The sequence below is a fragment of the Streptomyces flavusporus genome (assembly GCF_046267975.1).
Taxonomy (GTDB): domain Bacteria; phylum Actinomycetota; class Actinomycetes; order Streptomycetales; family Streptomycetaceae; genus Streptomyces; species Streptomyces flavusporus.
Genome location: NZ_CP176503.1, coordinates 8,190,001 through 8,246,929, shown reverse-complemented (window position 1 = coordinate 8,246,929; position 56,929 = coordinate 8,190,001). Strand labels below are relative to the sequence as shown.

Annotated in this window: 50 protein-coding genes, 2 rRNA genes, 2 pseudogenes and 1 riboswitch (2 of these 55 running past the window's edge); of the genes and pseudogenes, 21 read left to right on the top strand and 33 right to left on the bottom strand. The window is 69.2% G+C overall.

The window, feature by feature from the left end; translation table 11 throughout:
• Both ACKTSN_RS38850 and ACKTSN_RS38845 read right to left on the bottom strand, forming a co-directional pair.
• A protein-coding gene (locus tag ACKTSN_RS38850; protein ID WP_409473352.1) for an IS630 family transposase crosses the window boundary here: on the bottom strand, positions 1-312 show its start. 759 nt of this gene lie to the left of the window's left edge; only the first 312 of its 1,071 coding nucleotides appear in the window; its start codon is at positions 310-312; its stop codon lies beyond the left edge, outside the window.
• 740 nt (positions 313-1,052) lie between these two features.
• The gene (locus tag ACKTSN_RS38845) at positions 1,053-2,408 is read right to left on the bottom strand and encodes an IS701 family transposase (RefSeq protein WP_409473351.1); all 1,356 of its coding nucleotides are present in this window, start codon (positions 2,406-2,408) and stop codon (positions 1,053-1,055) included.
• 202 nt (positions 2,409-2,610) lie between these two features.
• Between ACKTSN_RS38845 and ACKTSN_RS38840 the strand changes: the two genes are divergently transcribed.
• The gene (locus ACKTSN_RS38840) at positions 2,611-3,837 is read left to right on the top strand and encodes a cytochrome P450 (RefSeq protein WP_409473350.1); all 1,227 of its coding nucleotides are present in this window, start codon (positions 2,611-2,613) and stop codon (positions 3,835-3,837) included.
• Between the two features lie 616 nt (positions 3,838-4,453).
• Here the strand turns inward: ACKTSN_RS38840 and ACKTSN_RS47570 are convergent.
• Positions 4,454-4,564 (bottom strand): annotated as a pseudogene (locus ACKTSN_RS47570) (HipA family kinase); the annotation flags it as partial.
• 152 nt (positions 4,565-4,716) lie between these two features.
• Between ACKTSN_RS47570 and ACKTSN_RS38835 the strand changes: the two are divergent.
• Entirely contained in the window at positions 4,717-5,124 is a 408-nt protein-coding gene (locus tag ACKTSN_RS38835; RefSeq protein WP_409473349.1) for a Rieske (2Fe-2S) protein, read from the top strand.
• A gap of 3 nt (positions 5,125-5,127) precedes the next feature.
• On the opposite strand, the gene ACKTSN_RS38830 is transcribed toward ACKTSN_RS38835, so the two are convergent.
• Complete coding sequence (locus ACKTSN_RS38830; protein WP_409473348.1) at positions 5,128-5,769, bottom strand: cysteine hydrolase; 642 nt, start codon at positions 5,767-5,769, stop codon at positions 5,128-5,130.
• A gap of 112 nt (positions 5,770-5,881) precedes the next feature.
• On the opposite strand from ACKTSN_RS38830, the gene ACKTSN_RS38825 reads away from it, so the two are divergent.
• Complete coding sequence (locus tag ACKTSN_RS38825; RefSeq protein WP_409473347.1) at positions 5,882-6,349, top strand: pyridoxamine 5'-phosphate oxidase family protein; 468 nt, start codon at positions 5,882-5,884, stop codon at positions 6,347-6,349.
• A 9-nt stretch (positions 6,350-6,358) separates the two neighbouring features.
• On the opposite strand, the gene ACKTSN_RS38820 is transcribed toward ACKTSN_RS38825, so the two are convergent.
• The gene (locus ACKTSN_RS38820) at positions 6,359-7,267 is read right to left on the bottom strand and encodes a LysR family transcriptional regulator (RefSeq protein WP_409473346.1); all 909 of its coding nucleotides are present in this window, start codon (positions 7,265-7,267) and stop codon (positions 6,359-6,361) included.
• A gap of 74 nt (positions 7,268-7,341) precedes the next feature.
• On the opposite strand from ACKTSN_RS38820, the gene ACKTSN_RS38815 reads away from it, so the two are divergent.
• Entirely contained in the window at positions 7,342-8,268 is a 927-nt protein-coding gene (locus ACKTSN_RS38815; RefSeq protein ID WP_409473345.1) for a DMT family transporter, read from the top strand.
• Positions 8,269-8,283: 15 nt separating this feature from the next.
• Here ACKTSN_RS38815 and ACKTSN_RS38810 read toward each other — a convergent pair whose 3' ends face one another.
• Together ACKTSN_RS38810 and ACKTSN_RS38805 are read right to left on the bottom strand one after the other, a co-directional pair.
• The gene (locus ACKTSN_RS38810) at positions 8,284-8,616 is read right to left on the bottom strand and encodes a glyoxalase superfamily protein (RefSeq protein WP_409473344.1); all 333 of its coding nucleotides are present in this window, start codon (positions 8,614-8,616) and stop codon (positions 8,284-8,286) included.
• 77 nt (positions 8,617-8,693) lie between these two features.
• Positions 8,694-10,025 (bottom strand): aminotransferase class I/II-fold pyridoxal phosphate-dependent enzyme, encoded by a 1,332-nt coding sequence (locus ACKTSN_RS38805; RefSeq protein ID WP_409473343.1) that lies wholly within the window; start codon positions 10,023-10,025, stop codon positions 8,694-8,696.
• 35 nt (positions 10,026-10,060) lie between these two features.
• Between ACKTSN_RS38805 and ACKTSN_RS38800 the strand changes: the two genes are divergently transcribed.
• Positions 10,061-10,759 carry a pyridoxamine 5'-phosphate oxidase family protein gene (locus tag ACKTSN_RS38800; protein ID WP_409473342.1) on the top strand — a complete coding sequence of 233 codons (699 nt, stop codon included), beginning with the start codon at positions 10,061-10,063 and terminating at the stop codon, positions 10,757-10,759.
• 43 nt (positions 10,760-10,802) lie between these two features.
• Here ACKTSN_RS38800 and ACKTSN_RS38795 read toward each other — a convergent pair whose 3' ends face one another.
• The 3 genes from ACKTSN_RS38795 to ACKTSN_RS38785 all read right to left on the bottom strand — a co-directional run bounded on the left by ACKTSN_RS38795 (position 10,803) and on the right by ACKTSN_RS38785 (position 13,382).
• Positions 10,803-11,537, bottom strand: coding sequence for a DMT family transporter (locus tag ACKTSN_RS38795; protein WP_409475024.1), 735 nt, complete (start codon positions 11,535-11,537; stop codon positions 10,803-10,805).
• A 216-nt stretch (positions 11,538-11,753) separates the two neighbouring features.
• Complete coding sequence (locus ACKTSN_RS38790; RefSeq protein WP_409473341.1) at positions 11,754-12,758, bottom strand: EamA family transporter; 1,005 nt, start codon at positions 12,756-12,758, stop codon at positions 11,754-11,756.
• Positions 12,759-12,830: 72 nt separating this feature from the next.
• Positions 12,831-13,382: a Clp protease N-terminal domain-containing protein gene (locus ACKTSN_RS38785; protein ID WP_409473340.1), complete on the bottom strand. Its 552-nt coding sequence runs from the start codon at positions 13,380-13,382 to the stop codon at positions 12,831-12,833.
• A gap of 277 nt (positions 13,383-13,659) precedes the next feature.
• Between ACKTSN_RS38785 and ACKTSN_RS38780 the strand changes: the two genes are divergently transcribed.
• Positions 13,660-14,088: a type II toxin-antitoxin system Rv0910 family toxin gene (locus ACKTSN_RS38780; protein ID WP_409473339.1), complete on the top strand. Its 429-nt coding sequence runs from the start codon at positions 13,660-13,662 to the stop codon at positions 14,086-14,088.
• Between the two features lie 116 nt (positions 14,089-14,204).
• On the opposite strand, the gene ACKTSN_RS38775 is transcribed toward ACKTSN_RS38780, so the two are convergent.
• Positions 14,205-14,822 (bottom strand): PadR family transcriptional regulator, encoded by a 618-nt coding sequence (locus tag ACKTSN_RS38775; RefSeq protein ID WP_409473338.1) that lies wholly within the window; start codon positions 14,820-14,822, stop codon positions 14,205-14,207.
• Positions 14,823-15,016: 194 nt separating this feature from the next.
• On the opposite strand from ACKTSN_RS38775, the gene ACKTSN_RS38770 reads away from it, so the two are divergent.
• The 6 genes from ACKTSN_RS38770 (at position 15,017) to ACKTSN_RS38745 (ending at position 22,166) form a co-directional block, all read left to right on the top strand.
• Positions 15,017-15,769: a TnsA-like heteromeric transposase endonuclease subunit gene (locus tag ACKTSN_RS38770; RefSeq protein WP_409473337.1), complete on the top strand. Its 753-nt coding sequence runs from the start codon at positions 15,017-15,019 to the stop codon at positions 15,767-15,769.
• Between the two features lie 353 nt (positions 15,770-16,122).
• Complete coding sequence (locus ACKTSN_RS38765; RefSeq protein ID WP_409475023.1) at positions 16,123-17,646, top strand: Mu transposase C-terminal domain-containing protein; 1,524 nt, start codon at positions 16,123-16,125, stop codon at positions 17,644-17,646.
• A complete protein-coding gene (locus ACKTSN_RS38760) occupies positions 17,643-18,692 on the top strand; it encodes a TniB family NTP-binding protein (protein ID WP_409473336.1) in 1,050 nt (349 codons plus the stop codon). The genes ACKTSN_RS38765 and ACKTSN_RS38760 overlap by 4 nt, the downstream gene beginning before the upstream one ends.
• Before the next feature lie 634 nt (positions 18,693-19,326).
• The gene (locus tag ACKTSN_RS38755) at positions 19,327-20,325 is read left to right on the top strand and encodes a TniQ family protein (RefSeq protein WP_409473335.1); all 999 of its coding nucleotides are present in this window, start codon (positions 19,327-19,329) and stop codon (positions 20,323-20,325) included.
• A gap of 158 nt (positions 20,326-20,483) precedes the next feature.
• Entirely contained in the window at positions 20,484-21,137 is a 654-nt protein-coding gene (locus ACKTSN_RS38750; protein WP_409473334.1) for a class I SAM-dependent methyltransferase, read from the top strand.
• A gap of 219 nt (positions 21,138-21,356) precedes the next feature.
• Positions 21,357-22,166: a PhzF family phenazine biosynthesis protein gene (locus ACKTSN_RS38745; RefSeq protein ID WP_409473333.1), complete on the top strand. Its 810-nt coding sequence runs from the start codon at positions 21,357-21,359 to the stop codon at positions 22,164-22,166.
• On the opposite strand, the gene ACKTSN_RS38740 is transcribed toward ACKTSN_RS38745, so the two are convergent.
• Both ACKTSN_RS38740 and ACKTSN_RS38735 read right to left on the bottom strand, forming a co-directional pair.
• Positions 22,167-22,967: a CPBP family intramembrane glutamic endopeptidase gene (locus tag ACKTSN_RS38740; protein ID WP_409473332.1), complete on the bottom strand. Its 801-nt coding sequence runs from the start codon at positions 22,965-22,967 to the stop codon at positions 22,167-22,169.
• A gap of 147 nt (positions 22,968-23,114) precedes the next feature.
• Positions 23,115-24,632 carry a glutamate--cysteine ligase gene (locus ACKTSN_RS38735; protein WP_409473331.1) on the bottom strand — a complete coding sequence of 506 codons (1,518 nt, stop codon included), beginning with the start codon at positions 24,630-24,632 and terminating at the stop codon, positions 23,115-23,117.
• Between the two features lie 561 nt (positions 24,633-25,193).
• Between ACKTSN_RS38735 and ACKTSN_RS38730 the strand changes: the two genes are divergently transcribed.
• Positions 25,194-25,778 carry a hypothetical protein gene (locus ACKTSN_RS38730; protein WP_409473330.1) on the top strand — a complete coding sequence of 195 codons (585 nt, stop codon included), beginning with the start codon at positions 25,194-25,196 and terminating at the stop codon, positions 25,776-25,778.
• A 427-nt stretch (positions 25,779-26,205) separates the two neighbouring features.
• Positions 26,206-26,412: a DUF5999 family protein gene (locus ACKTSN_RS38725; protein WP_308040975.1), complete on the top strand. Its 207-nt coding sequence runs from the start codon at positions 26,206-26,208 to the stop codon at positions 26,410-26,412.
• Between the two features lie 158 nt (positions 26,413-26,570).
• Here ACKTSN_RS38725 and ACKTSN_RS38720 read toward each other — a convergent pair whose 3' ends face one another.
• The 6 genes and pseudogenes from ACKTSN_RS38720 to kdpF all read right to left on the bottom strand — a co-directional run bounded on the left by ACKTSN_RS38720 (position 26,571) and on the right by kdpF (position 34,320).
• Complete coding sequence (locus ACKTSN_RS38720) at positions 26,571-29,174, bottom strand: ATP-binding protein (protein WP_409473329.1); 2,604 nt, start codon at positions 29,172-29,174, stop codon at positions 26,571-26,573.
• Between the two features lie 2 nt (positions 29,175-29,176).
• Positions 29,177-29,696 (bottom strand): annotated as a pseudogene (locus ACKTSN_RS38715) (winged helix-turn-helix domain-containing protein); the annotation flags it as partial.
• A 58-nt stretch (positions 29,697-29,754) separates the two neighbouring features.
• Complete coding sequence (locus ACKTSN_RS38710; RefSeq protein ID WP_409473328.1) at positions 29,755-30,423, bottom strand: potassium-transporting ATPase subunit C; 669 nt, start codon at positions 30,421-30,423, stop codon at positions 29,755-29,757.
• 5 nt (positions 30,424-30,428) lie between these two features.
• A complete protein-coding gene (gene kdpB / locus ACKTSN_RS38705; protein WP_409473327.1) occupies positions 30,429-32,528 on the bottom strand; it encodes a potassium-transporting ATPase subunit KdpB in 2,100 nt (699 codons plus the stop codon).
• Between the two features lie 32 nt (positions 32,529-32,560).
• On the bottom strand, positions 32,561-34,222 hold the full coding sequence (gene kdpA, locus ACKTSN_RS38700; RefSeq protein ID WP_409473326.1) for a potassium-transporting ATPase subunit KdpA: 1,662 nt from the start codon (positions 34,220-34,222) through the stop codon (positions 32,561-32,563).
• 8 nt (positions 34,223-34,230) lie between these two features.
• On the bottom strand, positions 34,231-34,320 hold the full coding sequence (gene kdpF / locus ACKTSN_RS38695) for a K(+)-transporting ATPase subunit F (RefSeq protein ID WP_018566520.1): 90 nt from the start codon (positions 34,318-34,320) through the stop codon (positions 34,231-34,233).
• A gap of 354 nt (positions 34,321-34,674) precedes the next feature.
• Here kdpF and ACKTSN_RS38690 point away from each other — a divergent pair, with 354 nt between their 5' ends.
• Entirely contained in the window at positions 34,675-35,232 is a 558-nt protein-coding gene (locus ACKTSN_RS38690; protein WP_409473325.1) for a hypothetical protein, read from the top strand.
• Between the two features lie 144 nt (positions 35,233-35,376).
• Positions 35,377-37,332, top strand: coding sequence for an amino acid transporter (locus tag ACKTSN_RS38685; RefSeq protein WP_409473324.1), 1,956 nt, complete (start codon positions 35,377-35,379; stop codon positions 37,330-37,332).
• Positions 37,333-37,336: 4 nt separating this feature from the next.
• Here the strand turns inward: ACKTSN_RS38685 and ACKTSN_RS38680 are convergent, their stop codons facing one another.
• The gene (locus tag ACKTSN_RS38680; protein ID WP_409473323.1) at positions 37,337-37,909 is read right to left on the bottom strand and encodes a DUF1707 SHOCT-like domain-containing protein; all 573 of its coding nucleotides are present in this window, start codon (positions 37,907-37,909) and stop codon (positions 37,337-37,339) included.
• Positions 37,910-38,012: 103 nt separating this feature from the next.
• Between ACKTSN_RS38680 and ACKTSN_RS38675 the strand changes: the two genes are divergently transcribed.
• The 4 genes from ACKTSN_RS38675 to ACKTSN_RS38660 all read left to right on the top strand — a co-directional run bounded on the left by ACKTSN_RS38675 (position 38,013) and on the right by ACKTSN_RS38660 (position 41,295).
• Positions 38,013-38,408, top strand: coding sequence for a TOBE domain-containing protein (locus ACKTSN_RS38675; RefSeq protein WP_385516968.1), 396 nt, complete (start codon positions 38,013-38,015; stop codon positions 38,406-38,408).
• Between the two features lie 168 nt (positions 38,409-38,576).
• A complete protein-coding gene (gene modA / locus ACKTSN_RS38670; RefSeq protein WP_409475022.1) occupies positions 38,577-39,383 on the top strand; it encodes a molybdate ABC transporter substrate-binding protein in 807 nt (268 codons plus the stop codon).
• Complete coding sequence (locus ACKTSN_RS38665; protein ID WP_409473322.1) at positions 39,380-40,210, top strand: ABC transporter permease; 831 nt, start codon at positions 39,380-39,382, stop codon at positions 40,208-40,210. Before modA ends, ACKTSN_RS38665 begins: the two co-directional genes overlap by 4 nt.
• The gene (locus ACKTSN_RS38660) at positions 40,207-41,295 is read left to right on the top strand and encodes an ABC transporter ATP-binding protein (protein ID WP_409473321.1); all 1,089 of its coding nucleotides are present in this window, start codon (positions 40,207-40,209) and stop codon (positions 41,293-41,295) included. Before ACKTSN_RS38665 ends, ACKTSN_RS38660 begins: the two co-directional genes overlap by 4 nt.
• Positions 41,296-41,353: 58 nt before the next feature.
• Here the strand turns inward: ACKTSN_RS38660 and gcvP are convergent, their stop codons facing one another.
• Positions 41,354-44,239: an aminomethyl-transferring glycine dehydrogenase gene (gene gcvP, locus ACKTSN_RS38655; RefSeq protein ID WP_409473320.1), complete on the bottom strand. Its 2,886-nt coding sequence runs from the start codon at positions 44,237-44,239 to the stop codon at positions 41,354-41,356.
• A 176-nt stretch (positions 44,240-44,415) separates the two neighbouring features.
• Positions 44,416-44,511, bottom strand: a riboswitch (glycine riboswitch).
• Between the two features lie 113 nt (positions 44,512-44,624).
• Between gcvP and ACKTSN_RS38650 the strand changes: the two genes are divergently transcribed.
• Positions 44,625-44,996 carry a PRC-barrel domain-containing protein gene (locus tag ACKTSN_RS38650; RefSeq protein WP_206306766.1) on the top strand — a complete coding sequence of 124 codons (372 nt, stop codon included), beginning with the start codon at positions 44,625-44,627 and terminating at the stop codon, positions 44,994-44,996.
• 9 nt (positions 44,997-45,005) lie between these two features.
• Here ACKTSN_RS38650 and ACKTSN_RS38645 read toward each other — a convergent pair whose 3' ends face one another.
• The 12 genes from ACKTSN_RS38645 to ACKTSN_RS38590 form a co-directional block, all read right to left on the bottom strand.
• A complete protein-coding gene (locus tag ACKTSN_RS38645) occupies positions 45,006-46,391 on the bottom strand; it encodes a DNA polymerase IV (protein ID WP_409473319.1) in 1,386 nt (461 codons plus the stop codon).
• A 118-nt stretch (positions 46,392-46,509) separates the two neighbouring features.
• Positions 46,510-47,154 (bottom strand): MerR family transcriptional regulator, encoded by a 645-nt coding sequence (locus ACKTSN_RS38640; protein WP_409473318.1) that lies wholly within the window; start codon positions 47,152-47,154, stop codon positions 46,510-46,512.
• A 262-nt stretch (positions 47,155-47,416) separates the two neighbouring features.
• Positions 47,417-47,890 carry a bifunctional nuclease family protein gene (locus ACKTSN_RS38635; protein WP_004002801.1) on the bottom strand — a complete coding sequence of 158 codons (474 nt, stop codon included), beginning with the start codon at positions 47,888-47,890 and terminating at the stop codon, positions 47,417-47,419.
• Positions 47,891-48,408: 518 nt separating this feature from the next.
• Positions 48,409-49,146 (bottom strand): transcriptional regulator FtsR, encoded by a 738-nt coding sequence (gene ftsR, locus ACKTSN_RS38630; RefSeq protein WP_409473317.1) that lies wholly within the window; start codon positions 49,144-49,146, stop codon positions 48,409-48,411.
• A gap of 42 nt (positions 49,147-49,188) precedes the next feature.
• Positions 49,189-50,019, bottom strand: a complete 831-nt coding sequence (locus tag ACKTSN_RS38625) for an FHA domain-containing protein (protein ID WP_409473316.1) — start codon at positions 50,017-50,019, stop codon at positions 49,189-49,191.
• Positions 50,020-50,209: 190 nt separating this feature from the next.
• Positions 50,210-51,046, bottom strand: coding sequence for a DUF881 domain-containing protein (locus ACKTSN_RS38620; RefSeq protein WP_409473315.1), 837 nt, complete (start codon positions 51,044-51,046; stop codon positions 50,210-50,212).
• Between the two features lie 5 nt (positions 51,047-51,051).
• On the bottom strand, positions 51,052-51,384 hold the full coding sequence (locus ACKTSN_RS38615; RefSeq protein WP_003977440.1) for a small basic family protein: 333 nt from the start codon (positions 51,382-51,384) through the stop codon (positions 51,052-51,054).
• On the bottom strand, positions 51,381-52,298 hold the full coding sequence (locus tag ACKTSN_RS38610) for a DUF881 domain-containing protein (RefSeq protein ID WP_409473314.1): 918 nt from the start codon (positions 52,296-52,298) through the stop codon (positions 51,381-51,383). Before ACKTSN_RS38610 ends, ACKTSN_RS38615 begins: the two co-directional genes overlap by 4 nt.
• A gap of 106 nt (positions 52,299-52,404) precedes the next feature.
• The gene (locus ACKTSN_RS38605) at positions 52,405-54,900 is read right to left on the bottom strand and encodes a sugar phosphate nucleotidyltransferase (protein WP_409473313.1); all 2,496 of its coding nucleotides are present in this window, start codon (positions 54,898-54,900) and stop codon (positions 52,405-52,407) included.
• A 114-nt stretch (positions 54,901-55,014) separates the two neighbouring features.
• Positions 55,015-55,623: a CDP-alcohol phosphatidyltransferase family protein gene (locus ACKTSN_RS38600; protein WP_409473312.1), complete on the bottom strand. Its 609-nt coding sequence runs from the start codon at positions 55,621-55,623 to the stop codon at positions 55,015-55,017.
• Between the two features lie 109 nt (positions 55,624-55,732).
• Positions 55,733-55,849 (bottom strand): 5S ribosomal RNA (gene rrf, locus ACKTSN_RS38595).
• Between the two features lie 87 nt (positions 55,850-55,936).
• Positions 55,937-56,929: ribosomal RNA gene (locus tag ACKTSN_RS38590) — 23S ribosomal RNA — on the bottom strand; it runs 2,130 nt beyond the window's last position.

Genomic DNA, 56,929 nt, shown 5'->3' with positions numbered 1-56,929 from the left:
CCACAACTGCCCGGCCAACCCCAGGTCACACGGGCGGTGATCCAGAACGGCCTGCCGGACCGCCTGCTGCTCGACCTCGCCAAGAAGCTGGTGTTCACCGACCCGACGCCCACGCGGCCGGGCCACCAGTGCCTCACGACCGCCTGCCAGCCACTTCGCCCACCAGTTGTCCACGGCCTTGAGCGAGACCTTGAACAGCGCCGCGACATCCTCACGGTCCCGGCCCGCCACCAGCGCGGCCACCGCCCGCAGCCGAAGAGCCTCCTGCGCCGACGGCGGCAACTGCCGCGCGTCCCCCACCAGTTCACTCACGCAGAGACCAACGACCCAGAACACCTACCGTTTCAGATCAATAAGCGATTGCTCGAGTGCGAGCTGGACACGTAGAGGACACGATTGGTTCCCTTGCTGCTGGCTTTCTCCACCGCCAGGCTCGACGGGGTATGGAACAGTGCCTTTGAGGAGCCTGGCCACGGTGATACGTCCCGCCTTCGTGACGGTGGCGATGTGATTTCGGGCGTTAACGGCAGCATAGAGAGATCCATCACTCCCGAGGGTAATTCCATCGATACCCTTGAGGTCCGGCCCTGAGGCGAAGATGGCGGCGGCCCTTGGCCGGCCGAAAGCGTCCAGGGAAATCCGTACGACGCCTGTGGTATCGAAATTCCCCAAGTGCATGGCTTTGTTGGCCTTGTCCAAGGCGATGCTGTCAGCGCCGAGCGACCGTCCTTTGGTCCCGGGTGCGCGGGGTCGGGAGCCAGGAGGGGGCCCTTCCACCACACACTGACCGAGGAAGACGAGGACCTTCGGCGCGGGGGTGTGACCTGTGGACAAGGGAGGAGCGGTACGGATTCGGTAATGCCGTCTCGTGGGAGACTGGCGATCTCGGGCGGCGACGGGCAGGGCGGGCGACGAGGGAGCAGTCCACTCTTCGTGGCCCCCAATGGAGCCGTGAAGAGCTGCCCTGCGCTCATGCGCCTGGGGCGCACCACTGGCACCGTTCGCAAGGACTTTTTTCTCCTGGCGTCTGTCACGGCAGCTGTAGTTCGTGATCACGCCGCTGCAGTGACCTCGTTCCAGTAGCGGTGGCAGGTGGCGGCCCGGTGTTGGTGGCGTCGTCGCCAGTGTGACCAGTGCAGGACGTGTTGGGCGTCGGTGACGGGCTGCGGCAGGACGAAAGCCCGTAGAAGCCGCAGGAGTTCGGGTCGGGTGAGGGCGATCATCGGTTCGTGCTCGGTGTCGGGCTCACCGCTTTCGGTGTCGCCGGGGTGCCGGGCGGCGGCCACGGCGAGAAGGGAAGCGGCGATGAGGCTGATCAGACTCCAGCGCATCCAGGAGTTCCAGCAGGTCGCCTGCCCTTGGTCGAGCCCGGCCAGGGACTTCGCGGCCTGGAAATCTTCCTCTACGCGCCAGCGACAGCAGATGACTTCGACGAGGTCGGACAGGGTGACGGGGGTGGTGGAGTGGCAGCGATAGAAGGAGAGTTCACGGGTGTAGCGGTGGCGGCGGACAAGCAGGAAGCTGTGGCCCGTCTCGTGCCCCTGCGGGATGTCGTCGGCGGTCACCTCGATCATTACCCAGTCGTAGTGGCGGTCGCCCTTGGTGCCGTGGCCGGTGCGGATCCGCTGCCAGGCCCTGCGGGGCAGCTTCGCCAGCACGCCGGCGGTGTCGAACCGGCCGGCCGGGGTGGTCACACGGTGCGAGGCGGGTACGGCGACGGCGTAGTCGAAACCGAGCTCGCGTATGCGTCTGCGCAGGTCGACGCCACCGTAGACCTCGTCGGCGGCGACCCAGCGAGCCGGGAAGCCCTGAGCGCGGGCCTGGGCGAGCATCGCGGCGGCCAGCTGCGGCTTGGTCGCGAAAACCAGCTCGTCGGGCACCCCCGTAAGCAGCCGCCGTTCCTCGTCAGCGGCCCAGTCCCGGGTCAGGTACAGGGCGCGGTCAATCAGCGCGTGCCCGGCCGGGCCCACGTAGGTCAGATGGACGGCGACCTGGCACAAGCCGACACCGCCCAGCGCGCCAGAGTACTGATGGGCGGCGCCCACCGCATCGGTCGAGGACTTCGCGTCGCCGGTCTCGTCGACCACCAACATCGCCTGGTCATCAGCGAGATGTCCCACAATGAAGGCGGCAAGACGCGCACGGACCGCCTCGTCGTCCCACACCGCCCTGGACAGGAAGTGCTGCAGCCGGTGCGGACCGCAGTGCCCGAGCGCCTCGGCCAGCGTCCAGCAGTTGATCCGCTCCAGCCCCATCAGTACCGCCTCGACCGTCTCCCGCAGCGTCCGCCGCGTCTCACGGCGTGGAAAGCAGTCCGCTACCAGCCCCATGGCCGCCCCGAAGCCGTCCCGCCACACCGCCTGCGCTACCGTGACCTCCACGGCCACCGCGTCCTGATTCGTCGTCACAAACGGTCATGATCACGGTGGCCGTACCCATGCCCGCAAGCAGCCTCGTGGAACCGCTGACCAGCCCGGATCCGTTACCGATCACGAACTACAGCTGCCGTGTCTGTCCACCACACTCATGGGCCGGGACTCGCCTGGTCCCCAGCCCATAAGTGATCAAGAGCCTTGTGTCGTGCGTCCGTTGACGATCTCAGGGAGTTTCATGTCCACCGCTCCGCAGGTTCCCGACATCCTCTCACCCGAGTTCGCCGCGGACCCCTACGCGGCTTATCGGGTGCTGCGTGAACATGCCCCTCTCATCTGGCACGAGGCCACCCAGAGCTACATCATCTCGCGCTACGAGGACGTGGAGCGCGTCTTCAAGGGCAAGGACGGGGAGTTCACCACCGACAACTACACCTGGCAGGTCGAGCCCGTACACGGCAAGACGATTCTCTCGCTCAGCGGGCGGGAGCACGCGGTGCGGCGCGCGCTGGTCGTCCCGGCCTTCCGCGGCGGCGACCTGCAGAGGAAATTCCTTCCCGTGATCGAGCGCAACTCCCGTGAGCTGATCGACACCTTTCGGCACACTGGATCCGCCGACCTGGTGGCCGATTATGCGACCCGCTTCCCCATCAACGTGATCGTGGACATGTTGGGCCTGGACAAGGCCGACCACACTCGGTTTCACCGCTGGTACACCTCCGTCATCGCCTTCCTCGGCAACCTCTCGGGCGACCCGGAGGTGATCGCGGCCGGCAGGCGGACCCGGGTGGAGTTCGCCGCGTACATGCTCCCGATCATCCGGGAGCGCCGTGACAACCTGGGTGATGACCTGCTGTCCACGCTGTGCGCCGCGGAGGTGGACGGCGTGAAGATGAGCGACGAGGACATCAAGGCGTTCTGCAGTCTGCTGCTCGCCGCGGGCGGCGAGACCACCGACAAGGCGATCGCCAGCATCTTCGCGAACCTTCTGCTGCACCGGGAGCAGCTGGCGGCCGTATGGGAGGACCGCGGCCTGATCGCCCGCGCCTTCGCGGAGACGCTGCGCTACACACCACCCGTCCACATGATCATGCGGCAGTCGGCGGCCGAGGTGGCACTCAGTGGCGGGACCGTACCGGCCGGTGCCACCCTCACCTGCCTGATCGGCGCCGCCAACCGGGACGACAGCCGCTACCGGGAGCCGGACCGCTTCGACATCTTCCGCGACGACCTGACAACGGCGACCGCCTTCTCGGCTGCCGCCGATCACCTTGCCTTCTCGCTCGGCCGACACTTCTGCGTGGGGGCCCTGCTCGCCAAGGCCGAAGTCGAGATCGGTGTCGGCCAGCTCCTCGACGCCATGCCCGACGTGCGGCTCGCCGACGGCCTCGAACCCGTGGAGCACGGAGTGTTCACCCGGGGCCCCCAATCCCTGCCGGTGCGGTTCACGCCCGTCACGGGCTGACCACCTGCGGGGAAGTCAGCTATCAGCTGACGGGAGACCGACCCACACCACACGGGGCACACTCGCGACCTTCGGGGGGAGAGGGCTGCGGACCGACGGACATTCCGATGGAAGGCGCGGGCAACGCACCCATCAAACGGCAACCGGCGCGGTGGGCTGTAAACGACGCGCGGGCGCTTCCGAGCGTGGTGCTGGTGAGTGCTGATGGCATGGCGAGGTCGCGGATTTCGGGCCAGACCCAGTGGTAGGTGGTCTAGCTGATGATGCCGCCGCGTTCGCCGTCATCCGCCGGGTCAGCGCCCCACAACCACGCAACGCGGCAGGTCATGGGGCTCGCTGGCCTCTTCCGGGACGACTGCCCACGCAGAGCGGGCCGACGAAGCGCTCCGCTCACGGCAGTCACTCAGCGTGCCTGTGGCGGCGGTGGTTTTCCGCTCGCCGCCGCAGGTGGCAGCGGCACTCCTTGGGGAGAATCTGGGGAGTAACCGCGCCGCTGGGGAGCGCGTGGAGAGAATCGACCGCATAAGACGGCACGCCCGTGAAAGACCCTGAACGACATAACTGTCCAGGTCAACCACGGGTGCTGTCGAATCACCGCAGGTCCACGCCACTAGCTGGACAACTTCATGACGTACATCCCGAGATCGTCGGCCTCGACGAGCCCCGGCAGCGAGCCGCCCTCACGCAGGGGCGTGATGTAGCGGGTCGCGATGACTTCCTTGAGCATCGCCCCAGGTTACTGGGGCGTTCGGGACGGTTGAGGCGCCACCCGTCGGCTCGCGGCCTCGATCGGGTGACGAACCGCGTGGCGGCTGAACCGGGGCCGGTCGCGGCCCGTACTGCTGGACATCACATGACGACCGCAGAAGGGAACCCAGCATGGCCAGCGAATCGCTTCACTCCGTGGCGGGACCGGCCCGCCGTACCGTGATGGCGGCGGCCGGAGCCGCGGGGCTCGCCGTCGCGCTGACCGCGTGCGGGTCGGGCGACGACTCGTCCGGTTCCGGCACCGTCCTCGGCAAGACGTCCGACGTCCCCGAAGGCGGCGGGAAGATCTTCGGCGACGTGGTCGTCACCCAGCCGACGGCGGGCGAGTTCAAGGCGTTCTCCTCCAAGTGCACCCATCAGGGCTGTGCGGTGAAGGACGTCAAGGACGGGGTCATCGTCTGCCCCTGTCACGACAGCCGGTTCTCCGCGACCGACGGCAGCGTGCAGAAAGGTCCGGCGACCCAGCCTCTGCCCGCCGAGGAGATCACCGTAGAGGGGGACGAGATCAGGATGGCGTGACGGTCAGCGCCGGCGGGGTCCGTTGCAGCAGCCCAGCACCTCGTCGGTGGTCGCGAGGGTGGCGACCAGAGCGAGGGTGTGCCGGATCATCGCGGGGGTGTAGTCGGCGGGCACCCCCGCGATGGCGTCGGTCGGCACGACGGCCGTGTAACCGCGGTTCACGGCGTCGAAGACGGCGCCCGGGATCGCGACGTTGGCGGAGACGCCGGTGACGATCAGGGTGCGGCAGCCGAGGTTGCGCAGCAGCGCGTCGACGTCGGTGCCCTGGATGGGCGACAGTCCGTGCAGCCGGCGTACGACGAAGTCCTCCTCGGCGACCTCGATCGGCGGTGCGACGCGCACCGCCGTGGTGCCGGACAGCTGCTGGACGGGGAGCCGTTCGGCGGCGCGGAACAGACGGGCGTTGCGACTGGCGCCCCGTCCGTCGGGGCGGCGTTCGGCGAGGGCGTGGATCACCTGGATGCCACTCTCGTGGGCGGCGGCCACCAGCCGCGCGATGTTGGCGAGGGCGCCCGAGGAGCGGGCCTGACGGGCGAGTTCCGGCAGCGCGCTGTCCGGGCCGACGACGCCCTGCTGGCACTCGACGGTGAGGAGCACGGTGACGGCGGGGTCGAGAAGTTCGCTGAGGTGCTCGTACGACGGCATGGTTCCCCCTCGGTGTGGGAGCCGGTGAGGTCAGCCACCATTGCACGGGGACGGAAGAAGCTCCATCCTTTTCTGACATACCGTCAGGTGTTGTTCTGTCGAGGGGAATCGCATGACAGTCACTCAGCGCCGGGGCCGCAAGATCATGATGACGCCCGGTGAGCTGGACGAGTTCCTGACCAGCCAGCGCACGTGCCGGGTCGCCACGGTGTCGGCCGACGGCGCCCCGCATGTGAGCACGCTGTGGTTCGCCTGGGACGGCACCTCCATGTGGCTGTACTCCGTGGTGCGCAGCAAGCGGTGGGCCGATCTGCGGCGTGATCCGCGGGTGGCCGTCGTGGTCGACACGGGCGAGGAGTACGACGAACTGCGCGGCGTCGAGCTGTCCGGGACCGTCGAGTTCGTGGGCGAGATACCGCGCACCGGCGAGCTGCGTGCCGAACTCGACGTTCCGGAGACGCTGTTCGCCCGCAAGAACTTCGGCCTGGAGGAGATGCCGCACGACGGGCGGCACGCGTGGGTGCGGCTGACGCCGGAGAAGATCGTCTCCTGGGACTTCCGCAAACTGGGGTCGCCGTAGGGCGCCCGCTCAGCTCGCGCCGACGCTCTCCCCCGCGGCCCGCAGTGCCTGCACCGCCGCCCGGATCGACGGGCGGCGGTCGGCGTCCGCCCGCCAGACGACGTACACATGCCGGCGCACCCGCTGCCTCAGCGGCACGGTGACGACCCCGGCCGGCATGGGATGGCGGCCCAGCAGCGGGGCGATGCATACGCCGAGACCGGCGGCGACCAGCCCGAGCTGGGTGTGTGTCTCGGCCGCGCGGTGGCCGACGATCGGCTCGATGCCCCGCGACCGCAGGGTGAACATCAGCCACTCGTGGCAGAACTCGCCCTCGCCCCAGGTGATCCACTCGTCCTCGGCGACCTCCCCGAGGTCCACTTCGTCGCGGCCCGCGAGCGGATGGCCGGCCGGCATCGCCACATCGGCGGGATCGTCCAGGATCGGCGCCTTGACGAGACCGTCGGGCAGTGGCATCGGCTTGTTGTACCAGTCGAGGACGACCGCCAGGTCGAGGTCGCCGCGCACCACGCCCCTGATCCCGTACTCCGGTTCCAGCTCGCAGGAGCGCAGCCGCAGCGCGGGGTGCGCGGCGCGCAGCGCGGCGAGCGCCGTGGGGAACAGTCCGCGCGCGGCGGTCGGGAACGCCGACAGCCGCAGTTCGCCCGCGACCTGTCCGCGCTGCGCCTCCAGGTCGGACTGGGCCAGTTCGACCTGCGACAGGATGCGCGCCGCGTGCTCGGCGAGCAGCCGCCCCGCGTCCGTGAGCCGCACGCCCCGCCCGTGCTTGGCGAGCAGCCGCTGGCCCACTTCCCGCTCCAGCTTGGCCAGTTGCTGCGAGACGGCCGAGGTGGTGATGTGCAGGCCCTCGGCCGCTCCGCTCACCGATCCGTGCCGGGCGAGGGCGTCGAGGGTGCGCAGGCGGTCCAGACTCAACATGTAAGCAATGCTACGAGGTACAGCGTGCGAAATCTCGATTGTGCTACAAGGTTCGCTCACCCATCGTTGGTTCCATGACCACCGCCACCACCACCCGAACGGCCGACCGCGCCGCCACCCGCCCCCGCCGCACCCTCGACTGGCGGCTCCGCTTCGCCGCCCTCTCGCTGATCTGGGGCTTCAGCTTTCTGCTCATCAAGGTGGGCACCGAGGGCTACGCCCCCCTCCAGGTCACGCTCGGCCGGCTGGTGTTCGGCACGGCGGTGCTCGCGGCGGCGATGATCGTGCAGCGGGAGCGGCTCCCGCGCGCGGCGCGCACCTGGGGACATCTCACGGTGGCCGCCTTCCTGCTCAACGCGCTGCCCTTCTCACTCTTCGCCTACGCCGAGCTGACGATTCCGTCCACGCTCGCCGGCATCTGCAACGCCACGTCACCGCTGTGGGGCATGGCCCTGTCCCTCGTCGCCCTCTCCGAGGACCGGCCGACCCGGATCCGGGTCGCCGGCCTTGGCCTCGGCTTCCTCGGAGTACTGACGGTGCTCGGCGCCTGGCAGGGCTTCACCGGAGTGGACGCCACCGGCACGGCGCTGGCCCTGCTGGCCTCACTGAGCTACCCGATCGGCTGGATCTACGTCCGCCGCACCCTGGCGGGGTCGCGCGACTCGCATCTGTCCCTCACCGGGGCCCAGTTGCTGCTCGCCACCCTCCAACTGGCGGTCGTCACCCCGCTGTTCACCAGCCTGCCGACCCGGTTCCCCGTCGTGCCGCTGCTCGCCGTCGCCGCCCTGGGCGCGCTCGGCACCGGTCTCGCCATGCTCGTCCAGTACAGCCTCGTCGCCGAGGTCGGCCCGACCACGGCGCAGATGGTCACCTACTTCATCCCCGTCATCGCCACGGCCGCGGGCGTCGCGATCCTCGGCGAGTCGCTGACCTGGTCGACCCCGGTCGGCGCGGCGATCGTGCTGGCGGGGGCTGCGCTGACACAGGTCCGGCGGGCCTGAACCGCTCGCCGACGGTCACTCGGCCGGCGTGCCGATCCGCAGGCGGTTGCCGTCCGGATCGCGCAGCTCGATCTCGCGCGCCCAGGGAGCATCGGCCGCCTGCACCCCGAACTCGGCGGCGACCGCGTCGACATCAGCGACTCTCAGGTACACCAGCGTGTCCGGCCGGGCGTCCCCGGTGTGCTCGGACAGGAACAGCCGCATCCGGCCGCGCGCGACCTCGACGAACGCCGGCAGTCCCGGCTCGAAGCGGTGCTCCCACTGCTTGCCGAAGCCCAGGCGCTCGTACCAGCGGACCGCTGCTGCGGCGTCGGCCACGCGCAGGATCGGGATGACTTCCTCGTCCATGGCGCCATGGTTCCAGACGCCACTGACAGTGCCTCCAGACGCCACTCACAGCGCCGACTGACAGCGCCGACGATGCACTAGACATACCTACGCACCGGCGCCGGTCCCACCGCTGAGGCGATCGCGTCGGCCAGTGGACCGGCCTCGTCCGCGGTCAGTGTGGCGACGGTGACCCGGATGCCGGGCGGGGCGCCCATCCGGAAGCGGGCACCGGGGGCGACCGCCCAGCCGGCGTGCAGCAGACGGGCGACGGCTCCCGTCTCGCCGGGCACCGGAATCCACACGTTCAGGCCGCTGCGCCCGTACGCCGCGATGCCACGCCGTGCGAGCTCGCCGATCAGGGCGTCCCGGCGCCGCCCGTACGCCGCCGCGACCGCCGACGCGTCCACCGCGCCGTCGGCCCACAGCAGTGCCACCGCCCGCTGGGTGATCCGGCTGACCCAGCCGGGCCCCAGCCGCTGCCGCCCGCGGACCCGGTCCAGCGTCGTCTCGTCCCCGGTGAGCACGGCGAGCCGCAGGTCGGGGCCGTACGCCTTGGCCGCCGAGCGGACGAAGGCCCAGTGGGCGGTGACGCCTGCCAGGGGGTGCAGTGGCAGATCGACGATCCCGTGCCCGTGGTCGTCTTCGATCAGCAGGATCGCCGGGTGCTGACGGAGCACGGAGCGCAGGGCACGCGCGCGTGCAGGGCTCACTACGGCTCCGGTGGGGTTCTGCGCGCGGTCCGTGACGATCAGGGCCCGCGCTCCCGCCGACAGGGCGCGCTCCACGTCTTCGGGGAGCGGTCCGTCGTCGTCGAGGCGGACCGGCACCGTGCGCAGGCCGAGCGCGGGGACGAGGTCGAGCAGGCTGCCCCAGCCGGGGTCCTCGACGGCGACGGTGTCCCCGGGCTTGAGGTGCACGGCAAGGACCCGCTCGATGGCGTCCAGCGAGCCCGAGGTGACGACGACGGGCCCGTCCGGCACTCCTGCGGCGTTCAGGTCGGCCCGGGCGATGCGGGCCAGCTCGGGTTCCACGGGTGCGTCGCCGTAGAGCACCGGCTCCCGGTCCGCCTGAGTGGCAGCCGCTGCGAACGCCGCCGCCAGCGAGGGCAGCAGCGCCGGGTCCGGATTGCCGGCGGACAGGTCGCGCACGCCCTCCGGTACGTCCACGCGCATGTCGTCGCGCCCGGTGGTGGCCGGCTTGGGCCGCACCCGGCTGCCCCGGCGCCCGGCGGTCTCGATGACCCCGCGCTCGCGCAGGATCCGGTAGGCGGCGGCGACGGTGTTGGGGTTCACACCGAGCCGGGACGCCAACTCCCGCATGGGCGGAAGCAGTTGCCCCGGGACCAGGGCACCGGCACCCACCGCGCGCTCGACGCTCGCGGAAATCTCTGCTGCACCCCGACCCTCGATCGGATAGTCTCCTAGCACAAAGCCAAGTATGCACTAGTGCAATGGAGAACGCCATGCAGGGAACCCAGGACACGCCGTCGCAGGCCTCGTACACCGCCACCGACCGCACGGTTCCCACTCGCGCCGCGCACAAGGCCTCGTACGACAAGGACGTGGTGCACGCGATACTCGACGAGGGCTACGTCTGCCACCTCGGCTTCGTCCGCGACGGGGCGCCGGTCGTGCTGCCCACCCTGTACGGCAGGGTCGGCGAGCGGCTCTATGTGCACGGCTCCACCGGCTCGCGCCCGCTGCGGATGGCGGGTCAGTCCGATCCGGGCCTTGCGGTGTGCCTGACGGTCACGCATGTCGACGCGCTGATCCTGGCCCGCTCGGCCTTCCACCACTCGATCAACTACCGCTCCGTGGTGGTGCACGGCATCGCCCACGACGTCACCGACGCCGACGAGAAGCGCCAGGCCCTGGACGCGCTCGTCGACCACGTGGTGCCGGGCCGGTCGCAGGACTCGCGGCCCGCCAACGCCAAGGAGTTCGCCGCCACCGCCGTGCTCCGCCTCGACCTCGACGAGGTCTCCGCCAAGATGCGCACGGGCGGTGTCAACGACGAGCCCGAGGACCTCGCCCTCCCGCACTGGGCCGGCGTCGTCCCGCTGCGCAAGGGCTACGAAACCCCGGTCGGCGACCCGGACCTGGCCCCCGGCACCGAACTCCCGGACTATCTGGTGGCCGACCGGGCCTGCCGCCAGGCGTGACCCGCGGGGCGGGCGCGCACCGGGACAGGCCCTGGGCCGTCCGTCACCCGAGCGGCCGCTCCTCCCGTACCGCCCGTGCCCCGCGCGCCTCGGTCACCGCGAGTCCCGCGACCGCGCCGAGCATCAGCAGGGTGCCGGTCAGTGTGGCGGTGGTGAGGCGTTCACCGAGCAGAGCGACGGCGAGGACCGCTGCGCTGACCGGCTCGAGGAGCATGATCACGGACACGGTGGCCGACCGTACGACGGCCGCGCCCGCGAAGTACAGGGCGTACGCGAGCGCCGTGGGAACCGCAGCGATGTACGCCACGAGCCAGAGCAGCCGGGCCGGTTCGGCAGTGTGCGGCACGAGCCCCTCGACGAGCGCGAACGGCAGCAGGCACAGGGTGGTGACCGCGAACGCCCACACGGTCGTACGGGAGGCGTCCGCCCCGCCGTCACGGCCCCAGTAGCGGGTGAGCAGGGTCATCGCCGAGTAGCCGGCGGCGGACAGCAGCGCGAGTGCGACGCCCCAGGGCCGTACGGTCGTGTCCCCGCCGCCGAGCACGAGCACCCCGAACCCGGTGAGCGCCCCAGCCACGGCCATGAGGCCGGCGCGGCCGAGCCGCTCCCCCATGGTCAGCCGCGCGCCGAGCGCAATGAGCACGGGACCGGCACCGAGGGTGACCACGGTCGCGACGGCGAGGCCGGTGGCGGACACGGCGGCGAAGTAGGCCGTCTGGAACATCGCGAGACCGAGGCCGGCGACGATCAGATACAGCAGGCCTCGCCCGACGGGCAGGCCGGAGACAGCAGGGGACGCAGTGGACACGTGTTCTCTCCGCAAATGCGCAGAATTGCGCGGAAGTTCGGGGACCGCCGCTCAGCGGGGTCGCGGACGTCTTCCGCGGGCAGCACCGTTCCGCCCGGCGAGATACCGCGGGGCGTGTGGGTCGGAGGCCCGCCTCAGGCGGCCGGAGGCGGAAGAACGCGTGCGTCCGAATGCATGGTCAGCACCTTATGCCGCTGTTCCGCGGGCCGACAACTCGCGTTCGGGCCCGCCGCCGGCGACCGGCTCGGCGGACCCCTTCGCGGGCGTCGACGACTGCGCGATGAACGCCCCCGCCAGGACCACCGCGCCGCCGACGATCTGCGGCGTCGACAGGTGCTCGCCGAGCAGGACCCAGGCCAGCACGGTCGCGATGACCGCCTCGAGGCAGGCCACCACGCCGGCCACCTGCGGCGAGAGCCGGCGCACGGAGAGCACGCCGGTGACGTACGCGACGACGGTCGCGACGAGCACGATCCAGGCCAGCAGCAGCACGGCCGGGACCGCGGTGCCGTCCATGTGGGCGGCGTTCCCGAGCACCGACCAGTCCATGGACCAGGGGCGGGCGACGACGGTGAGCACACCGGCGCCGATCAGCAGGCCGTAGGCGATGACGCCGAGCGGGTCCGGTGCGTCGGCGCCGGAGTCGCTGCCCTGGTCGGACAGGACGAAGTAGCCGACCTGGCAGCAGGCTGCGCCGAGCGCGAGGAGCAGCCCGAGGGCGTCGAAGCCGAGCCCGGACCACACCTCGACGACACAGGCGAGACCGCCGACCGCGAGGACCACGCCCAGCGCCGCGGCACGCGTCACCGGCCGCCGCTGCACGAACCGCACCCAGCCGAGGACGAGAGCGGGCGCGAGGTACTCGACGAGCAGCGCGACCCCGACCGGGATACGGGAGATGGCGGCGAAGTAGCAGGCCTGCACACCGGCGACGGCGAGCAGCCCGAACCCGGCGAGCAGCGCGGGACGGCGGCGTAGCAGCGTCCGATGGCGCACGGCGAGCGGCAGCATCACCAGGGCCGCGCCCGCCACCCGCAGCCACACCACGTGCAGCGGGTCGAGGCCCGCCTCGATCAGTGGTTTGGCCGCGACTCCGGAACCTCCGAAGGCGACCGCCGACCCGAGCGCGAGCGAGAGCCCGACGCCCTTGCCGCGGCTGCCCTGACTGCTGACTGACGTACGCACCGGCACATGATGACAGGCGATGACATGAGCGTCACCCCCTTTGACACCTGTCTCATCGGCTGGACGCCGCGCGTCGCGTCAGCAGCCGGTGTCGCCGCCGACGACGTACTCCTCGGAGCGTGTCTCGATCCGGGTGAACAGCTCGCCCGCGTCGACACCGGCGCGGTCGAGCACCTCGACGGCCCGCGCCTGCGGGTCCACGACGATCGCGGCAAGCAGATCGACCCCGCGGGCCAGGTCGTCACCGCGCCGCGCGGCCCGCTCACCGGCGTACGACATCGCTCCCGCGGCCAGCGGCGAGTACCCCTCGGCCTCGGGTACGACGGGAATCGCGCCGGAGTCCTCCACGGTGCTCTGCCAGCGCAGGCCGTAACCGATGCTGCGCTGCACGAGATAGCCGAGCAGCCGGGCGAGCTGGGGTCCGCCGTCGAAGACGGCGCGCACCTGGGGGTCGTACTCCAGTAGTGAGTGCAGCAGATGGGCGGTGTCGATCTGCCGGTCCCCGTCCCTCAGGGCCCGCCTGCGGGCACCGGCGACCACCGCCGCCAGCTCCGCGCTGAGCCCGGCATCGTTGTCCGCGCCGTGGGCGCCCTGGTCGTGGGCCGGCTGTTGGGGGATATGGGGTTGCACACTCTCACCCCATCAGTCCCTGCGGCTCCGGTCATCCCCGGGCAGAAGCATTTTTGCGTCCCACACAGAGCGGATGTCCCCGGCCGGAATCTCCTCCTTACGGATGAGATCACGCCGAATCGACTGCGGGGGCGCGCGCCGTCTTGCCGTGCGCCGGGTGCGCAAACCACCGCACTCCAGCGGCCTCCACACTTTCTGACGGTTCATCAGTATTGAATGTTCCGGCCCCTGCGGCTACGTTCCGCGACACCCAAGCCCGACACGAAGAGGTGGTCGCATGGCCGAAGTCAGCGCGGAGGCACGCATCGAGGCACCGGCCGAGAAGGTCTGGGCGCGACTCACGGACTGGTCCACGTACGGGGAGTGGAACGCGACCCACACGAGCTTCCCCAAGGGCGGCCCCTCGACCCTGGAAGTCGGCGCGACCTTCCAGGAGAACATGAAGCTCATGGGCTTCCCGGCCGAGGTCGAGTGGGCCGTGGAGGAGCTGGAACCGGCCCGGGTGCTGGCCATTCGCGGCAAGGGCCCGATGGCCGTCACCGTCGCCACGCGCTACACCCTCACACCCGACGGCGACGCCACGACGGTCCGTATCGACGGTGAGTTCACCGGCGCGGCGGTCTCACTGATGGCGGGCAAGCTCAAGGACTCGGCGACCGCCGCGCTGGGCGAGTCGCTGCGGAAGCTGGGCGGGCTGGTGGCCTGAACTTCCCGCGGCCCGAGCTTTCGGCAGGTATGCGGAGGCGCCCCGCGGATCGTCGTTCCGCGGGGCGCCCTTTTTCAAGGCTGTACGGCTTCTTACGCCGTACGACGGGGAGGCTGTCAGTCCTCGTCGGCGAGGATCAGGTACAGCTTCTTGCGGGCCTCGTTGATGACGCCGACCGCCTTCTCCCGCTGCTCCGCACTGCCGGTCTTCCAGACCTGACTGAAGGCCTCCATCAGTCCGAAGCCGGCCTGGCGGATCTCGCCGAGAGCCTCCCAGTCGATCCCGCGCGAGGCCGCCTCCCAGGGCGCCTCGGGGCCTTCCTCGGCCGCCGCGCGGCCCGACTCCGTGAGCGAGAACAGCTTCTTGCCGCCCTCGGTCGCGCTGACGATCAGGCCCTCGTCCTCCAGCAGCTGGAGGGTGGGGTAGACCGAGCCGGGGCTGGGCTTCCACGCCCCGCCGCTGCGCTCGGCGATCTCCTGGATCATCTCGTAGCCGTGCATCGGCCGGTCCTTCAGCAGGGCCAGGATCGAGGCCCGTACGTCACCGCGCCGTGCCCTTCCCCTCGGACCTCCTCGCCCTCGTCCACCCCAGGGTCCGGGACCGAAGCCGGGCCCGAATCCGTGGTGCCCGCCGGGTCCGAACGGCCCGAAGGCCTCACGCCGGCCGTCGAAGTCACTTCGGCCACGCCGGGGGTCGCCGTGTCCATGCCCACGCTCGTATCCATGGCTGCGCATCGCCGTCACTCCATTCCATCGTTGATCTGTCGCGATGCTTCAACGATATATCGGAATAGCTCGCTCGACAACCCTGAACCGAGAACGACGATGTCCCGTCTCACTCAATCGAGTCGTTTTCTCAACGAACCGAGTCGTTCGGGCTTCTGTCTCAGCGAACCTAGTCGCGCGACTGAGGGCGCTGGGGGTGCTGGATGGCTGTACCGGCTGGAGTGGATCAGGCAGGTCCGTGCATCGAGTTGTCGTACGTCGACGCCGTACACGGGCGTCGACGGCGTCCGTTGCGGGACTGTGTGACGAGCCGGTTCGAGGATGTGGATCCGGTACGTACGTTCCGCTGGTCGCGCGGCGAGCGTCACTTCCCGGGTTGGTACTGGGCGGCGACGTCCGCGCGGCACGTCGGCTTTGAGTCGTGGCTGGAGCGGGACCGACTGCTGCTGATGGACTTCGATCCCAACGTGGTGGGCATCGGCTCGCAGCCGTTCTGGCTGCACTGGCATGACGGCGAGCGGGAGCGTCGGCACGCCCCGGACTACTTCATCCGCCGCCCGGACGGCTCCGCCGTGGTCGTCGATGTCCGTGCGGACGAGCGAATCGAGCCGAAGGACGCCGAAGCGTTTGAGCTGACGCGCCGAGTCTGTGTCCAGGCCGGGTGGAGGTTCGAGCGGCTGGGGGTGCCAGACGCGGTGCTGCTCGCGAATGTCCGGTGGCTGTCGCGCTACCGGCACCCGAGGTGTCTGCGCGAACCGGCGGCCGCCCGGCTCCGGGAGGTCTTCACAAAGCCGGGACCGCTCATGGCTGGAGCGGACGCGGCCGGGGACCGGCTGTCGACACTGCCGGTGTTGTTCCACCTCCTCTGGCTCCAGGAGCTGACCGCCGAGGACATGCCTGCCGAGTTGCTGGGACCGCGCACGATCGTGCAGTTGACGAGTGGAGTTGACCGGTGACCGGGAAGAGGCGGGTGCCGCCGACGTCCCGGATCGCGGAGTTCCCGGAGGCTGCCGCTGAGCAAGCCCGCTGGTGGGAGGGGCACATCCTGGAGGTCCTGCACGGACTGCCGCCGGATGCTCCGGAGGGGGCGACGCCCCGGCCTGAGTTCGATCCCAGACAGTGCTCGCTGGCACAGCGCGAGCGTGCCAAGGCAGCCGAGCTGACGGCAGCCGGGCACCGGGTGTCCGCCAGCGGCATCAAGCAGCGGCGGCAGCGCTATCAGCGGGATGGGCTGGTCGGGCTGGCGGATGGCCGGTCGGCCAAGCAGACGCAGGCCTTCCGCCAGGTCGACCCGGCCGTAGTGGAGGCCATGCGAGGGGCGATCGCCGAGACGGCCGACGCGTCGTCGAGGACGATCGGCTTCATCATCTGGCGGACGAAACAGATCCTGTCCGGCCGGGAGGAGACCGCTGACGTTGAGCTGCCGTCGCGGGCCACGCTCTACCGGTTGTTCGACAAACTCGCCACCGGCACCCACGCCACCGGGTCGGCCCGCGCCCGCCGCTCGATCGCGGCACGGCCGACCGGGCCGTTCGGCGAAGTGCCGGCCAGTGCGCCCGGCGAGCTCATGCAAATCGACTCCACGCCGATGGACGTGCTGGTGCGGCTGGACGACGGCGTCGCTGAGAAGGTCGAGCTGACGGCCATGGTCGATATCGCCACGAGGTCGATCACCGCTGCGGTGCTGCGTCCCTCCACGAAGGCCGCGGATGCCTCCGCGTTGCTGGCCCGCAGTGTTACCCCCGAGACGTTGCGCCCGGGCTGGACGGAAGCCCTGCGGATGTCCCGGTCAGCGTTGCCCCACCGGCGGCTGCTGAGCATCGACGAGCGGCTGGAGCATGCAGCTGCCCGCCCGGTGATCGTGCCGGAGACGATCGTCTGCGACCACGGCCGCGTGTTCATTTCGCACGCCTTTCGGGCGTCCTGCCGTTACCTGGGCATCAATCTGCAGCCGGCGCACAAGGCGACGCCGACCGACAAGGGCACGATCGAGAAGACATTGGGTTCCGTGGCCACGTTGTTCGCCCAGTTCGTCGCGGGATACACCGGCTCAACGACGGACCGCCGGGGCCGCGGCCTGGAAGGCGGGCCGCTGTGGTCGCTGCCCGAACTTCAGAACCTTCTCGACGAGTGGATCATTGCCGTCTGGCAGACCAGGCCCCACGACTCGCTCCGCGATCCGGACGCACCGGCGAGGGCCTTCTCGCCGAACGAGAAATACGCCACGCTGCTTGAATCCTGCGGATACGTGCCATTGCCGCTCGGCGGGGAGGACTACGTCGAGCTGCTGCCCGAGCGCTGGCAGGCGATCAACGCCTACGGGATCCGCATCAAGCACCGCACCTACGACAGCCCGGAGTTGAACCCGTTGCGCCGCCAGCGCTCGGGGGTGAGGGCGAAGAAGGATCTGTGGGAGGTCCACTACGACCCCTACGACGTCTCCCGGATCTGGGTACGCGACTCCCGCGCCGATCGGTGGATCACCGTGTTCTGGAAACATCTGCACCGCGTCGGCGTCCCCTTCGGTGAGCTGGCCTGGGATCACGCTCGCGCCCAAGTCCCCGGCGGCACCGAGGAACAGATCGCGGATGCGGCCGCAGCGCTGCTGCGGCGGGCCCACGACGGTCCCGCTGCGGAACAGGATCGTCCGGCCAGACGTTCGCGGCGCGACCGCCGTGTCGCCGCTCGAACTCGGGCCACCTCGACCGACCGTCCTGTCCTCGCTCCGCCGGTCACCGAGCCCGAATGCGACGAGGAGTCGGACACCGAGCTCGCCGAAGTCATCCCGCTGGGTCTGTTCGACCCGCTCGCCAACCCCTGGAGGCGACCATGACCCTTCCCTGCCCAACGGCCGGGCCCGCGACAGTGCAGGAGGCCGACGCCGAGGCGAACCGGCAGCTGACCACTCTGGCCGGGTGGCGGAGGTTCGTCGACGGTCCGCCCCCGCCCCCGGGCCGACTGCCCCCGGAGCAGTTGAAGCAGCTGTCACCGACCGAGCGGGACCTTCACGACGAGGACCGCCTCGACCATCACGCCCGGATGCTCACGGTCTCCACGTCGTTCGTGGAGAAGACGCGGATCTGCGGCCGTCGCCTGGTCCTGCTAAACCGGCACGCGATCAGTGCCCGCCGCGGGCTGATGGTCTCGGGGCTTCCCGGCACGGGCAAGACCAGCGCCATCGCCCAGCTCGGCCGCGCTCACGAACTTCTCGACCGGGCCCGTCACCCGAAGATCTCCGATCGAATTCCGGTTCTCTACATCACGGTTCCGCCTGCTGCGACCGCGCGCATGGTCGCGGCGGAGTTCGCCCGGTTCCTGGGACTACCGGTCCGTCCCCGGTCGAACATGACCGACATCATCGAGGCCGTGGTGGGTGTCTGCACCGATACCCGCACGGGTCTCGTGGTCGTCGACGAGATCCACAACATCTCGCAGAGGACCCAGGCCGGCGCCGAGGTCTCCGACACCTTGAAGTACTTCTCCGAGCGCATCCCCGCCACCTTCGTCTACGCCGGGATCGACTTGGAGACCAGTGAACTGCTGGTCGGCACGCGGGGCGCTCAGATCGCGGGCCGCTTCACTCTCGTCCCCACCGGCCCGTTCCCTTACGGCGACGAATGGAAAGGGCTGATCGCGACCATGGAAGAGACCCTGATCCTGCACGACCATCCACCGCGCAGCCTGGTCAAACTGGACCGTTACCTGCACAACCGCACCGACGGGATGATCGGAGCTCTGTCCCATGCCATCCGGGGCGCCGCGATCGACGCGATCCTCAACGGCACGGAACGCGTCACCAAGGAGGGACTCGACGCCATCCCTCTCGATCACGCGGCGGAGTCCGTCCGCCCCGCGCGGAAGCCCGTCAGGCAGCGATGAGCGATATCCCGCCTCCCAGCCTGCCGGTCTACGTTCGCCCAGCCGACGGCGACACCCTCGACTCCTACATCCGCCGTCTGGCACACGCCAACTACCTCCCGCCCGCTGATCTGCGCTCACACCTCTGCGCGGCGGGCTCCGCCGGCCCTCCCCTCGTCGAGAAATTGGCAGCGGTCACGGGACGACCTCTTGCTGACCTGCAACGAGCACTGACCGACACGCGATGCGGCATCTGCTCCCAGCCCCTGCGCTCCCAGACGGTCAAGGGCCGACCCGCACATTGGTGTTCCGACCACTGCCGCAGGATCGCCCGCCGGAAGCGCGTCCCGCTCTCGCTCCAGGGCGCCCGCAGGCACGCCGCCCACAGCGCGCCCTGCGCCCACTGCGGCACCGTCGTCGAACGCAACCGCCCCTTTCGTTGGTGCTCCGAACCTTGCAGGCAGGCCTCTTGTGAAGCCCGGTGGGCCAAGGGCCAGTGCGGGCACTGCGGGCAGAACCTGCGGCGGAAGGCAAGCTCCTCGCGCGGAAGTGGGCACCAGACGATGTGGTGTTCACGTATTTGCCGCGCCGCGGCCCACCGTGAACGCCTCAGAGCCCGCCCCGACCTCAGCCGTCTGCTCGAACGCGACGATTAGTGCCACCGCTACAGCCGCTTCCGCGCACCGTCCCCCTCTTTCACAACGAGACCCTGGACTCCTTCCTCCACAGGCTCGCCGCCGCCAACCACCTTCCCGCCGACCAGTTGCTGCCCCTCTTGGAGATCCGCCACACCAAGAAGACCCCGGTCAACACGCTCCTTGAGCCTCTCGCCGCTGCGGCCGGAGTCCGCCCAGGCACCCTGGAACTGGCTCTGCCCGAATTCCTCGACGCCGACGCCGACGCCGTCGACAAGCCCGGCGCCATCGGCCGTCCGCGCTCAGCTCTGCACACCGCCATCCAGCGTCCCGCCTGCCGCCGTTGCACCCACGCCGCAGGCATCACCATGACTGTGACCTGCTGGACCACTCATGACCGCAACGTCTGCCTCCGCCACCGCCTCTGGATCGGCAACGGCATCGCCAACGCCGACGAGCAAGTCGACATCAGCCGACTCCCCGACACGCTACGAGCCCAGAGACACCACCGAAACCTGGTGGCCCGCCACGGCCGCCGCTGGGTTCGCAACGCCTATCCGGATGCGCGAAAGATGTACTTCGCCTGGCTGCAGCAGTCCGCTGACCCGTTCGATCTGCTCGACACTGCACGCCGCATCCTCACCGACGGCACCGGGAAACTCCCCTCTCCCGAGCTGACGCTCACGATGGTCTTCCACCCTCAAGTCGTGACGCTCGCCGGACTTCTCGCCGGCCGGGAGTGGGAACACCGCGCCGTCGCCACCGGCCACGTCACCTGGCTCGTCGAGCAGATCACCGTCCGAAACATCCTTCTCGGCTACGTCCCCAAGGACCGCAAGGACCCCCTGATCCAATGGGTGGAGCAGCATTTCTCCACCCACAAGTTCGTCGCCTTCCACCGAAGCCCGAGGATCTACGACGCGTTCTTCCCTCGCGAAACGATCCCGCCACCGCGCCAGCCCGATGAAGCCGACGCGGAAACACGGTGGAGCCCGTTCCACCCCTATTACCGCTGCTGAACGTGCGTATGCCGGATCGGTGTCGGTCCGCTGCGAGAGAAGGGGACCCTCGTGACTCTTGACCTTGCCCAAAGGTGAAGGCCGACAGTGTCTGCGGCAACCAAGCCGACGAGCTGAGCGTGATTGGCTTTGACCGAGCCCGGATGAGAGGAACCTGCATGGATGACGACGCTCTCCTGGCAGAGCAGAGGGCCTACTACAGGGCCGCCGCGCCCGAATACGACCGGCCCTACGCAGAGTACGAGGCCCTGCAGCAATTGCTGGCTGTCGTCGATGACCTCCCGATTGCCGGGGATGTGCTGGAGCTGGCCTGCGGAACGGGCCAGTGGACCCCGAGGCTTGCCGCACGGGCACGTTCGGTGACGGCCGTCGACGCAGCAACCGAAGTATTAGCCCTTGCTCGGGCGCGCACCACATCCCCCACCGTCCAGTTCATCGAGGCCGACCTGTTCCAGTGGCAGCCGCCACGGCGCTACGACACTGTGTTCTTCGCCTTCTGGCTCTCCCATATCCCGCCGACGCGGTTGCCCGACTTCTGGAACACCGTCTCGGCCGCACTCGCGCCGGGCGGCAAAGCAATCTTCATTGACGACGGCCCCGCCGCAGCCGCATACGAGGAAGTCCTTACCAACCAGCCGACCCCGGCAGCGCTGCGTCGGCTCGATGACGGCAGCCAATACCGCATCGTGAAGGTATTCCACGATGCCCAGACCCTCACGGACGACCTCACCGCGCTGGGGTGGTCAGTCCACATCCAGACCAAAGCCGGGAACTTCATCGGTATTGCAGAACCGCCGACCACCGTCGGCTGACGAGACACGGGGCTGCTCGGCTCAGCCCGTTCCGACCCCGAGACCGTGAGTCTGTCTCAACGAACCCAGTCCATGCGTCTCACCCAACCGAGTCCACACACGTCAGCGGCATGCGGGCGACTAACTTCGTTGAGACAGGACAGACGACCCCGGCAACGGGGCCAGCACTCGCGAATTGGCCTTGGCCTGCGGCGTTGCGGAGTCCCTAGCGTCATGACCATGCAGATTCGAATCGTCGATGCCTTCACCGACCGCCCCTTCGCCGGCAACCCGGCCGGGGTCCTGCTCCTCGACGCCTTCCCCGACGACGACTGGCTGCAGAACGTGGCCATGGAGGTCAACCACGCGGAGACCGCGTTCGCCCACCCGCTCCCCGAAGGCGGCGAGGCCGACTGGGCGCTGCGCTGGTTCACCCCCGCGACCGAGGTCGCGATGTGCGGTCACGCCACCCTCGCCACGGCCCATGTCCTGCACAGCACGGGCACCCACGAGGGCCGGGTACGGTTCGCCACGCGCAGCGGTGTGCTCGTCGCGGAGCCCCACGAGGACGGCTCGGTCACCCTGGACTTCCCCACCGCCCCGCTCACACCGGCCGACATCGCCCAGGGCATCGCCGACGCCCTGGGCGCAGAGCCGGGCGCGGCCTTCGACACCGGTCCGAACGTCGGCGACCTGCTCCTGGAACTCGCCGACGAGAAGACGGTCCGTGCCCTGCGCCCCGACCACAAGGCCCTCGGCGCCCACTCGGCGCGCGGCATCATCGCCACCGCCCGGGCCGAGGACCCGTCCCGGGGCTACGACTACGTCTCGCGCTGCTTCTTCCCGAACGTCGGCATCGACGAGGACCCGGTCACGGGCAGCGCCCACACGGCTCTCGCCCCCTACTGGTCGGAGCGCCTGGGCCGCCCCGACCTCACCGGCCTGCAGGCCTCACCCCGCTCCGGCCGCGTCCGCACGGAACTGCGCGGCGACCGCACCCTGCTGAGCGGCCGCGCGGTCACCGTCATCGAGGGGGAGCTGCTGGCGTAGTCACGCCGTCGGCAGCCAGTCCACCCTGCCTGCGAGCAGCGCGTAGCCCACGAACGCGCCGATGTCGAGCAGCGAGTGCGCGACCACCAGCGGACCGACGCGGCCCCAGCGCCGGTACAGGTAGACGAAGACCACGCCCATCACCATGTTGCCGATGAAGCCGCCGATGCCCTGGTACAGGTGGTACGAGCCGCGCAGTACGGAGCTGGCCACCAGCGCGGAGCCCGGCGACCAACCCAACTGGTCGAGCCTGCGCAACAGGTAGCCGACGACGATCACTTCTTCGAGGATGGAGTTCTGCAGGGCGGAGAGGATCAGCACCGGGTACTTCCACCACACGTCGGGCAGGGCCTCGGGGACGACGGTGAGGTTGAAGCCGAGGCCGCGCGCGGCCAGGTAGAAGGCGATGCCGCTACTGCCGATCACCGCGGCGATCGCGGCGCCCCGGCCCAGGTCCGGCCAGGGCCGGGTGCGGTCGAAGCCGAGGGTCTTCAGGCTGTGCCCCTCGCGCAGCAGGAAGTGCGCGACGAGGGCGACGGGGACGAGCGCGGTGGCGATGCCGAAGAGCTGCCAGGCCAGGTCGAGCCAGGGGCGGCCGGGAGCGGCCGATGCGTTGAGGGTGGCGGCCTGGTCCTTCAGGCCGCCGGGCCTGGTGACGGATCCGATGAAGCTGATCAGTGCGGACACACCGCTGGCACCGAGCGACAGCCCGAGCACGAGCAGCGTCTCATCACGGAGAATCCGTCGCGACGGCCGCTCCTGCGGCTCGGATTCGGCCACCCGGCCCGTCTCCGCCTGCACGCCTGCCTCCAGTCGAGTAGTCCTGCTCCGCGCTCATCCTCGCCCGTCGGCATCCCGACGAGATTACGAAGATCGCACACTTCGACCACACGACAGCCTTGCAGACGCACCTTCCCCGGCCCGCGGCTCCCCCGCCCAAGGAAGCCGTCACCCCATCCGCGCCGGCTCCGGCAACCCCACCGGCCAGGTGTGCACCGGTTCCCCGAGGTGGCTCAGCTCGGCGTAGCGCCGCGTCGTGGCAGCCAGCGCCGGCGCGCGCGACAACCCGCCCTCCAGGGCCCGGTGGAAGGTCGCGACCTGCCAGGACGCCCCGTTGACCCGGCGCCTGCAGCGCTCTTCGATCACGCCCAGGTAGAGGTCCCGGTCGGCCGGTTCGACGCCCCACGCGTCCAGCCCTGCCTCGGCGAGCGGCAGCAGTTCGTCACGTACGAGACTGACCGCTTCGACCTGGGTCGTCCCGCCGTACCGCCCGCGCCGCGGCCAGGTGAAGCGTGCGTCGATGCCGTACCGGCACGCGGCGTCGAAGTTGGCCGCGGCCGCCTCGAAGGGCAGGCGGGTCCACACCGGCCGGGAGTCCTCGGCGAGCGCGCGGACGATGCCGTAGTAGAAGGCCGCGTTGGCGATGACGTCGGTGACGGTGGGCCCGGCGGGCAGGACGCGGTTCTCGACGCGCAGATGCGGGACGCCGTCGGCGATCCCGTACACGGGACGGTTCCAGCGGTACACCGTGCCGTTGTGCAGGACGAGCTCGGCGAGTTTCGGAACGCCCCCGGCGTCGAGCACCGCCAGCGGGTCCTCGTCGTCGCAGATCGGCAGCAGCGCGGGGTAGTAGCGCAGGTTCTCCTCGAAGAGGTCGTACGCCGAGCTGATCCACCGCTCCCCGAACCAGGTGCGCGGCCGGACCCCCTGGGCCTGCAGTTCGGGCGGGCGGGTGTCGGTGGACTGCTGGAACAGCGGCGGCCGGGACTCGCGCCACAGCTCGCGACCGAACAGGAAGGGTGAGTTGGCGCCGACGGCGATCTGCGCCGCGCAGGCCGCCTGTGCGGCGTTCCACACGTCGGCGAAACGGGCCGGGGTGACCTGGAGATGCAGTTGCACGGAGGTGCAGGCCGCTTCGGGCGCGATCGACTTCGACGTGCAGGTCAGATGCTCGACGCCGTCGATGTCGAGGGTGAAGTCCTCGCCGCGGGCGGCCACGATCTGATCGTTGAGGAGGGTGTAGCGGTCGACGTCGGAGAGGTTCGAGGAGACCAGATCGTCGCGGTCGAGTGTGGGCAGAATGCCGATCATCACGATTCCCGCGTCGACCTCACCCGCTTTCCGGTGGGCATATGCCAGGGACGTACGGACTTCTTCCACGAGCCGATCGAATACCCGGCCGCCCAACCTGTGTGGGGCTATGTTGACTTCCAGGTTGAACATGGCGAGTTCTGTTTGGAAATCTCGGCTTGCGATCTTTTCCAGAACCTGCGCATTGAGCATTCTCGGCATGCCGTCGGCCCCGGCCAGATTCAGTTCGATCTCCAGGCCCATGAGGTTCTTCGGGCGATCGAACCGCTTCTCCTCCAGCAGCCGCTCCAGGCCCCGCAGACACTGCCGCAGCTTGGTGCGGTAGCGCTGGCGATCGGACAGGTCGAACGCGCCCGCCACGACCTTCTCCCCCATCGAAGCGTCCCTCCTCGGTGGGCAGGCCGAAGATCCGGCCGCCGGTGTCCGGGTCAGGGGGGATGATGCCCAGCCCGGGCGATCCGTAACGCCCGCGGCGCGTGCCCGCACCCGCTACTCTGGGCACTCGGACCAGAGATGACCGGCGGCACATTCACCGGGCAGGTGCACCGCACACTTTCCGGCGCGAGGAACTCGTGAAAAACGCCGACGCGAATTGGCCGACCGCACGGGGAGCATTCCCCGAGGTCATCGCCGTACGACCGGTTCGGAATCGGGATGTTTTCCACGTATCGCCGACCGAATGAACCCTTGTGCGAGTGCCCGGAAGCGTTTAGACGAAACACCGGCTGAACAAATGTCGTATAAACTCCGCGGAAGACAGAAGGTTGGCGCCCGCGGTCGGAGGAACCTGCCGTCGAGATGGCGTACGGCAGGCCTCACACCCACGCCCCTCTCGCACAGACCCCGGCCCTCGCCTCTCTGTCCCCGTGAGCTGACAGCGCCGTCCGCCCCCGCCACCTCGCGCCTACTTGCCTGTCGAATGAGAGGCGACCCACCATGCCGCTGCATGTCCCCCCGGCTCCCGCGCCCGCGCTTCGTTCCGTCCTCACAGCACTCGGTTCCCCGACCGCCGTCCGTGAGGCCCGGACCCCCTCCCTGCGCGGCGCCCACGGGCCCGCCACACCCGAACTCCCGTTGCCCGTCCACGTGCTGGACCGGATCACCGCCAAGGGCACACCCGTCACCCGGCTGGCCGGCTGGCGTTTCCTGATCCGGTGCGGCGACCAGGCGGTGGCCGCGGCGGAGACCATGCTCACGCCCGACGGCTGGGCGTTCTCGCATTTCTTCGAGGGGCCGTACATCGCCTCCACCGAACGTGCACTGCGCCAGGCCGAGACACTCGCTCAGTCGTACCAACCGCGCCTGCTGTCCGTGCCGGGCCTCTACATGCTCACGCTCTGGCTGCACGGCGACTGCGCCGCCGACGGCGCGGCCGGCCACCCGGCCGCGACGGACCTGCTGGTACCGCTGGCCCCCGCGCCGCCCGGTATCGCGGCCCACCGTCCGCACCGGGTCGCAGAGCTGCTGCCGGTGCTGACCCATCGGGTGACCCCCGTGCCCCTGCTCGGCTCACCGGCCTGACCTGTTCCACAGAACCGCACCCGTACCCCGCCGCCGAATTTCCCGGCGGCGGGGTACGCGCCGTTCTGCACCGTTCTGCACTGTTCACCGCACTGATCCCCGCGCTGATCCCGCCAGGGGCATTGCTCGCACGAGCGGCCGATTACCCGTACGAGCTATTGAAAGGCTTTCGACCCGGCCGGGCTAGCCCCATCCGGCCACTGCGAACCACCCGAAGGGACAGTGCAGTTGAGGTGAACCGCCCGCGCGAGTGATGCGTCATCAACCTATGAAGGAGCCGTGCAGCGAAATCCCTGCGGATTCACGCCCGTAGGGGAACACTGGATTCGGACCGACTTAACGGGGGGCGGCCATGAACGACGCTTCACGCCGCGGGACAGACACGACAGCACACTCACCCATCACGACAGAGCGAAAGATCCCTTCCATGTGCCAGCACCAGCCACCGTGCCCCACCGCAGAATCCGCCGACCGGGAATCCGCCCGTCTCGTGGCGCACCACCCGGAGCAGGGCTGGAGCCTGCTGTGCAACGGAGTTGTGCTCTTCGAGGACACCGGTGAGCTTCTGCCGGACGGCCAGGCCATCGCCCCGCACCGACTGCTGCACGGCAGCCCGGTGATGACGGCCGCCTGACGCCGACGGGCGACAGCGCAAGCACGCCCGGACACAACCGGGGCCGACCGCGGACCTGCTCCGCGCGCCGGCCCCGACGTATGTCCGGGGGCAGTCACTCCCGTGATCGCACCATCGCGAACACCGGCAGGCGGCCGACCAGTCGTAGCCGGAGCCGGTCAGGCGGACGCCGACGGCATGTTGACGCCACCGGCACCGGAACGCCCGGCCTGCTCCTCGGCCGGGGTCGGCTGGGCGACCACCTTCGCGGCACGGTTGTCTCCCCGGACCGGCGCCCTGCGCAGGCTCAGCACCATGGTGAGGCCGCCGCCGGGGGTGTCCTCGGCGTCGAGGGTGCCGCCCATGGCCTCGGCGAAGCCCCGGGCGACCGCGAGGCCCAGGCCGACTCCGGCACCGCGCGGGGCGTCCCCGTAACGCTGGAACGGCTCGAAGATCCGCTCCTTCGCGTCGTCGGGAACGCCCGGTCCGCGGTCCACGACCCGGACCTCGACGCGGTCCGCGAGGGCACTGGCGGCGACCAGCACGGGCGTACCCGGCGGGCTGTACTTGACCGCGTTCTCCACGACGTTGGCCACAGCACGCTCGAGGAGGCCCTTGTCGACGTGGACCATCGGCAGCGTCTCCGGGACGTCCAGCTCCACGCTGTCCCCGGGCACGCCGCCCAGCGCCATCGGCACCACCTCGTCGAGGTCGGCCTCGCGGATGAGCGGCGTGACCGTGCCGGTCTGCAGGCGGGACATGTCGAGCAGGTTGCCCACCAGGTGGTCGAGGCGGTCGGCGCCCTCCTCGATCGCCTCCAGCAGAGCCGCCTGGTCCTCCTCGGACCACTCGACGTCGTCCGAACGCAGCGACGTGACCGACGCCTTGATGCCGGCCAGGGGCGTCCGCAGGTCATGGCTGACGGCGGCCAGCAGGGCCGTGCGGATGCGGTTGCCCTCGGCCAGCGTGCGGGCCTGGTCGGCCTCCTCCTGGAGCCGGCGGCGGTCCAGGACGACCACGGCCTGCGCGGCGAACGCGGCCAGCACCCGGCGGTCCTCCGCGGGCAGCACCCGTCCGGTCAGCGCGAGGGCCATATGGTCACCGACCGGCATGTCCACGTCCGCCTCCTCCGGGCTCTGACACGGTCGGAGCCCGACACTGCCCGCGCACGTCCAGGGCGCCACGTCGCTCTCGCGCTCCAGCAGCGCCACCGACTCCATGCCGAAGGTCTCGCGCACCCGCTCCAGCAGCGCCTCCAGGCTGGTCTCGCCGCGCAGCACGTTGCCCGCGAGGAACGACAGGATCTCCGACTCCGCCCGCAGCCGGGCCGCCTGATGCGTGCGCCGGGCCGCGAGGTCGACCACCGACGCCACCGACACCGCGACGCCTATGAAGATCACCAGGGCGACGATGTTCTTCGGGTCGGCGATGGTCAGCCGGTGCAGCGGCGGTGTGAAGAAGTAGTTGAGCAGAAACGTTCCGAAGGCCGCCGAGGCCAGCGCCGGGTAGAGCCCGCCGAGCAGGGCGGCCGCCACGGTCAGCGTCAGGTACAGCAGCATGTCGTTGGCGAGGCCGACCGTCGCGACGCTGGTCAGCAACACGGTGAGGAGGACGGGGCCCAGTACACCGACGAGCCAGCCCCAGATGATCCTCATCCGGCCGAGGCGCGCACCCCGCGCCACCGGCAGCCCACGCCCCTTGCCCGCCTCGTCGTGGGTGATCAGGTGGACGTCCAGGTCGGGTCCCGACTCGCGGGCCACGGTCGCGCCGACGCCAGGTCCGAAGACGTACTGCCAGCTCTTGCGGCGGGAGACGCCCAGCACGATCTGGGTGGCGTTCACACCGCGGGCGAAGTCCAGCAGGGCAGCGGGTATGTCGTCACCGACCACGTGGTGGAAGGTCCCGCCGAGGTCCTCGACCAGCGTGCGCTGCACCGCGAGTTCCTTCGGCGAGGCGGCCGTGAGCCCGTCGCTGCGCGCTATGTACACCGCCAGCACCTCACCGCCGGCCCCCTTCTCCGCCAGCCGCGCCGCCCGCCGGATCAGCGTCCGCCCCTCCGGACCCCCCGTCAGACCCACCACGATCCGCTCCCGCGAACCCCAGATCCTCGACACCCGGTGATCACTGCGGTACTGCTTCAGATACTCGTCGACCCGGTCCGCCACCCACAGCAGCGCCAGCTCCCGCAACGCGGTGAGATTCCCCGGCCGGAAGTAGTTCGACAGCGCCGCATCCACCTTGTCCGGCTGGTAGATGTTGCCGTGCGCCATCCGCCGCCGCAGCGCCTGCGGCGACATGTCCACCAGCTCGACCTGGTCCGCCCGCCGCACCACCTCGTCCGGGACGGTCTCCCGCTGCCGGATCCCCGTGATCGACTCCACCACATCGCCGAGGGACTCCAGATGCTGGATGTTCACCGTCGAGACCACATCGACCCCGGCCGCCAGCAGCTCCTCCACGTCCTGCCAGCGCTTGGCATGGCGCGAGCCGGGGATGTTCGTGTGCGCCAGCTCGTCGACCAGGGCCACCCTCGGCCGCCGGGCGAGGACCGCGTCCACGTCCATCTCGGTGAACACCCCGCCGCGGTACTCGAGTTCCCTGCGCGGCACCTGTTCCAGCCCGTGCAGCATCACCTCGGTGCGCGGCCGGCCGTGGGGTTCCACGAACGCCACCACGCAGTCCGTGCCCCGCTCCACCCGCCGGTGCGCCTCGGACAACATCGCGTACGTCTTGCCCACCCCCGGTGCCGCACCCAGGTAGATCCGAAGCTTGCCGCGTGCCATGTTCATCCTTCGAAGCGGTAACCCATGCCGGGTTCGGTGACGAGGTGACGGGGGTGCGAGGGGTCCGCTTCCAACTTGCGGCGCAGTTGGGCCATGTAGACCCGTAGGTAGTTGGTCTTGTTGCTCTGGGAGACACCCCAGACCTCCTGGAGCAGGTGCTTCTGTGTGATGAGCCGGCCGGGGTTGGTGACCAGGATCTCCAGCAGATGCCATTCGGTCGGGGTGAGTCGTACGTCGTGTCCGTCCCGGACCGCCTTCTTGGCGAGCAGGTCGATGGTGAACCCGTCCGTCTCCACCACCGTCGTCTCCGGGGCGAGCGGGGTGTCCTCGGTGCGGCGGACGCAGCCGGGCCATGAGCTCATCCATGCTGAACGGCTTGGTGACGTAGTCGTCGGCGCCCGCGTCCAGCGCCGCCACCTTCTCGTCCGACGCCTGACGCGCCGACAGCACCAGGATCGGGACACGGGTCCAGCCCCGCAGTGCCCTGATCACGTCGACGCCGTCCATGTCGGGCAGTCCGAGCCGACGGAACCGGGATGTGCTCCGGCCCGCCGGCTCCCGCTCGGGTCGGGTAACGCCATCAGCTCTTCGCCACAAGTTCCCTGAGTGCGATGTTGAGTTCGAGGACGTTCACCCGGGGCTCGCCGATGAACCCGAGGGTGCGGCCCTCGGTGTGCTCGTCGACGAGCTTCTGGACCTCGGCGACCGGCAGACCGTTCTGCTCGGCGATCCGGTGCACCTGGAGGTCGGCGTACTGCGGGGAGATGTTCGGGTCCAGGCCGGATCCGGACGACGTCACGGCGTCGGCGGGCACCTCGGACGGCTTGACCGTGTGGCCGGGGACCGAGTTGTCCTTGATGACCGCGGCCTTGGCGTCCTTCACCCACTGGATGAGCTCTTCGTTGTCGCCGGACCGGTTGGTCGCGCCGGACAGGATGAGCTTGTACCGGGTGTTGACGCTGTTGGTGCCGAGGCCGTTCTGCGGGCGGCCCTGGAACCACTTCAGGTCCGGCTCCGGGATCTCCTGGCCCTCCTTCAACGGCAGGTGGTACGCCTGCCCGATCAGCGATGAGCCGACGACCTTGCCGTCCGCCTTGATCTCCGAGCCGTTCGCCTTGTTGTTGAACAGCCCCTGGGCGATGCCGGTGACGACCAGCGGGTAGATGACGCCCGTCACCAGGGTCAGCACGAGGAGAGCGCGCAGGCCCGCCCCGAGCAACCGGGCTGTGTTGATTACCGAGTTGTTCATGGCGATCAGCCGATTCCGGGGATGAGGGAGATGATCATGTCGATGATCTTGATACCGATGAAGGGGGCGATCAGCCCGCCCAGGCCGTAGATCCCGAGGTTGCGGCGGAGCATCTTGTCAGCACTGACCGGCCGGTACTGCACGCCCTTCAGGGCGAGCGGCACCAGCGCGATGATGATCAGCGCGTTGAAGATGACGGCCGACAGGATCGCGGAGTCCGGCGAGGACAGGCCCATGATGTTGAGCTTGTCCAGGCCCGGGTAGACGGCCGCGAACAGCGCCGGGATGATCGCGAAGTACTTCGCGACGTCGTTGGCGATGGAGAACGTCGTCAACGCGCCTCGGGTGATGAGGAGTTGCTTGCCGATCTCGACGATCTCGATGAGCTTGGTCGGGTTGGAGTCGAGGTCGACCATGTTGCCGGCCTCCTTGGCGGCCGACGTACCCGTGTTCATCGCCACGCCGACATCCGCCTGGGCCAGGGCCGGGGCGTCGTTGGTGCCGTCGCCGGTCATCGCGACCAGCTTGCCGCCGGCCTGCTCCCGCTTGATCAGCGCCATCTTGTCCTCGGGAGTGGCCTCCGCGAGGAAGTCGTCGACGCCCGCCTCCTCGGCGATCGCCTTGGCGGTCAGCGGGTTGTCACCCGTGATCATGACGGTCTTGACGCCCATGCGGCGCAGTTCCTCGAACCGCTCGCGCATGCCGTCCTTGACGACGTCCTTGAGGTGGATGACGCCCAGGACCCGGGCCCCGGCGCTGTCCTCGACGGCCACCAGGAGCGGCGTACCGCCCGCCTCGGCAATCTTGTCGGCGAGCGTGTCCGCGTCCTCGGCGACCGCTCCGCCGCGTTCCTCGACCCAGGTGATCACCGAACCGGCCGCACCCTTGCGGATCCTCCGGCCGTCGACGTCCACACCCGACATCCGGGTCTGGGCGGTGAACTCGATCCACTCGGCGCCGGCCAGTTCGCCCTGGTGGCGCTCGCGCAGCCCGTACTTCTCCTTCGCCAGTACGACGATGGAGCGGCCCTCGGGCGTCTCGTCGGCCAGCGACGACAGCTGGGCGGCGTCCGCGACCTGGGCCTCGGTCGTGCCGCGCACCGGCACGAACTCCGCCGCCTGGCGGTTGCCGAGCGTGATGGTGCCGGTCTTGTCGAGCAGCAGCGTGGAGACGTCACCGGCGGCCTCGACCGCACGGCCCGACATGGCGAGCACGTTGCGCTGCACCAGGCGGTCCATGCCGGCGATGCCGATCGCGGACAACAGCGCGCCGATCGTCGTCGGGATGAGGCAGACCAGCAGGGCGACCAGCACGACCATCGTCAGATGGGTGCCCGCGTAGTCGGCGAACGGCGGCAGGGTCGCCACCGCGAGGAGGAAGACGATCGTGAGGGACGCCAGCAGGATGTTCAGCGCGATCTCGTTCGGCGTCTTCTGCCGCGCGGCGCCCTCGACCAGGCCGATCATCCGGTCGATGAAGGTCTCGCCCGGCTTCGTCGTGATCTTGATGACGATCCGGTCGGAGAGCACCTTCGTACCGCCGGTGACCGCACTGCGGTCGCCGCCGGACTCACGGATGACCGGCGCCGACTCACCGGTGATCGCCGACTCGTCGACGCTCGCCACACCCTCGACGACGTCACCGTCGCCGGGGATGATGTCGCCGGCCTCGCAGACGACCAGGTCGCCGATGCTCAGCTCAGTACCCGGCACCCGCTCCTCACTGCCGTCGACGAGCCGCCGGGCGACGGTGTCCGTCTTGGCCTTGCGCAGGGTGTCGGCCTGGGCCTTGCCACGGCCCTCGGCGACCGCCTCGGCCAGGTTGGCGAAGATCACCGTCAGCCACAGCCAAGCGCTGATCGTCCAGCCGAACCAGTCGCCCGGGTCCGTGAAGGAGAAGACGGTGGTCAGGACCGATCCGATCCACACCACGAACATCACGGGCGACTTGACCAGCACCCGCGGGTCGAGCTTGCGGAAGGCGTCCGGCAGCGACTTCACGAGCTGCTTGGGGTCGAAGAGGCCCGCGCCGACACGGCCCTCGGGGGACTTGTGCCCGGTGGGTACGTCGCTGTGCGGCGCCTGGGTCGGAGTGGCTGTGGACATGGAGTCCTCTTGATTCGCTGTACGAGTGGTCATCACGCCAGCCCCTCGGCCAGCGGCCCGAGCGCGAGGGCCGGGAAGTACGTCAGACCGGTGATGATCAGGATCGCGCCCACCAACAGGCCCGTGAACAGCGGCTTCTCGGTGCGCAGGGTGCCCGCGGTGACCGGCACCGGCCGCTGCTCGCCGAGCGATCCGGCGAGCGCCAGCACGAACACCATCGGCACGAACCGGCCGAGCAGCATGGCGATGCCGAGCGTGGTGTTGAACCACTGCGTGTCCGCGTTCAGGCCGGCGAAGGCCGAGCCGTTGTTGTTCGAGGCGGACGTGTAGGCGTAAAGGATCTCGGAGAATCCGTGCGCCCCGCTGTTGGTCATGGAGTTCACCGGGGTCGGCAGCGCCATCGCGAAGGCGGTGCCGATCAGCACCAGCGCCGGGGTGACCAGGATGTAGCAGGCCGCCAGCTTGATCTCGCGGGTGCCGATCTTCTTGCCCAGGTACTCCGGGGTACGACCGACCATCAGACCGGCGATGAACACCGCGATGATCGCCATGATCAGCATGCCGTACAGGCCGGAGCCCACACCACCGGGCGCGATCTCGCCGAGCATCATGCCGAGCAGGGTGATGCCGCCGCCGAGGCCGGTGAAGGAGGAGTGGAAGGAGTCCACCGCGCCCGTCGAGGTGAGCGTGGTCGACGTCGCGAAGATCGACGAGGCGCCGACGCCGAAGCGGACCTCCTTGCCCTCGTACGCCCCGCCGGCGATCTCGAACGCCGGGCCGTGGTGGGCGAACTCGGTCCACATCATCAGGGCGACGAAGCCGACCCAGATGGTGCCCATGGTGGCGAGGATCGCGTAACCCTGCTTGACCGAGCCGACCATGACACCGAAGGTGCGGGTCAGGGAGAACGGGATGACCAGGATCAGGAAGATCTCGAAGAGGTTCGTGAACGGGGTCGGGTTCTCGAAGGGGTGGGCGCTGTTGGCGTTGAAGTAGCCGCCGCCGTTGGTGCCCAGCTCCTTGATGGCCTCCTGCGAGGCGACCGCGCCGCCGTTCCACTGCTGCGAGCCGCCCATGAACTGACCGACCTCGTGGATGCCGGAGAAGTTCTGGATGGCACCGCAGGCGACCAGCACGATCGCGGCGACGAACGCCAGTGGCAGCAGGATGCGCGTGACACCGCGCACCATGTCCGCCCAGAAGTTCCCGAGTTCACCGGAGCGCGGCCGCGCGAAGCCCCGTACGAGAGCGACGGCGACGGCCATGCCGACGGCCGCGGAGACGAAGTTCTGCACCGCCAGACCGCCGGTCTGCACGACATGACCCATGGTCTGTTCGCCGTAGTACGACTGCCAGTTGGTGTTGGTCACGAAGGACACGGCGGTGTTGAACGCCTGGTCCGGGTCGATCGAGGAGAAGCCGAGCGAGCCGGGCAGGACGCCCTGGAGCCGCTGCAGCAGGTAGAGGAAGAGGACACCAGCCGCCGAGAAGGCGAGGACACCGCGCAGGTACGCGGTCCAGCGCATCTCGGTGTCGGGGTTGGCGCCAATGCCCTTGTAGATCCACTTCTCGACGCGCCAGTGCCGGTCGGAGGAGTAGACCTTGGCCATGTAGTTGCCAAGGGGGACGTGGATGATCGCCAGCGCGCCTATGAGAGCGAGCAGCTGGAGGACGCCGGCAAGGACGGGACCCATGTCAGTGCTCAGAACCTCTCCGGGAAGATCAGGGCGAGGACGAGATAGCCCAGCAGGGCGACGGCCACGATCAGGCCGACGACGTTTTCGGCGGTCACAGCTTCGTCACCCCCTTGGCGACGAGGGCCACCAGTGCGAAGAGCGCGACCGTGGTGACGACGAAGGCCAGATCGGCCATCGCAAGCTCCTGGAGTCGAGGTTCGGTTGGACAAGGACGGTTAGAGGAAACCGCGTCTGTGGCCGGATTCGACCGTCATTGACGGCTCCCTTACGGGGCACTGCGCGGCTTTGACGGGTCTCTTACGGCACAGGACGAAGCTCGAGCCGGCGAAGACGAGGATGCGCGGGCGGCTCGGCGCCCCGCTGGGACGGCGTCAAGAATCGACCGGGCGCCCGTCAGAGTCCCGTCGAGCGAGGTGGACCCGGCTCACCCGGTCCCTAGCGTCAGCGCTATGGAACCCCCCGACGACGTGCGACACGATCTCTCCCCCGCTTCCGAACGGCACTCCGGCGCCGAGGCGTACGACCACGGCTGGACACGGGACCTGCACAGCGCGATTCGCTGCGCGGCCGTACTCCTGGCCCTGCTGCTCCTCATCGACTGGGGCGCCGGCACCTTCACCCCATGGCGCACCGCGCTGTGGTGCACCCTCGCGGCGCTGCTCTTCGTGGTGCTGTGTCCGCCCCGCGTCTCGGCGGGCGCGGGCTGGCTGCGGTCGCGTTCGCTGCTGCGCACCCGGACCGTCCGCACGGACCTGCTGGTGTCGGTCCGCTGCCTGGACGGCGTCGCCCAGCGGCTGGTGCTGCGCGACGCGTTCGGCGAGCGCGTCGAGATCCACCCGCAGGTCCTCGTCGCCAACCCCGACCTCTGGTACCGCCTCGACGAGGATGCCCACACGTCGGAGGCGCGCGGGTCACTGCTGTGTGGCGCTACGGCCCTGCACCGCATGTCGGAGCGGATCGACCGCGAGACCGCGCGGAGGGTGTTCAAGGTGTCGGGGCTCGAATGACGCCGCCCACAGGCCGTTCTTAACGGAAGCTTGACGCCGATGGACCTCTGGTGCGCGGGCCCATGCGTCACTCTCCGCATACGCTGAGGGCGCCGTCCGCGTGATGGCCGAACCGCACGCAAGCCGTACATCAGGAGCACGCCGATGGCCACCACCGAGCATCCGCCGCCCAGTCGCCTGCGCGGCTGGATGCTGGAGGGGCTGTCCGACATCGGCAAGGGCGGCGGCCCCCAGGGACCCCACGCCCAGCCGGCGCCCCCACACGAGGGCCAGCCCTGGTACCGGGTGATGTGCCTGACCGGTGTGGACTACTTCTCGACCCTCGGCTACCAGCCCGGCATCGCCGCCCTCGCGGCCGGTCTGCTGTCGCCCGTCGCGACCATCGTGCTCGTGATCGTCACCCTGGCGGGCGCGCTGCCGGTGTACCGGAGGGTGGCCGAGGAGAGCCCGCACGGACAGGGCTCAATCGCGATGCTGGAGCGGCTGCTCACCTTCTGGAAGGGCAAGCTCTTCGTCCTGACCCTGCTCGGCTTCGCCGCCACCGACTTCCTGATCACCATCACCCTCTCGGCCGCGGACGCCTCGACCCACCTGGTGGAGAACCCGCAGCTGCACGATGCGCTGCACGACAAGCAGATGCTGATCACCCTCGTGCTCATCGCGCTGCTCGGCGCGGTGTTCCTCAAGGGCTTTCTGGAGGCGATCGGCGTCGCGGTGGCTCTGGTGGTGGCCTACCTGGCGCTGAACGCCGTCGTCGTGATCGTCGGCCTGTGGCACGTCATCACCGAGGGGCATGTCGTCACCGACTGGTCGAACGCCCTGACCGCCGAGCACGGCAACGTCTTCGTCATGATCGGCATGGCCCTGATCGTCTTCCCGAAGCTCGCCCTGGGCCTGTCCGGCTTCGAGACCGGCGTCGCCGTGATGCCCCACGTCAAGGGCGAGGCGGGGGACACCGAAGAGGACCCCAAGGGCCGGATCCGGGGCACCAAGAAGCTGCTCACCACGGCCGCACTGATCATGAGCGGCTTCCTGATCACGACCAGTTTCATCACCACCCTCCTGATCCCGGGGCAGGAGTTCGAGGAGGGCGGCAAGGCCAACGGCCGCGCCCTCGCCTATCTGGCGCACGACTACCTGGGCAACGCCTTCGGCACGGTCTACGACGTCTCGACGATCGCCATCCTGTGGTTCGCCGGCGCCTCCGCGATGGCCGGACTGCTCAACCTGATGCCCCGCTATCTGCCCCGCTACGGCATGGCCCCGCACTGGGCCCGCGCCGTGCGCCCGATGGTCATCGTCTTCACCCTGATCGGCTTCCTGGTCACCTGGATCTTCGACGCCGACGTCGACGCCCAGGGCGGCGCGTACGCCACCGGCGTGCTGGTGCTGATCAGCTCGGCCGCGATCGCGGTGACCATCGCCGCGCGGAAGGCCGGCCAGCGCAACTGGACGATCGCCTTCGCGGTGATCTCGGCGGTGTTCCTCTACACGACGGTCCTGAACATCATCGAGCGCCCGGACGGCGTGAAGATCGGCGCCTGCTTCATCGCGGGCATCATGATCCTCTCCCTGGCCTCCCGGCTGGCCCGCGCCTTCGAGCTGCGGGTGACCAGCGTGACGCTCGACGACATGGCGGAACGATTCGTCCGGGACATCGCCAGCCGCAAGATCCGGTTCATCGCCAACGAGCCCGACAAACGCGACATCGCCGAGTACCGCGACAAGATCGAGCAGATCCGCCAGGACAACGACGTCCCCGGCCAGGAGGACTTCGTCTTCGTCGAGGTGACGGTCACCGACCCGTCCGAGTTCGAGTCGGGTCTGACGGTGCGCGGCGAGGTCATGCACAACCGCTACCGGGTCCTGACGCTGGAGTCCTCCTCCATCTCCAACTCCCTGGCCGCGCTGCTGCTGCACGTCCGCGACACCACCGGCCGCACCCCGCACATCTACTTCGAGTGGACCGAGGGCGACCCCTTCGCCAACTTCCTGCGGTTCTTCCTCTTCGGCCAGGGCGAGATCGCCCCGGTCACCCGGGAGGTGCTGCGCGCGGCGGAACCGGATCCCGCACGCCGGCCACGTGTGCACACGGGCTGAGCGGTCAGCGCCGGAAGCCTCGCCGAGGAGCGCGGGTCACGACCCGGCCGTAGCTGAGGCGACCGCACACCTCCACGCGCAGCACCACGGGCCCGTCCGCACCTCTGGACCCGCGCGTCCTGATCTTGGAGTAGTCCGTGACCAGGGCATCGGTGTCCACCACGACGCCGGGCCGCGTCACCAGCCGCAGCGTGCCGCCCTGCATGTCGAGCTCGATGCGCAGGGTGTCGTACGTGAGGACGGCCTCGGTGAAGTCGAGCGTCACGTCGCCCCAGGTCGACTCGATCGCCAGCCGCCGCGGCACCGCCCAGGCACCGTCCCGCCGGACCGAGCTGCCCTCCTGCTCGATACGGACGACATCCTTCGCCTCGGCCACGACGGGCAGATCGCCGGTCAACGCGGCCAACTCCCCCATGGTCCGGGCGGACAGCGCAGCCCCGACCCGTTCGTCGAGCTCCTCGGCGGTCAGCCGGCCGTCCCCCGCGGCAGCGGTCAGCACCTCCACGACGCGGTCCCGGTCCGCATGCGAGGCCCGCACCTCGGACGACGTACCCGAACCCAAGAGCTCGGCTGACATACCCTCACCCCGATCACCCATCACGAGTTAACGCTATATCGCGTTATATCCAATGGCCAACCCCGCGTCCACCAGGCACGCCTGCCGCCCTATCGTGACCGGCATGCACTCCTACACGATCGGCCAGGCCGCACGCCTGCTCGGCGTCAGCCCCGACACCGCACGCCGCTGGGCCGACGCCGGCCGGGTGGCGACCCATCGGGACGACAGCGGACGCCGGCTCATCGACGGGCGGGACCTGGCCGCGTTCTCGGTCGAGCTCGCCAAGTCCGGCAGCGGCGAGGAGGAGGCCCCGTACACCTCGGCCCGCAACGCCTTCCCCGGCATCGTGACCGCGATCAAGCTCGGCGATGTCGCGGCCCAGGTCGAGATCCAGGCCGGGCCCCACCGACTGGTCTCCCTGCTCACCCGCGAGGCCGTCGAGGAACTCGGCCTGGAGGTCGGCATGGAGGCGACGGCCCGCGTGAAGTCGACGAACGTCCATATCGACCGCGCCTGACACGCCCCGAGCCGCACATGCGATCACCCATCGCACATTAGCCTCGATCGTGCGATGCGACAGTCGACTCATGCCTTGCATCTGCGCCAGTATGATCGACGCATCGGAAGAGTCCGGCGGGCTCTTCCTCCAGCGGACAGAGGGAGTGAACCCGTGAGTGGACCCGTGATGCCCCGTCCCCGACACCGGGCCCTGCGGGCGGCCGGCGCCGGAGCCGCCGCGCTGCTGGCGCTGAGCGCCTGCTCCTCCTCGTCCGATTCCGGCTCCTCGGCCGCCGGGTCCGACGCGTCGGACCGGCTCACCGGCGAGGTGACCGTCTTCGCGGCCGCTTCGCTCGAGGAGAGCTTCACGACGCTGGGCAAGGAGTTCGAGAAGCAGCACCCGGGCACGAAGGTCACCTTCAGCTTCGGTGGCAGCGACTCCCTCGCGGCGAGCATCACCGGCGGCGCCCCGGCGGACGTCTTCGCCGCCGCCAGCCCCAGGACCATGGCGATCGTCACCGACGCCGGTGACGCTTCCGGCACCCCGACCACCTTCGTCCGCAACCAGCTGGAGATCGCCACCCTGCCGGGCAACCCCGACAGGATCTCCTCCCTCGAGGACCTCACCGAGTCCGGCCTGAAGGTCGTGCTCTGCGACGAGTCGGTGCCGTGCGGCGCCGCCGCGCAGAAGGCGCTGGACGCGAGCAGGCTGAAGCTCACCCCCGTGTCCTACGAGCAGGACGTCAAGAGCGCCCTGACGAAGGTGGAGCTGAAGGAGGCCGACGCGGCGCTCGTCTACAAGACCGACGTGAGGGCGGCGGGTGACAAGGTGGAAGGCGTGGGCTTCCCCGAGTCGGCCGATGCCATCAACGACTACCCGATCGCCCTGCTCAGGGACGCGCCCAACGCCGAGGCGGCCAAGGCCTTCATCGACCTGGTGAAGTCCGCCGAGGGGCAGAAGGTGCTGACCGGGGCCGGGTTCCTCGCGCCGTGACGGAAACCCTCAAGGGCGGCCCCCGGCGAGGCCGGCTCCGCAAAGGTACCCGCGGGGTGCCGCTGCCCCTGCTCGTTCCGGCGCTGGCAGGCCTGGCGTTCCTGCTGCTGCCGCTGATCGCCCTGCTCGTACGCACTCCCTGGCGCACCCTGCCGGATCAGCTCACCAGCCCCGCGGTGTGGGAGGCCCTCCGGCTGTCCCTGTTCTGTGCCACGGCGGCGACCGCCCTGAGTCTGGTGATCGGAGTCCCGCTGGCCTGGCTGCTGGCCCGCGCGGACTTCCCCGGCCGCCGACTGGTCCGTGCCCTGGTGACGCTGCCGCTCGTGCTGCCGCCGGTGGTGGGCGGTGTGGCACTGCTGCTGGCGCTCGGCCGCAACGGCGTCGTCGGGCAGTGGCTCGACTCCTGGTTCGGGATCACCCTGCCGTTCACCACCGCGGGCGTGGTCCTCGCGGAGACGTTCGTGGCGATGCCGTTCCTCGTCATCAGCGTGGAGGGCACCCTGCGGGCGGCCGACCCCCGCTACGAGGAGGCGGCCACGACCCTGGGCGCTTCCCGTTTCACCGCCTTCCGCCGCGTCACCCTGCCGCTGATCGCCCCGGGCATCGCCGCCGGCGCGGTGCTGGCCTGGGCCCGGGCACTCGGCGAGTTCGGGGCGACGATCACCTTCGCGGGCAACTTCCCGGGCCGTACGCAGACCATGCCGCTCGCGGTGTACCTGGCCCTGCAGAACGACCCGGCCGCGGCGATCGCCCTCAGCCTGGTCCTGCTCGCCGTGTCCATCGCCGTCCTCGCAGGCCTGCGCGACCGCTGGATGACCGCCTCATGACCCACCTCGACGACTCCACCGCCCCCACCTCGGGTGACGTGCACGGCGAGGGGCTCGACGCCCATCTCGTCGTCGACCGCGGCCCCTTCCGCCTCGACATCACGCTCACCGCAGCGCCCGGCGACGTCGTCGCCCTGCTCGGCCCCAACGGCGCCGGAAAGACGACCGCCCTGCGCGCCCTGGCCGGGCTCGCCCCGCTCACGGCCGGCCATCTCCGGCTGGACGGCACCGAGTTGGACCGTACGCCGCCCGAATCCCGGCCGGTCGGCGTCGTCTTCCAGGACTATCTGCTCTTCCCCCATCTGACGGCCCTGGACAATGTGGCCTTCGGACCGCGCTGCCACGGCGCGACGAAGGCGGAGGCCCGCAATCAGGCCGCCGCGTGGCTGGACCGCATGGGCCTCGCCGACCACGCCGGCGCCAAACCCCGCCGTCTGTCCGGCGGCCAGGCCCAGCGCGTCGCCCTCGCCCGCGCGCTGGCCACGCACCCCCGGCTGCTGCTCCTCGACGAGCCCCTCGCCGCCCTGGACTCCCGCACCCGCCTGGAGGTGCGTGCCCAACTACGGCTCCATCTCGCCGACTTCGAGGCCGTGGCGGTACTGGTCACACACGATCCGCTGGACGCCATGGTCCTGGCCGACCGGCTCGTGGTCGTCGAGCACGGCCGGATCGTCCAGGAGGGCACACCCGCCGACATCGCCCGCAGCCCCCGCACGGACTACGTGGCCCAACTCGTCGGCCTGAACCTCTACAAGGGCACGGCAGCGGGCCACACCGTCCACCTGGATGCCGGCCCCGCCATCACCACCACCGAGGACCTCACGGGCCCGGTCTTCGTGGCCTTCCCGCCCGGCGCCGTCACCCTCTTCCGGGACCGCCCCACCGGCGCCAGCGCCCGCAACCTCTGGCGCTGCGAGGTCACCGGCCTGGAGACCCACGGCGACCAGATCCGTGCCGCCCTCACCGGCGAGCTCCCCCTCACCGCCGACCTCACCACGGTCGCGGCCGCCGAGCTCGACCTGCACCCGGGCGCCTCGGTCTGGGCCACGGTCAAGGCCACCCAGACGCACGCCTACCCGGCCTGAAACGAGGTGCGGGCCCCGCATCGAACGGCGAGGCCCGCACCTGCGTACTCGGTCGTACTCAGTCCTCGTACGCGTCCAGCGGCGGGCAGGAACAGACCAGGTTCCGGTCGCCGAAGGCCTGGTCGATTCGGCGCACCGGCGGCCAGTACTTGTCCGCGGCCGAGACACCGTCCGGGAAGACGGCCTCCGTACGGCTGTAGGCGTGCTCCCACTCACCGCCGAGCGCCGCGGCCGTGTGCGGGGCGTTCCGCAGCGGGTTGTCGTCGGCCGGCCACTCACCCGAGCCGACCTTCTCGATCTCCGCCCGAATCGCGATCATCGCCTCGCAGAACCGGTCGAGTTCGGTCAGGTCCTCGGACTCGGTCGGCTCGATCATCAGCGTCCCGGCCACCGGGAAGGACATCGTCGGCGCGTGGAAACCGTAGTCGATCAGCCGCTTGGCGACGTCGTCGACGCTCACGCCGGTCGCCTTGGTCAGCGGTCGCAGATCGATGATGCACTCGTGCGCGACCAGCCCGCCGGGGCCGGTGTAGAGCACCGGGTAGTGCGGTTCGAGCCGCTTGGCGATGTAGTTGGCGCTCAGGACCGCCACCTGCGTGGCTCGCTTGAGCCCCTCACCGCCCATGAGCCGGACGTACGCCCACGAGATCGGCAGGATGCCCGCAGACCCCCACGGCGCGGCCGAGATCGGGCCCACACCGGTCTCCGGACCGGCCTCCGGCTGGAGCGGGTGGTTCGGCAGATACGGCGCCAGGTGCGACCGTACGGCCACCGGGCCGACGCCCGGACCGCCTCCGCCGTGCGGGATGCAGAACGTCTTGTGCAGGTTGAGGTGCGAGACGTCACCGCCGAAGTGCCCCGGCTTGGCCAGCCCGACCAGGGCGTTGAGGTTGGCGCCGTCGACGTACACCTGGCCGCCGGCCTCGTGCACCTGCGCGCAGATCTCGGAGACGTGCTCCTCGAACACCCCGTGCGTCGAGGGGTACGTGATCATCAGCACCGCCAGTTCGTCGCGGTACTGCTCGATCTTGGCCCGCAGATCCTCGACGTCGATCTCACCGTCCTCGGCGGTCTTCACGACGACGACCTTCATCCCGGCCATCACGGCGCTGGCGGCGTTCGTTCCGTGCGCGGAGGACGGGATGAGGCACACGGTCCGCTGCTCGTCGCCGTTCGCCCGGTGGTACCCGCGCACCGCGAGCAGACCGGCCAGCTCGCCCTGCGATCCGGCGTTGGGCTGCAGCGACACCTTGTCGTAGCCGGTGACCTCGGCGAGACGTTCCTCCAGCTCACGGATGAGGGTGAGGTAGCCCTGCGCCTGCTCGGCGGGTGCGAAGGGGTGCAGCTGCCCGAACTCGGGCCAGGTGACCGGCTCCATCTCGGTGGTCGCGTTGAGCTTCATGGTGCAGGAGCCCAGCGGGATCATGCCGCGGTCCAGCGCGTAGTCGCGGTCGGCGAGCCGGCGCAGGTAGCGCAGCATCGCGGTCTCGGAGCGGTGCTGCTGGAAGACGGGGTGGGTCAGGTAGTCGTCGGTGCGCAGCAGCGCGGCCGGCAGCGCGTCCTCGGTGCCGGCGTCCAGGGCGTCGACGTCGCCGTCGACCCCGAACGCGGCCCATACGGCGCTCAGTTGGGCCCGCTTGGTGGTCTCGTCGCAGGCGATCGAGACGTGGTCGGCGTCCACGAGGTGCAGGTTCACGCCGCGGTCTCGCGCGGCCGCGACGACATCGGCCGCCCGGCCCGGCACCCTTGCGGTGAGCGTGTCGAAGTAGGCGCCGTGGACGGTCTCGACGCCGCCGTCGCGCAGCCCCGCGGCGAGGATGGCGGCGTATCGGTGTGTGCGCCTCGCGATGCCCTTCAGGCCCTCGGGCCCGTGGTAGACGGCGTACATCCCGGCCATGACGGCGAGCAGCACCTGGGCGGTACAGATGTTGCTGGTCGCCTTCTCCCGGCGGATGTGCTGCTCACGCGTCTGCAGTGCGAGCCGGTAGGCCTTGTTCCCGTCGGCGTCGACCGAGACGCCCACGAGGCGGCCGGGCAGGCTGCGGGCGAACTTCTCCTGCACGGCCATGTATCCGGCGTGCGGCCCGCCGAAGCCCATCGGCACGCCGAACCGCTGGGTCGTACCGACGGCGATGTCCGCGCCGAGCTCGCCCGGCGACTTCAGCAGCGTCAGCGCCAGCAGGTCAGCTGCGACGGTGACCAGTGCGCCCAGCTCGTGCGCCTGGTCGATGACCGGCTTGATGTCGCGTACGGCCCCGGAAGCGCCCGGGTACTGGATGAGCACGCCGTTGATCTCACGCTCGGCGATCTCGGCCGGGATGCCGTCACTGAGATCGGCGACGACGACCTCGGCGCCGGTCGGCTCGGCGCGGGTCTCGATCACGGCGATGGTCTGCGGGAACGCGTCCGCGTCGACCAGGAAGAGGCCCTTCTTGTTCTTGCCCATGCGCCGGGACAGGGCCATGGCCTCCGCCGCAGCCGTGCCCTCGTCGAGCAGCGAGGCGCCCGAGGTCGGCAGCCCCGTGAGGTCGGCGACCACGGTCTGGAAGTTCAGCAGCGCTTCGAGCCGCCCCTGCGAGATCTCCGGCTGGTACGGCGTGTAGGCGGTGTACCAGGCCGGGTTCTCCATCACGTTGCGCAGGATGACGGGTGGGGTGAACGTCCCGTAGTAGCCGAGCCCGATCATGGAGTCGAGGACCTGGTTGCGGTCGGCGAGCGAGCGCAGCTCGGCCAGCACCTCGGCCTCGGTGCGCGCGCCCGGCAGGTCCAGGGCGTCGGCGTTCTTGATCACATCCGGTACCGCGGCGGCGGTGAGCTCGTCGAGCGAGCCGTAGCCGACCTGCGCGAGCATCTTGGCCCGCGCCTCCTGGTCGGGCCCGATGTGGCGCTGCTCGAAGGGCGTGCCCTGTTCGAGCTCGGAAAGCGGAATGCGATGGGCGGTCATTGCGGAGGCCTCCTGGTCTGACGCGACCTTCGAGGGGCACCACGGCGCGGGTACCCCGGCGGCCTCCCCCTCTGTCATCTCAACCTGAGAGCTTCACCGGACCGCCCGAGGACGTCCGGCTTGCACCGTCGGTGAGAGCGGAAGCCGTCGACACCCGCTCTGCTTTCCAGAGTGACCTCGTCCGTGCGGTACGTGGGCCTGAGAGATTCCGGGGAGGATTTGCTCCTTCGGCGCCTCCGATGGTGTCCGGAGGACTCTCCCGCACGGGGTCAGCAGCCGTTTGCCAGACTACCAGCGAGGTCAACGCCCGGCGTTCGAGTGGCCGCGTGCCCCAATGTGCTCTTTCGTAGTGCTTACGGATGAGTTGCGAGCAAGTGGAGGGCCCGTGCAGACCGACATCGATCCGCGCAACCTGATCGGCCGCAAGGCCTTCGACCGCAACGGCAACAAGATCGGCACGATCGACGAGATCTACCTCGACGACGCAACCGGCGTCCCGGAGTGGGCCGCGATACGCACCGGCCTGTTCAGCAGGGACGCCTTCGTGCCGCTCGAGCCCAGCGAGCTGATCGAGGGCAGTCTGCACGTCCCCTTCGACCGCGCCCTGATCAAGGACGCCCCCGACTTCGGCGTGGGCCGTCACCTCTCCCCGGAACAGGAGCTCCAGCTCTACCACCACTACGGCCTCGACGTGGCCCCTCCGCCCCGGCTCCCGGACCACGACTTCGGCAAACTGGCCGGCACGGACGACTCCTGACCGCAGGGCTCAACCCCCAACCGACGAACCACCCTCCGGGCCCGAAGCCACCCGCTCCCCGGGTCTTCGCGCCACCAATGGCGGCGGATCCGCCGACTCCAGCGCGGAATCGTCGATCCGGAACGTCCGCACCCGCCCGGGCTCCGAGTCGGGCGTCTCGAACCGCACGGTCACCCTCCCCAGTCCGCTCCCCTGCACCCACCCGTGCCCGTACTCGGCGTGCCGTACGTCGTGCCCCGCGGGCCATCGCCGCTCGACCGGCACAGCCGCACCCTGCACGGGCTCGTCCACCACGTCCTCCGCCGACCCCTCCGCCCGCTCCCCCGCGGCCTGCGCGAACAGATCCTCCTGCGTGTAGTCGGCGAGCCCGCTGACCCCCACTCCGAGCAGCCGCACGCCGCCCGTGGTGTCCACGGAGTCCAGCAGCCGGGCCGCGGCCTCGCGCACCACCGCCGGATCGTCCGTGGGCCCGCGCAGCGTCTCGGACCGGGTCAGCGTGGAGAAGTCGTATCGCCGAACCTTCAGCACGATCGTCCGCCCCGACAGCCCTGCGCCGCGCAGCCGCCGCACACACCGGTCCGCGAGCCGCTGCACCTCCAGCCCCACCCGGAGCCGGTCATGGATGTCCATGTCATAGGTGTCCTCGACCGACACCGACTTCGTCTCCCGCTCGGCGACCACCGGCCGGTCGTCGCGGGCCAGCGCCATGGCGTACAGCGCGTGCCCGTGCGCCTTTCCCAGAAGTCGTACGAGCTCGTCCTCGCCCGCCTCGGCGATCTCGTCGATCGTGGTGATGCCGGCCCGCCGCAGGTGGTCGCCCGTCGCGGGCCCCACCCCGGGAAGCGTCCGCACCGACATCGGCCCGAGCAGCGCCCGCTCGGTCCCCGGCTCGATCAGCACCAGCCCGTCGGGCTTGGCCTGCTCGGAGGCGATCTTCGCGAGCATCTTGGATGCGGCGAGACCGACGGACCCCGTGAGCCCGGTCACGGCCCGTATGTCGGCCCGCAGCTTCATCCCCGCCAACCGCGCCGACTCCTCGTCCCAGGCCCCTCCCCCGGCCTCCAGGTCCACGAACGCCTCGTCCAGGCTCAGCGGCTCCACCAGCGGCGACAGGGCCCGCAGCAGCTCCATCACCTGCTCGCTGATCGTCCGGTACAGCCCGAAGCGCGGCACGAGATACGCGGCGTTCGGCGCGAGCCGACGCGCCTGGGCCATGGGCATCGCCGAATGCACCCCGAACACCCGGGCCTCGTACGAGCAGGTCGCCACCACCCCGCGGGGCCCGAGTCCGCCCACGATCACGGCCTTCCCGCGCAGGCTCGGCTTGGACGCCTGCTCCACCGAAGCGAAGAAGGCATCCATGTCGAGATGCAGGATCGTGGGCGCGGTTCTCACATCTCCGATGCTGCACCACGCCACTGACAATGCGGCGGCACGGCCACGACAGCGCGGCCTGCACACCTACCGACGCGGCGCCCGGCAGGCCACCAGAGGCGCCGGGCGGCCGCGTCGCTCAGACCGCCCGATTGCGCCGTCGTGCCAGCTCATCCGCCGGGTTGTGCCCGACGAGCGTCTCGCCGGTGTCGATGCGCTCCCCGTGCAGCTGTGACAACGCGCTCTCGACGTCCCGCCACACCACCCCGACCGCGATACCGAAGATCCCCTGGCCGCCCTGGAGGAGCGCATGGACCTCGTCGGGCGAGGTGCACTCGTACACGGTCGCGCCGTCGCTCATCAGCGTCATGCGTTCCAGGTCGCGGAAACCGCGTTCCCTGAGGTGCTGCACGGCCGTGCGGATGTTCTGCAGCGACACCCCGGTGTCGAGGAACCGCTTGACGATCTTCAGGACGACGACGTCCCGAAAGCTGTACAGGCGCTGCGTCCCGGACCCGTAGGCGGGCCGCACGCTGGGCTCGACGAGCCCGGTGCGGGCCCAGTAGTCCAGTTGCCGGTAGGTGATGCCGGCGGCCGCACAGGCCGTCGGGCCGCGGTAACCGATCTGCTCGGACGTCATGGACGCCGCCCCTCCGCTGGTGGGAATGGGCGTCGGTCGCTGCGGAGTGTGATCGGCCGCCCTGCCGGGGAGCGGGTACGGACCGCTCTCCCCGAGACTGCGTCCGGGGGCACCCCCACCCGTACCGTCGCCGCTGCTTCTCACGCCGACCTCCGTCCTTGACCTGCCTTCTCGACGGTAGGCAGTCACCAAGGGTGCGTCAACGATCGCCACACTCGGCACGCCGAGTGATAATCACCCTAAGAGTGGTTTCCCGCCCCCAACCGTGGGGAAAGGCTAGCCGAATGCGCTTGCGGGGAGCCGCGAGACGCCCTCACCGGCCGTCGGCAATTGCCGGTACGGAGGCCGTCACCGACCGCAGGACGACCCGTCGAGGATCTTCACGTCCGCCTGGGCCGACCACGTCTTACTGGCTGCTGGTGCCGAAGTCCTCGGGCGAGATCTGGTCGAGGAACTCGCGGAACTTCTCCACCTCGTCCTCCTGCTCGTCCGGAATCGCGATACCGGCGTCGTCGAGCACGCCGTCGCTGCCGTAGATCGGCGTTCCGGTGCGCAGGGCCAGCGCTATGGCATCGGACGGACGGGCGCTCACCTCGACCCCGCTGGCGAAGACCAGCTCGGCGTAGAAGACACCTTCACGCAGATCCGTGATGCGCACTTCGGTGAGCTCCTGGCCGACGGCCTCCAGCACGTCCTTGAACAGGTCGTGGGTCAGCGGTCGCGCGGGGGCCATGCCCTGCTGGGCGAAGGCGATCGCCGTCGCCTCCCCCGGCCCGATCCAGATGGGGAGGTAACGGTCGCCTCCCACTTCGCGCAGGAGCACGATCGGTTGGTTGGAGGGCATTTCGACCCGGACACCTACGACATCGAGCTCGTTCACACAGCAACCCTAGGCCGTGCCCGGGACGTTTGGGTAGTCGGGCCGACATCGGAGCCCCGATCCGGCTTTCCCCAACCCCACCGAACCCCCACCGGCCCACCCGACGCCCCCGGCAACACGCCGCTCCCCGCCCAGACCCACGCCGGTACCTCGAAGAAGCCCTGCACCGGGCAGCACGGTCCGTCCGAAGCCCATACCGCCCCACCCGAAGCCACCCTCAGCCCCGCACCGCCCCGCGCGAACCACGCAAACCCCTCCACCGACCCGCCGCCCCGCGCGAACGCCCCGAAGCCGCCCCCACCAACCCACACGGCACCTCCGCAGATCACACCGTCCCAGCCCCGCGTAGCCCCGCATGCAGTCCGAAGTCCTCAGCCGTCACCCGCACGGCGTCCGCCGACAGATCGCATCGTTCCTGCCCAGACCCACGCCGTCCTCCGCGGCCGGTCCAGGCTCGTCCGCCGATCCGAGCCGTACAGGCCGCGAGCCACACGCCCCTGCCGGCAGGCCGCCCTCAGTCAGGGCAGTCGCACGCCCAGCGCGGTCTGCACAAGCGCCGCGTGCAGCTTCACCGTGAGCCCGGCCAGCTCCTGCACACGGGCCTCCGCGTGCGCCCTGGTCTGCGGATTGCGGTGCCGCTTCAGCGGAGCCACCACCTGGTCCACCAGCCCGGCCTCACGGTCGGCAGCCGCCTTCATCACCCGTAGGTGACGCGGCTCGATGCCGAAGCGTCCCAGCTCGGCGACCAGCGAGGCCACGGTGGCGGTCTCCGCGTCGTACACCCCGTCCGACAGCGGAGTGATCAGCCCGTACGACTCCCACTCCGCGAGTTCCTGCTCTCCGATACCGGCGGCCGCCAGCAGCTCCGCCCGCCCGATGCGCGCCGCCGTCGGTCTCTCGGAGGACTCCGGCGGGGCTTCACCGTCACGCTGTCGGCCCAGCGCGGGCAGCCGCACCTCCTCGCCGCGCTCCATCGCGTCGAAGTACTCGCGGATCACCTTGAGTGGGAGATAGTGGTCCCGCTGCATCCTCAGTACGTGGCCGAGTCGCTCGACATCGGCCGCACTGAACTTGCGATATCCCGAGGGGGTCCGCTGCGGCTCGATGAGCCCCTCGGACTCCAGGAAACGGATCTTGGAAATGGTGACTTCGGGGAACTCCTCGCGCAGCACGTTCAACACCGTGCCGATACTCATCAGCCCGCTGTCCGCGGCGGTGATGCCGTTGCCGGCACCACCGCTCGGTGTATGAAGCATGGACCTTCCCTGGGGTCCCCCCGGACGAAGCCCGGGGGACGGTCAGATGCCCTGCCGGCTCGCGTAGAAGACCAGCCGATACTTGCCGATCTGTACCTCGTCACCGTTCGACAGAGCGACCTGGTCGATCCGCTCACGGTTGACGTACGTGCCGTTCAGACTGCCCACGTCGGCCACCGTGAACGAACCGTCCGGGCTGCGGCGGAACTCCACATGCCGCCGCGAGACCGTCACGTCGTCCAGGAAGATGTCGCTCTGCGGGTGACGCCCGGCCGTGGTCAGGTCGCTGTCCAGGAGGAAGCGGCTGCCCGAGTTCGGCCCGCGACGCACGACCAGCAGCGCGGAACCCAGCGGAAGAGCGTCCACCGCAGCCTGCGCCTCGGGCGAGAGCAACGGCATCGGGGTCTGCCCGGTGGCCTCGGCGTCGTAGGCCTCGAGACCGCTGATGGAGATCGTGGAGGTCGTCTCGGACGGACGCTCGGCGGCCGCACCCGCCCGCAACGGCGCACCGCAGTTGGAACAGAAGCGGCTGCTCTCCGCATTGCGGTTACCGCACCTCGTACACACCAGGGCCGACATGGACGGATCCTCCTGCCGCGGCTGCCCCGCCGGGGCATTGGACGCGTACGGGCCGGCGGAAAACCCTCCACCCGTACTTGAGGTTGACGGTTGCCCGAAACCTATGCCGCCGGACTGGGCAGGGTCAACCGTCGGCGCGCCCTGACCTCCGGAAATGTCACCGCCCGGACCAGCGACCTGGTCGCGGAACAGTGGGCGCTGGCCCTCTGCGTCAGGCTGTGCGCGATGACGAGCGGTGGCGTTGCCGCTGCCTTCTCGTGCGCTCTTGCCGAACAACTTCGCAAACAACTTCACGGGCGATTCCCCTTGACCTCAACAGACCCGCCCGTGGGGCAGGACGAACCCTGACTGCACACTCCGGCCGACCCGGACATCCTCACAACGTCCGTATCCACCAGACAGTTTCCACCACGCACCACCCATTCGGTGCGCCGACCCCCCGCAACCTCATGCCCTCGCCGGACGACCCCCATGCACCCCCGGTTCACTGGGAGGACGACCGAGCGTAGTCAGGTCGCTTCGCCGCTCGCAAGGCGTCCACAACGATCTTGTCCGACCGCTCGACGGTAACAGTGGCCTGCTCCTTCTCGAGCGTCTGCACCACGCCTCCTGGAATGTTGAGCGCCGGTTCGAGGTCCTGCGGCTTGCCGATGACCTTGAAACGATAGGGAGCATTGATCTTGTTCCCGTCGACGCTGACACTCTGCCCGGAGTCGGTCAGATACGTGCCTGCGACCACGCGCACCCCGTTCACCTGGATCGCCTCCGCGCCGGCCGCCCGTAGTTCCTGGATCGCGTCGAGCAGCATGTCCGCCTCGACCGTCCCCTTCGTGTCGTCGATGGTCATCGTGATGCCGGGTCCCTGCGCCGCCACCGTGCCCGCCAGAATGCCGAGTTGCCGCTCCTTCTCGATCGTCTGCTTGCGGGCCTCCTCGGCCTGGTTGGAGCTGTTCTCCAACTCGTCGCGCTGCTTCTCGAGCCCTTGCTTCTCGTCCTCAAGACGCTGGGTGCGGTCGTCGAGTTCATCGAGGATGCGTACGAGATCCTCCTGCCGCGCGCCCCGCAGCGCGCTGTCGCCGTCGCTGTTCGAGGCGACCTGCACGGCCAGGCCGAAGCCGAGCCCGAACAGGAGCAGTGCAACGATGAGTTGGGCACGGGTGACGCGCGGCGGCCACAGGCCGTGCACAAGCCGCTGCCGGCCGGTGAGCGTCGGCTCGGACTCCTCCTCGGGGCGGTCCACCGTCGCCGTGGCCGTGGCCGGCACCTCGTCGGGCAGCTCCTTGCGCAGCCGGTTCTCGGCTGTCTCGTCCTGCTTGCTCATCGGCCTCACGCCCGGAACACGTGCCGACGGATCGCCGCGGCGTTGGAGAAGATGCGGATACCGAGAACCACCACGACACCGGTGGACAGTTGCGCGCCGACGCCCAACTTGTCACCCAGGAACACGATCAGCGCGGCGACGACCACGTTCGACAGGAACGACACCACGAAGACCTTGTCGTCGAAGATGCCGTCGAGCATCGCCCGCAGACCTCCGAAGACTGCGTCCAGCGCCGCCACCACGGCGATCGGCAGGTAAGGCTCGACGGCCGCCGGAACCTCGGGCCGGACCAACAGGCCGGCCACGACTCCCACGACGAGGCCCAGTACGGCGATCACGATGTGCCTTTCTCAGTTCTCGGCTGTGCTGACTCGGTTATCGGCTCTGCTGTGCGGACGATCACACTCGGCGCCGCCGGCAGCCGCACCTCGTCCTCCACGGAGATGCTGGTACGGATGCCGAAGTTCTCCTGCAGGGCATGCAGATAGAGCCCGTCCGCGCTGTTCTGGAACCTGGTGCTCAGCTGCTTCCCGTCGCCCACCGCGAGCACCGTGTACGGCGGCACCAGTGGCCGGTTGTCGACCAGTATCGCGTCACCCGCAGCCCTGATCGCCGACAGCGCCGTCAGCCGCTGCCCGTTGATCGAGACGGCCTCGGCGCCCGACTCCCAGAGTCCGTTGACCACCCGCTGCATGTCACGGTCACGCACCCGCCCCGTGTCGGAGAAACCAGACGTTCCGCGCGGGTCGCTGTCACCACCGACGGCGGATTCCTTGGCGTCGTTCACGACCAACTTCACACCGGGGCCGCGTACTTCGGTGGCGCCCGACAGGATTCCCACCAAGTTGGTCTGATCACCGCCGCCGCTCTGCTTCAGCGCCTCGCGCTGGCGGGCGCTCACGTCGTCACGCAGCTTGTCGACGTCACTCTCCAGCGCGTCCGCAGCCGCGGTCTCCCGGTCGATCCGGTCGATGAGCTCCTCGCGCTCCTTGGCGACCACAGGAGCTGCCACCCGCGCCTGTGCGGCGCCGACGGTCACCACCAGGGCCGCGAGCACCAGGCCGGCAGCGAGACCGAGCTTCGCCCTGAGGGTCCTGGGCATGCCGTCGGCGCCCGCCGCCTGCTTCCTGGCCGCGGCCTCGGCGTATCCGTCGTCGAGGCTGTGATCCATGACGTTGGTGAGCAGCGACATGGACGCGTCCGGGCGTGCGGGGGGCGTGGAACTGCTCCGAACGGGGGGCTGCTGCGGCATGCCGCACATCGTCGCACGTCGCGGCCGCTACCTCCGCACGGCCCCACCGGCGTGCCGGACAGGCCCCCTTGGGGACACTTGTCCGGCACGCGCGCGTGCTGCCCGTTTACCGTCCGGCGCTGTCCACGACCGCCGACCACTCGTCGAGCAGGGCCTGCGCAGAGGCGTCATCCGGCCCTTCCGCCCACAGGTGGGTGACCGCCTCGGCCGGGTCTGGCAGCACCATGACCCAACGCCCATCGGCCTCCACGACGCGCACACCGTCCGTGGTGTCCACGTCGCGATCTCCGGCCGCTTCGACGACGCGCCGCATCACCAGCCCCTTGACGGCCCAGGGAGTCGCCAGATCCCGCTTGAGGACGTGCGCCCTGGGGATCCGCGCGTCGATCTGGCTGAGCGTGAGCTGAGTACGCGCCACCAGACCGATCAGCCGCACGAAGGCCGCCGTACCGTCGAAGACACTGCTGAACTCCGGGACGATGAATCCGCCCCTGCCGTCGCCACCGAAGATCGTCGTGTCATCGCGCCCGACCCGCGTCAGGTCGTCAGGGGAAGTAGTGGTCCACTCCACCTGGGTCCCGTGATAGGCCGCGACCTGCTCGGCGATCCTGGTCGTGGTCACCGGTAGGGCGACCCGCCCGCTGCGCCGCTCAGCGGCCACCAGGTCGAGCATCACGAGCAGCGCCCGGTCGTCCTCGACGATCCGCCCCTTCTCGTCGACCAGCGACAGCCGCTCACCGACGGGATCGAACCGCACCCCGAATGCGGCCCGCGCGGACGCAACGATCTCTCCCAGCCGCACCAGCCCCGACCGCCGGGCATCCGCCGTCTCCGTCGGCCTGGACTCATCCAGACCGGGATTGATCGTCAGGGAGTCCACGCCCAGCTTGCCGAGCAGGCTGGGCAGCACGAGCCCCGCACTACCGTTCGATGCATCGACGACGACCTTCAGCCCGGACTCGGCGATGCCGGTCGTGTCCACATTCCGCAACAGCGACCCGGTGTACGAGTCGAAGACACTGGCCGGGAAGTGCAGGTCCCCGATCTCTCCCGGAAACGCACGCCGGTACTCCTGCCGCGCGAACACCCGGTCCAGCTTCCGCTGACTCGCCTGCGACAGGTCGGCTCCTCGCCCGTCGAAGAACATGATGTCCACGGAATCCGGCACGCCTGGCGAGGTTCGGATCATGATCCCGCCGGCACTGCCTCGTGCCGTCTGCTGCCTCGCCACCGGCAGCGGTACGTTCTCCAGGTCCCGTACGTCGATGGCGCTGGCCTGCAGCGCGGAGATCACCGCCCGCTTCAGCGCACGCGCACCACGGGAATGGTCACGGGCCGTGGTCACCGTGGAGCCCTTTTTCAAGGTCGTGGCATAGGCACCGGCGAGGCGTACGGCCAACTCGGGCGTGATCTCGACGTTCAGAATTCCGGAGACGCCGCGGGCGCCGAAGAGATGCGCCTGCCCCCTCGATTCCCATATGACCGAGGTGTTGACGAAGGCACCGGCCTCGATGGTCTTGAACGGGTAGACCCGCACATTGCCCTGCACGATCGATTCTTCGCCGATGAGGCACTCGTCGCCGATGACCGCGCCGTCCTCGATCCGCGCTGCCCGCATGATGTCGGTGTTCTTGCCGACGACGCAGCCCCGCAGATTGCTGTGCTGCCCGACGTACACGTTGTCGTGCACGACGGCCTTGTGCAGGAACGCCCCGCTCTTGACGACGACATTCGAGCCGACGACGGTGTGCTCACGGATTTCCGAGCCGGCCTCGACCTTGGCATAGTCACCGATATAGAGCGGCCCGCGGAGCACGGCGTCAGGGTGCACCTCGGCGCCTTCGGCCACCCACACACCAGGTGAGATCTCGAAGCCGTCGAGTTCGACGTCGACCTTGCCCTCCAGGACATCGGCCTGCGCCTTCACATAGCTCTCATGTGTGCCGACGTCCTCCCAGTACCCTTCGGCGACATAGCCGTAGATCGGCTTGCCCTCCTTCATGAGCTGCGGGAAGACATCGCCGGACCAGTCGACGGGGACATCGGCCTCGACATAGTCGAAGACCTCGGGCTCCATCACGTAGATGCCGGTATTGACGGTGTCCGAGAACACCTGGCCCCACGTCGGCTTCTCCAGGAACCGCTCGACCTTGCCCTCTTCGTCGACGATGGTGATACCGAATTCCAGTGGGTTGGGGACACGCGTCAGGCAGACAGTGACCAGCGAATCCTTTTCCTTGTGGAAGTTGATCAGCTCGGTGAGGTCGAAGTCGGTCAGGGCATCACCGGAGATGACGAGGAACGTGTCGTCCTTCAACGCCTCTTCGGCGTTCTTGACACTTCCGGCGGTACCGAGTGGCTTCTCCTCGTTGGCATAGGTGAGCTCCATACCGAGCTCCTCGCCGTCACCGAAGTAGTTCTTGACCAGTGAGGCAAGGAACTGGACAGTTACGACAGTCTCGTTGAGCCCATGCCTTTTGAGCAGCCGCAGAACGTGCTCCATGATCGGCCGGTTGGCCACCGGCAGGAGCGGCTTGGGCATGCTTGAGGTCATAGGGCGAAGGCGCGTGCCTTCGCCACCGGCCATCACGACGGCCTTCATGTCGGAAGCGTCCTCCTCGAAGAGACGACGGTCTAGCCGACTTCACCCGTCCGAATTGTCCCGCACTTTTCCCTCGCGGGCCATCGCACCGCTACGGCCGCACGTTCGGCGAGCTCAATCGGTCATGGCGTCCGCACGAACCAGGCGGCGGACCTGCACCACATAGAGGACTCCTGCCCACCAGTAGAGGGTTGTACCCCATCCTGCGAACGCCCATCCGAAAATAGCAGCGAGTGACGAGATCCATCCACTTCCGTCACTGAGCAACAGCAAGGGGAAGGCATACATCAGGTTGAAGGTGGCGGCCTTCCCGAGGAAGTTCACCTGCGGCGGCGGATAGCCGTGACGCCTGAGGGTGCCCACCATCACCAGCAGGACCAGTTCCCGCGCAAGCAGTACGGCGGTCAACCAGATCGGCAGAATCTCTCGCCACGTAAGACCGACCAGGGTCGAGAGAATGTAGAGCCGGTCAGCCGCGGGATCAAGAAGCCGGCCGAGACTGCTGATCTGGTTCCAGCGTCGGGCAAGTTTGCCGTCCAGGTAGTCACTGATCCCGCTGAGAGCCAGCACCAACAACGCCCAGCCATCACTCTTCGGTCCCCCGAACTCGGGCCTGAGGATCAGCCACAGGAAGAGGGGCACGCCGACGAGCCGCGCCATGCTGAGGATGTTCGGGATGGTGAGGACCCGGTCCGTCTGGACGCGAGTCTCCTGGACCTCCAACCGGGGGCCTCCTGTCGAAAACGAGCCAACTATGCCCACTGACCTTACCTCAACGCAAAAAAGCTCTGGCTCTCGGGCCAGGTGCCCAAGAGCCAGAGCTCTAAAAGGAGTTCGGCGGCGTCCTACTCTCCCACAGGGTCCCCCCTGCAGTACCATCGGCGCTGTGAGGCTTAGCTTCCGGGTTCGGAATGTAACCGGGCGTTTCCCTCACGCTATGACCACCGAAACACTATGAAACCGTGAACGCCGCACCACGCGTGGCGGCGCGGGGCTGTTCGTGGTTTCAGAACCAACACAGTGGACGCGAGCAACTGAGGACAAGCCCTCGGCCTATTAGTACCGGTCAACTCCACCCATTACTGGGCTTCCATATCCGGCCTATCAACCCAGTCGTCTACTGGGAGCCTTACCCCATCACGTGGGTGGGAGTCCTCATCTCGAAGCAGGCTTCCCGCTTAGATGCTTTCAGCGGTTATCCCTCCCGAACGTAGCCAACCAGCCATGCCCTTGGCAGGACAACTGGCACACCAGAGGTTCGTCCGTCCCGGTCCTCTCGTACTAGGGACAGCCCTTCTCAAGACTCCTGCGCGCACAGCGGATAGGGACCGAACTGTCTCACGACGTTCTAAACCCAGCTCGCGTACCGCTTTAATGGGCGAACAGCCCAACCCTTGGGACCGACTCCAGCCCCAGGATGCGACGAGCCGACATCGAGGTGCCAAACCATCCCGTCGATATGGACTCTTGGGGAAGATCAGCCTGTTATCCCCGGGGTACCTTTTATCCGTTGAGCGACGGCGCTTCCACAAGCCACCGCCGGATCACTAGTCCCGACTTTCGTCCCTGCTCGACCCGTCGGTCTCACAGTCAAGCTCCCTTGTGCACTTACACTCAACACCTGATTGCCAACCAGGCTGAGGGAACCTTTGGGCGCCTCCGTTACCCTTTAGGAGGCAACCGCCCCAGTTAAACTACCCATCAGACACTGTCCCTGATCCGGATCACGGACCCAGGTTAGACATCCAGCACGACCAGACTGGTATTTCAACGACGACTCCCCCCGAACTGGCGTCCAGGGCTCACAGTCTCCCAGCTATCCTACACAAGCCGAACCGAACACCAATATCAAACTGTAGTAAAGGTCCCGGGGTCTTTCCGTCCTGCTGCGCGAAACGAGCATCTTTACTCGTAGTGCAATTTCACCGGGCCTATGGTTGAGACAGTCGAGAAGTCGTTACGCCATTCGTGCAGGTCGGAACTTACCCGACAAGGAATTTCGCTACCTTAGGATGGTTATAGTTACCAC

Excerpts from the sequence above, each read along its gene's own strand:
- ACKTSN_RS38685 (WP_409473324.1), top strand. The coding sequence starts at position 35,377 with ATGGCCACCACCGAGCATCCGCCGCCCAGTCGCCTGCGCGGCTGGATG.
- ACKTSN_RS38730 (WP_409473330.1), top strand. The coding sequence starts at position 25,194 with ATGCCGCTGCATGTCCCCCCGGCTCCCGCGCCCGCGCTTCGTTCCGTC.
- ACKTSN_RS38605 (WP_409473313.1), bottom strand. The coding sequence starts at position 54,900 with ATGAAGGCCGTCGTGATGGCCGGTGGCGAAGGCACGCGCCTTCGCCCT.
- ACKTSN_RS38720 (WP_409473329.1), bottom strand. The coding sequence starts at position 29,174 with ATGGCACGCGGCAAGCTTCGGATCTACCTGGGTGCGGCACCGGGGGTG.
- modA (WP_409475022.1), top strand. The coding sequence starts at position 38,577 with ATGCCCCGTCCCCGACACCGGGCCCTGCGGGCGGCCGGCGCCGGAGCC.
- ACKTSN_RS38710 (WP_409473328.1), bottom strand. The coding sequence starts at position 30,423 with ATGAACAACTCGGTAATCAACACAGCCCGGTTGCTCGGGGCGGGCCTG.
- ACKTSN_RS38760 (WP_409473336.1), top strand. The coding sequence starts at position 17,643 with ATGACCCTTCCCTGCCCAACGGCCGGGCCCGCGACAGTGCAGGAGGCC.
- ACKTSN_RS38660 (WP_409473321.1), top strand. The coding sequence starts at position 40,207 with ATGACCCACCTCGACGACTCCACCGCCCCCACCTCGGGTGACGTGCAC.
- ACKTSN_RS38765 (WP_409475023.1), top strand. The coding sequence starts at position 16,123 with ATGCGAGGGGCGATCGCCGAGACGGCCGACGCGTCGTCGAGGACGATC.
- ACKTSN_RS38725 (WP_308040975.1), top strand. The coding sequence starts at position 26,206 with ATGTGCCAGCACCAGCCACCGTGCCCCACCGCAGAATCCGCCGACCGG.
- ACKTSN_RS38820 (WP_409473346.1), bottom strand. The coding sequence starts at position 7,267 with ATGTTGAGTCTGGACCGCCTGCGCACCCTCGACGCCCTCGCCCGGCAC.
- ACKTSN_RS38825 (WP_409473347.1), top strand. The coding sequence starts at position 5,882 with ATGACAGTCACTCAGCGCCGGGGCCGCAAGATCATGATGACGCCCGGT.
- ACKTSN_RS38810 (WP_409473344.1), bottom strand. The coding sequence starts at position 8,616 with ATGGACGAGGAAGTCATCCCGATCCTGCGCGTGGCCGACGCCGCAGCA.
- ACKTSN_RS38750 (WP_409473334.1), top strand. The coding sequence starts at position 20,484 with ATGGATGACGACGCTCTCCTGGCAGAGCAGAGGGCCTACTACAGGGCC.
- kdpA (WP_409473326.1), bottom strand. The coding sequence starts at position 34,222 with ATGGGTCCCGTCCTTGCCGGCGTCCTCCAGCTGCTCGCTCTCATAGGC.
- ACKTSN_RS38830 (WP_409473348.1), bottom strand. The coding sequence starts at position 5,769 with ATGCCGTCGTACGAGCACCTCAGCGAACTTCTCGACCCCGCCGTCACC.
- ACKTSN_RS38840 (WP_409473350.1), top strand. The coding sequence starts at position 2,611 with ATGTCCACCGCTCCGCAGGTTCCCGACATCCTCTCACCCGAGTTCGCC.
- ACKTSN_RS38620 (WP_409473315.1), bottom strand. The coding sequence starts at position 51,046 with ATGAGCAAGCAGGACGAGACAGCCGAGAACCGGCTGCGCAAGGAGCTG.
- kdpB (WP_409473327.1), bottom strand. The coding sequence starts at position 32,528 with ATGTCCACAGCCACTCCGACCCAGGCGCCGCACAGCGACGTACCCACC.
- gcvP (WP_409473320.1), bottom strand. The coding sequence starts at position 44,239 with ATGACCGCCCATCGCATTCCGCTTTCCGAGCTCGAACAGGGCACGCCC.
- ACKTSN_RS38775 (WP_409473338.1), bottom strand. The coding sequence starts at position 14,822 with ATGCGCAGCCATGGATACGAGCGTGGGCATGGACACGGCGACCCCCGG.
- ACKTSN_RS38745 (WP_409473333.1), top strand. The coding sequence starts at position 21,357 with ATGCAGATTCGAATCGTCGATGCCTTCACCGACCGCCCCTTCGCCGGC.
- ACKTSN_RS38835 (WP_409473349.1), top strand. The coding sequence starts at position 4,717 with ATGGCCAGCGAATCGCTTCACTCCGTGGCGGGACCGGCCCGCCGTACC.
- ACKTSN_RS38610 (WP_409473314.1), bottom strand. The coding sequence starts at position 52,298 with ATGCCGCAGCAGCCCCCCGTTCGGAGCAGTTCCACGCCCCCCGCACGC.
- ACKTSN_RS38800 (WP_409473342.1), top strand. The coding sequence starts at position 10,061 with ATGCAGGGAACCCAGGACACGCCGTCGCAGGCCTCGTACACCGCCACC.
- ACKTSN_RS38690 (WP_409473325.1), top strand. The coding sequence starts at position 34,675 with ATGGAACCCCCCGACGACGTGCGACACGATCTCTCCCCCGCTTCCGAA.
- ftsR (WP_409473317.1), bottom strand. The coding sequence starts at position 49,146 with ATGCTTCATACACCGAGCGGTGGTGCCGGCAACGGCATCACCGCCGCG.
- ACKTSN_RS38735 (WP_409473331.1), bottom strand. The coding sequence starts at position 24,632 with ATGGGGGAGAAGGTCGTGGCGGGCGCGTTCGACCTGTCCGATCGCCAG.
- ACKTSN_RS38680 (WP_409473323.1), bottom strand. The coding sequence starts at position 37,909 with ATGTCAGCCGAGCTCTTGGGTTCGGGTACGTCGTCCGAGGTGCGGGCC.
- ACKTSN_RS38675 (WP_385516968.1), top strand. The coding sequence starts at position 38,013 with ATGCACTCCTACACGATCGGCCAGGCCGCACGCCTGCTCGGCGTCAGC.
- ACKTSN_RS38770 (WP_409473337.1), top strand. The coding sequence starts at position 15,017 with ATGGCTGTACCGGCTGGAGTGGATCAGGCAGGTCCGTGCATCGAGTTG.
- ACKTSN_RS38815 (WP_409473345.1), top strand. The coding sequence starts at position 7,342 with ATGACCACCGCCACCACCACCCGAACGGCCGACCGCGCCGCCACCCGC.
- ACKTSN_RS38780 (WP_409473339.1), top strand. The coding sequence starts at position 13,660 with ATGGCCGAAGTCAGCGCGGAGGCACGCATCGAGGCACCGGCCGAGAAG.